This window comes from Exiguobacterium chiriqhucha RW-2, assembly GCF_000416965.1.
GTDB lineage: Bacteria > Bacillota > Bacilli > Exiguobacteriales > Exiguobacteriaceae > Exiguobacterium > Exiguobacterium chiriqhucha.
In genome coordinates this window covers 1-53,609 of the sequence record NZ_ATCL01000015.1, presented here as the reverse complement: position 1 = coordinate 53,609, position 53,609 = coordinate 1, and the positions used below count along the sequence as shown (strand labels likewise).

Below are 53,609 nucleotides of genomic sequence, written 5' to 3'. Positions count from 1 at the left end.
ACTTGCATGTATTAGGCACGCCGCCAGCGTTCGTCCTGAGCCAGGATCAAACTCTCCAAAGAATTTGATATAGCTCTTTAAAAATGACGAAGCTTGCGCTTCATTCAAAAATTGTAAAACTTTTTTTGCCTCATCGTTCAGTTTTCAAAGACCAAATGTTGTCGTGTTAGCGACTTTTTAATAATAGCGATTTGACTTTTTAAAGTCAACCGTTTTTTTATTATTTTTTTAATTCGCTTTCTGTTGTTCGTGTGTGAACAGCAGCGACGTTTATTAATATATCAGCGCCCCCCATTTTCGTCAACTGTTTTTCTAAAAAAACTTTATTTTTTGTTTCACACTCTGTAACTGAACGAAAGAACGTTTCAAACAAACAAGCCCAGACGAATGTCTGAGCTTGTACTAGTACGCTGTCACGATGATTTAGATGACACACGTTTCTTCGTTTTGGCCTTTCCAGCTGTCGAGGGTTTGACGCTCTCTGCCTGAGCAGGTGCTTGGAAGCGATGCAGCATCAAGACTTGATACGCATTGGCAAACACGAGCGTCGCTAACGCCGGCCACAAGAGGGCGATTTCATCCGTCGCCTGTAGGGCTGGAATCCATTCGATCAACGTGATGACGATCATCAAGAAGAGCGTCGGGATGAACGCACTCGCGTTCGTCTGCTTCGCCTTACTCGTCGCGATAATCCATGATACCATCACCAACACGACCATTTCACCGATATAGCGCCACATATGATCGTTGCCGAACGCGAGCATGCGAAGATATACCGCATCAAATAACGCAAAGGCGATCAATAGCACTTGCACGCGATTCCATAACCTTGGTCCTCGGAACAAGTCCAATCCAACCCGGTGGACAATCAAATAAGCAAAGAATCCCATCATGCTAATTCCCGTCCACGTGCTCGAGTAGCTAAGTGCCGTGACGATCGCTTCCCAAGATTGACTTACTAAATAACCTGGATTGGCCAGTAAGTTCATCACAAATCCAAACAACGTCCCGAAGACGAGCGTCGTCCAAAACAACCTTAAAAATCCTTGTACCTTCATTTGTGAACCATTACCCTTCTATCTGTTGAATGACCGCTTGTGCCAATCCATCGTATGTTTTCTCAAACGGATGCCCGTCCCGATAAACCGATGGGGCAAAGTCTTCTTCGTTTTCGTACGGCTGACCGAGCGGAATTTGAGCGAGCAACTTGCTCTTCAATGCCTCGGACAACTTTTCGCCTCCGCCGTAACCGAAGACATACTCTTTCTCTCCAGTCACTTTGCTTTCGAAGTACGCCATGTTCTCGATGATGCCAAGCACTTTGTGGTTCGTCTTAATCGCCATCGCCCCAGCCCGTGCAGCGACGAACGCAGCCGTCGCATGCGGTGTCGTGACAATCAACTCTTGGCATGCCGGGAGCATCGAATGAATATCGAGCGCGACATCACCTGTCCCTGGCGGTAAATCGAGGAGCAAGTAATCTAGGTCGCCCCATTCGACGTCGTTAAAGAAATTATTGAGCATCTTTCCGAGCATCGGTCCACGCCAGATGACCGGCGCGTTATCTTCGACAAAGAAGCCCATTGAAATGACTTTCACACCGAACCGCTCGACCGGGATGATTTTTTCTCCACGTACGACTGGTCGTTCTTCGATTCCGAGCATATCCGGCACACTAAAGCCATAAATGTCCGCATCAATCAATCCGACTTTTTTCCCGGCCCGCGCGAGCGCGACGGCTAAGTTGACGGAGACCGTCGATTTCCCGACGCCGCCTTTCCCTGATGCGATTGCGATGAACGTCGTGCCGGCGTTCTCACGAAGAATCGCCGGCTTTGTCGCTTCTTTCAAGCTCTCGTCATTGAGCGCCTCGAAGCGGAGGCCGACCGTCTTGAAACCTTTTCCTTTGAGCAACGTGACAATCTCTTGTTGAAGTTGGAGCTGTTCCCCGCTCCCGGTTTGACCGAGCGCGACTTTAACACTGACATAATCTTCTTTAATGCGAATATCCTTCACGCCAGCTGTATCTCCAAGCGTACGGTTGATTGTTGGATCGATCAACCCCGCCAATTCTTCACGAACTTGTTCTACTGTAAGCATGTGGTTTCCCCCTAATTTCTGTCTCGCTAACAGTATATCAAAAAAAGCGTTTTCTTGAGGGAACGGAATGCAACAATTTCATGAGCAACAAAAAAACTCTCCGCCCCAATGGACAGAGAGTTTGAACCAAATTGTTCGAAGATTAACGCTTCGAGAATTGTGGTGCGCGACGTGCAGCTTTAAGACCGTATTTTTTACGTTCTTTCATGCGAGCGTCACGAGTCAAGAAGCCTTTTTCTTTGAGGCTTGGACGGAATTCTGGGTCCGCTTGAAGAAGCGCACGTGATACGCCGTGGCGAATCGCTCCAGCTTGTCCTGTGAATCCACCACCGTTAACGTTAACGATTACATCGTATTTACCTTCTGTTTCAGTCAATACGAGTGGTGATTTTGCCATCATGATCAAAGTCTCATGACCGAAGTATTCTGAAATATCACGGCCATTTACAACAACTTTGCCGTCACCTGCAACGAGGTGAACGCGAGCCACCGAGTGTTTGCGGCGGCCTGTTCCGTAGTAACGTACATCTGCCATCGTTTAGTTCCTCCCTGTGTCCCGATTAACCGCGAAGTTCGTAAACTTCTGGTTTTTGTGCTGCGTGGTTGTGCTCAGCTCCAGCGTAAACGTGGAGTTTGTTGAATGATTGACGTCCAAGTGATCCTTTTGGAAGCATCCCTTTGATTGCGAGTTCAAGCATACGCTCTGGACGTTTTGCGAGAAGCTCTTTTGCAGTTTGTGATTTCAAACCGCCTGGATGACCTGAATGACGGTAGTAAATCTTGTCGTTCAATTTGTTACCAGTCAAGTGGATTTTCTCAGCGTTGATGATGATGACGTGGTCTCCGCAATCAACGTGTGGTGTGAAAGTCGGCTTGTGCTTACCGCGAAGAAGTGATGCTACTTCACTAGTCAAACGACCAAGTGTTTTGCCTTCTGCGTCGATAAGGAGCCATTTGCGTTCTACTTCAGATGCTTTTGCCATGAATGTCGTGCGCATGTGGAATACCTCCTAAAATGTCTGTTTACTTAATTTTTTTAGTGCTTGTTTGATGCTTTATCATAATCCTAGTTTACGGGGCTAAGATTGTGGTTCATCTCTCAATGTGAAAATGAAATGCCAATGAATATAATACGATTTTATAGGGGGAATGTCAATCTACTTTTTCATAATTCACATTCCACAAATATAGACCGTGCGGTGGGGCTGTAATCCCAGCGCTACGCCGGTCTTTAGAAGCGAGCATTCGACTCACATCTGCCGGTTCATATTTCCCTCGCCCGACCTCAAGCAACGTACCAACCATAATCCGAACTTGGTTATAGAGAAAGCCCGAGCCGACGAATCGGAAGTACATCTCATCGCCTGCTTCAACGAGCTCCGCTTCATAAATTGTTCTGACGCGGTCCTCCACTTCCGCCTTCGTCACCGAGAAGGACGTGAAGTCGTGGGTCCCGACTAATAGACGAAGCGCCTGGCGCATCCGCTCATGATCGAGCGTATACGTGACCGTCACGGCATGGTGGCGTCGGAACGGATCGGCGTCGCCTCGGAAGAAATAGCGATACTCTTTCCGTTTCGCCCCGTAGCGTGCGTGAAACGAAGCATCGACTTCTTCAGCCGCTTGGACGAGGATATCATCCGGTAACATCGCATTCAACGCTTTGACGAACCGGTCGACCGGCATCGAGAGGTGCGTATCAAAGTGCAAGATTTGCCCTCTCGCGTGGACCCGAGCATCCGTACGGCCCGAGGCCACGACTTTCACGGCTCGGCTATGCATCCGCGCCAAGACGGCTTCTACTTCAGCTTGAATCGTGTTTCCGTTCGGTTGTACCTGATAGCCTGCATAGTGCGTCCCGTCATACGCTACCGTCAGTTTGATTCGTTTCATCCAATCCCTCGCAATCCGATTAGAATGAGTGTCACGATGACAAAGATGAGGAGTAACGCCGTATCACGACGATGCCACGTCATCTCACGCAACCGCGTCCGCCCTTCACCCCCACGGTACCCTCGAGCTTCCATCGCCGTAGCGAGGTCCTCAGCACGTTTAAACGCAGATACGAATAAAGGGATCATGAGCGGGACGACCGCCTTGAGGCGATCCATGATTGGACCGCTCTTCAAATCGACCCCTCTTGCCTGTTGGGCCTTCATGATCCGATCCGTCTCGTCGGCCAACGTCGGCAAGAACCGGAGCGAGATGGACAACATGAGGGCGATTTCATGGGCTGGTACCCGGAACCGCTCTAACGGACGGAGCCCGGCCTCAATCGAGTCGGTCAGTTCCATCGGCGTCGTCGTCAGCGTCACGAGCGTCGTCAACATGACGAGATAGAAGAAACGGAGCGAGACGATTAAGCCCATGCGGACACCTTCCGAATAAATTGCGAACGGTCCGAATGAAATCAACTCGGTTCCCTCGCGATTAAAGAACAACTGCAACAACAGCGTAAATAGGATCAGGAATAGAATCATCTTCAGTCCGTTCCATAAATACCGCCACGACAGTTGAGACAATCGCACGGCGAACAACGTGAAGGCCAGCAAGAATACGTTCGTCCACAAGTTATCCGCCAAAAAGACGATGGGAATGAAGGCGAGGATAAACAACGTCTTGGCTCGCGCGTCGAGTGTGTGGAGCCACGAGTGTCCGGGAATGTACTGTCCGATAATCAAGTCGCTCCCCCCCTTCCTAGCTCGAGCGCAATCCAGTCCGCCAATTCAGTCTCTGTTCGGAGAGACGGTGTGGCGACCCCAAACACAGGGGCGAGTTCATTAGCGAAACGGAGCACGTGTGGAATCTCGAGCTGGAGCGCCTCGACGAGCGCCTCGTCTTTGAATAAATTGAATGGATCTCCGTCAAAGGCGACCTGTCCGCGTTCCATGACGACGACACGTTCCGCATAAGCCAACACGTCATCCATATCGTGCGAGACGAGGATGAGTGTCAAATCGAGTTCTTGTTTTAATCGTTTGAATAACGCCAGCATCTCGCGACGGCCGAGCGGGTCGAGCCCTGCCGTCGGTTCATCCACGACGAGAACGTCCGGACGGCTCGCGAGTACTCCGGCGATGGCGACACGGCGCATCTGTCCGCCGGAGAGATCGAACGGCGAACGGCTCCAAAGCGCTTCATCGAGCCCGACAAGGCGTAAGGCGACATGAGCCCGTTCTTTCGCTTCGTCTTCAGACGCCCCGAAGTTACGTGGACCGAACATGACGTCGCGTTCGACCGTCTCTTCAAATAATTGATGTTCCGGATATTGAAAGACGAGCCCAACGCGGCGCCGAAGCGGGAGTAAGCTTTGCTTTTTATCGCGACGCTTCGTGATCGCACGGACTTCGATATCATCGACGACGACACGACCTTTTGTCGGCCGTAACAGGCCGTTCATATGTTGAACGAGCGTTGATTTTCCAGAGCCGGTGTGGCCAAGAAACGCAACAAGCGCCCCCGACGGAATCATCACATTCACATCGCGCAGCGCGGTTCGTTCAAACGGAGTATTCAATTGATATTGGTAAGTCACTTCTTCAATGCTAATCGGCATAGATGGTTCACCAACTCCGAATGTTGTAGCATCAGACGATCGAGTGGTATGCCCCGTTCCTTCAGTTCGAGTTGCATCCGGACAATAAACGGTACGTCGAGCTGAATGGCTCGTAACGCCTCCGGATTTTGAAACACGTCTTCGGGTGTGCCGGTCATCGCGATCTTGCCTTTCGACAACGCAATGATACGGTCGGCAAACAACACTTCGTCGAGCTCGTGGGTAATGGCGACAACGGTCATCCCTTCTGAGACGAGCTGTTGCACCGTTTCAATCACCTCTTTGCGCCCAATCGGGTCGAGCATCGAGGTAGCTTCATCGAGCACGAGGACATGCGGGCGCATTGCGAGAGCCGAAGCAATCGCAACACGCTGCTTTTGTCCACCGGATAACTGATGCGGTTCACGGTCCGCTAGTTCCGATAATCCAACGCGCGCTAGACTGTCATCAATTCGACGAACCATTTCTTGACGTGGAAGTCCCATGTTTTCGAGAGAGAATGCCACATCATCGCGCACGGTCGCCCCGACAAACTGGTTGTCAGGATTTTGGAAGACGACACCGATCCGTTTCCGAACGTCCCACACGTCTGTGGCGTCCGTTGGATCGAGTGTCTCAACCCGGACTTCTCCTTCTTGAGGAAGCAAAAGCCCATTCCACAACTTCGTCAAAGTCGACTTGCCAGAACCGTTATGGCCAACGATTGCGAGCCATTCCCCTTTGTATACGTCGAGTGACAACCCATTGAGGGCTGGCTCGGTCTGTCCCGGGTAACGAAACACGATATCGCGTACCATAATTTGAGATTCCATCTGCCGACTCCTTTCCGATGTGGAAACAGGGCAATACGTCACCGCATGCCCTGTTGACTGCCTAATGAATTAGACGAGTTCGATGATTACGACTTCCGCACCGTCACCGCGGCGTGGGCCGACTTTCATGATGCGTGTGTATCCACCTTGACGTTCAGCGTAGCGTGGTGCCACGTCTTCGAACAATTTTTGGATTGCGTCTTTTTCTCCAGCGTTCTCTTTACGAACGAATGAAGCTACTTGACGACGGGCATGAAGATCGCCACGTTTCCCAAGAGTGATCAATTTTTCAACGACTGGGCGAAGTTCTTTCGCTTTTTGTTCAGTTGTTTGAATGCGCTCGTTGATAATAAGGTCAGTTGCAAGATCACGTAAAAGTGCCTTACGTTGCGAGCTTGTACGGCCGAGTTTCGAATAAGCCATTACATTTCCCTCCTTCGTTTGAACTTAGTCTTCTTTACGCAAGCCCAAACCGAGTTCGTCCAACTTGAGTTGAACTTCTTCGAGTGATTTACGTCCGAGGTTACGAACTTTCATCATCTCTTCCTCTGATTTGTTTGCGAGTTCTTGAACCGTGTTGATGCCAGCGCGCTTCAAGCAGTTGTACGAACGAACTGAGAGATCGAGTTCTTCAATCGTCATTTCGAGTACTTTTTCTTTTTGGTCTTCTTCTTTCTCGACCATAATTTCTGCATTGAGAGCTTCGTCAGTCAAGCCAACAAAGATGTTCAAGTGTTCTGTCAAAATTTTCGCCCCGAGCGATACCGCTTCTTCCGGACGGATTGAACCATCTGTCCACACGTCTAATAGAAGCTTATCGAAGCTAGCATCTTGACCGACACGTGTTTTATCTACTTCGTAGTTCACGCGTTGAATCGGTGTGTAGATCGAATCGATTGGAATTACGCCAATCGGCATATCATCACGTTTGTTATCTTCTGCCTGGACGTAACCACGACCACGGCGAGCAGTCAAACGCATGCGAAGCGTCGCGTTGTCAGCGAGAGTCGCGATGTGGAGCTCAGGATTCAAGATTTCAACGTCGCTATCATGGGTAATGTCTGCCGCAGTGACAGCACCGGCACTTGAAACGTTAATCTCAAGCGTTTTCTCTTCGTCCGAGTACACTTTGAGTGCTAACTTCTTGAGGTTAAGTACGATTTGCGTGACGTCTTCGACGACTCCGTCAATCGTAGAGAACTCATGAAGTACGCCATCGATTTGAACCGCCGTTACCGCTGCACCAGGGAGCGATGACAAAAGAATTCGACGTAGTGAGTTGCCGAGAGTAGTGCCATATCCACGTTCAAGCGGTTCCACCACGAATTTACCAAACGTAGCATCCTCGCTGATTTCGACCGTTTCGATCTTTGGTTTTTCAATCTCGATCATCTGAACCCCTCCTTGAGTGTATCCTGCCATGCAGCGCGAGCTGCATTGTATATGCTGTTTGTGCTAGGTAAGCCCTTCACACGCACAAGCGATTATACGCGGCGACGTTTTGGAGGGCGGCAACCGTTGTGCGGAACTGGTGTTACGTCACGGATTGCAGTTACTTCAAGACCAGTAGCTTGGAGGGCACGGATAGCCGCTTCACGTCCAGCACCAGGACCTTTAACGTTAACTTCTACTGTACGCATACCGTTGTCCATTGCAACTTTCGCTGCAGTTTCAGCAGCCAATTGTGCTGCGAACGGAGTCGATTTACGTGATCCTTTAAATCCAAGGTTACCAGAAGTAGCCCATGAGATCGCGTTACCTTGCGTGTCAGTGATTGTAATGATTGTGTTGTTGAAAGTAGAACGGATGTGTACCACACCGACTTCAACATGTTTTTTGACTTTACGTTTTGAACGTACATTTTGCTTACGTTTCGCCATTGTTCAATTCCCTCCTTTACTTCTTCTTGTTCGCTACTGTACGGCGTGGGCCTTTACGAGTACGCGAGTTGTTCTTCGTGTTTTGTCCGCGAACAGGGAGACTACGACGGTGACGAACACCGCGATAAGCGCCGATCTCGATCAAACGTTTAATGTTGAGTGAAACTTCACGACGAAGGTCACCTTCAACTTTGATTCCGTCAATTGCTTCACGGATACGGTTGATTTCGTCTTCTGTCAAATCACGTGTGCGTGAATCTTCAGATACGTTTGCAGTCTTCAAAATTTCTTGTGCTCTTGTTTTACCAATACCAAAGATGTATGTGAGCGAAATAACGATACGTTTTTCGCGTGGAATATCTACACCAGCAATACGTGCCATGTGTGCACCTCCTCTTAGATTAACCTTGTTTTTGTTTGTGTTTCGGGTTTTCGCAAATTACCATTACTTTACCCTTACGACGAATAACTTTACATTTTTCGCAGATCGGTTTTACCGACGGTCTTACTTTCATGATTATACCCTCCTCCTGGAAAAATCGGAGTTACTTGTAACGGTACGTAATCCGCCCGCGAGTCAAGTCGTACGGAGACAACTCGACAGTTACGCGGTCACCTGGAAGGATTCGAATATAGTGCATCCGAATTTTCCCTGAGACGTGCGCGAGCACCGTGTGGCCGTTTTCTAACTCCACTTTAAACATTGCGTTTGGAAGTGGTTCGACAACAGTGCCTTCCACTTCAATGACATCTTGTTTCGCCATCATTTATTCCCCTTTCTATATGAAGATATTTAGGAGCACAGACGATCTATCGCATTGTACTGTGAGAGAAGGATCCGTTACGGATCAGCACGAAGCAATAGAGCCTCATTCACCGGAATCGAGTTTCGTTAAAATCTCGTATCCATCGTCTGTGATGGCGATGGTGTGCTCAAAGTGGGCGCACATGCTACCGTCCACTGTCACAACTGTCCAGTTGTCAGCCAGTGTTCGAACATAGCGTTGACCAGCATTGACCATTGGTTCAATGGCTAACGTCATTCCAGTCTTCAGGCGCGGCCCTTTCCCCGGTGGACCATAGTGCGGAATTTGCGGTTCTTCATGCAAATTTTGTCCGACACCATGACCGACGTATTCGCGGACGACAGAGAAATCATGAGATTCCACATACGCTTGAATCGCATGCGAAATGTCTGTCAGACGCTGCCCAGCCTTAGCGTGCTCCAATCCTTTATACAGACTTTCTTCAGTTACGTCAAGTAACTGCTGCGTCTCTGCTGAGATTGTTCCCACTGGATACGTCCAAGCGGAATCTCCATGGTATCCGTTATAGTAGGCACCGATGTCGATTGAGATGATATCTCCATCGTTCAATACCCGCTTTCCGGGAATCCCATGAACAAGCTCTTCGTTCACTGAAGCACAAACGCTACCGGTAAACCCGTTGTAGCCTTTGAACGACGGTGTCGCACCTTGGCTGCGAATGTATTCTTCCGCGATCCGGTCGAGCTCAAGCGTCGTAATACCTGGTTTGATGTGCTCTTTGAGCACCTGGTGTGTTCGAGCAACAATTTGCCCAGCCTCACGCATAATCGCTATTTCACGAGGCGTCTTCGTGATGATCATTCAGTACCACCGAGTAACGCTTTGACATCGGCGTATACGACATCGATTGGACGATCTCCATCCAATGTACGAAGATACCCTTTTTCAGCGTAAAAGTCAATGAGTGGTTTCGATTGCTCGATGTTGACGTCAAGGCGACGGCGGACCGTTTCCTCTTTATCGTCTTCACGTTGCATGAGAGCCGACCCATCCACATCACAGATGCCTTCCACTTTAGGTGGGTTGAAGATCACATGATATGTCGCACCGCACGTCGGGCAGATCCAACGACCTGTCAAACGCGGGACGAGAATTTCCGCATCCACATCGATATTCACGACATGGTCAATCTGTTTTCCCAAATCTTTAAGCAAACTTTCGAGTGCCTCTGCTTGAGCAACAGTACGCGGGAATCCATCGAGTAGGAAGCCGTTTTTCGTATCATCTTGACTCAAGCGCTCACGTACGATTCCGATTGTTACCTCATCCGGTACGAGTTCGCCTTTATCCATGAACGATTTTGCTTCTTTGCCGAGTGGCGTTCCGCCTTTGATTGCCGCACGAAACATGTCGCCTGTCGAAATGTGTGGGATTTGGTACTCTTCGACGATTTTAGCCGCTTGAGTCCCTTTCCCTGCACCCGGTAAGCCCATGAGTACTAGATTCATCTCAGTTAGCCTCCAGTTTTGATTTTCACAACACGTCGTAAACACGACAGGAAGGAAGGGTGTACCCTTCCTTCCGCTTTAACGGATAAAGCCTTTGTAGTGTCGTTTTACGAGTTGACTTTCGATTTGTTTCATCGTTTCGAGGGCTACCCCGATCACGATCAACAAGCTCGTTCCTCCGATTTGCACCGAAGTTGGGAGACCGGCAAGCTTAATGAAGATTGTCGGCATGATCGCAACGAGCGATAGGAAAATCGCTCCGAAGAATGTCAAACGATAGAGCAACTTCGTGATGTACTGTTCTGTTTGCGCCCCAGGACGAATCCCAGGAATATAGCCACCTTGCTTCTGCAGGTTTTCTGCCATCTGTTCAGGATTGACCTGAATGAATGTATAGAAGTAAGCGAACGCGATGATGAGCGCTACGTAGATTGACATTCCGATTGGAGCTGTCGTATCGAAGTAGGTCTGCAACTTCTGCGTCGTTTCCGGAGAAGCAATGAAGCTTGCAACAGTTGGTGGTGTCACCATGAAGGAAATCGCGAAGATAACCGGGATAACACCGGCAGCGTTTAGTTTGATTGGCAAGTGCGTCGACTGTCCGCCCACAGGGGTACGGTTCGCCGTGCGTTTTGCGTATTGAATCGGAATTTTGCGAGCGGCCTGTTGAACATAAATGATCCCCATAGTCACCGCAAGGATAACGAGCAATAGCACAACCAAGTAAACGATGTTAATGAATAACGCATCTCCAGCATTTTGGAGCTTCGTCTCATAAATCTGCGTGAAGATTCTTGGGAACCCAGCGACGATACCGGCGAAGATAATGATGGAAATACCATTCCCAACACCTTTCTCCGTCGTCATCTCACCAAGGAACATCAAGAACGCCGTACCGGCAGTCAGTACGATCGCGATCACGAAATAGGTTGCCGTGCCCCACGTCTCATTGACGAGACCTGGATAGAGGCGGTTAAATCCAAACGACAATGAAGTCGCTTGAATAAACCCTAAGATGATCGTCCCATAGCGCGTGACCGTCGCTAGCTTTTTACGTCCAGACTCGCCTTGTTTTGCCCATTCGGCAAACTTCGGAACGACGTCCATTTGTAAGAGCTGCACAACGATCGATGCCGTAATATACGGCATGATCCCCATTGCGAACAGGGAGAAGTTCTGTAAAGCATTTCCTCCAAACAAGTTCAAGAAGTCGAGTAGACCTCCTGAGTCAAAACGCAACACATCCGTATTCACCATCGGCACCGGGATATGGGCCCCGATGCGGAAAATGATGATGATTGCGAGTGTGAAGAGAATACGCTGTCGAATATCTTTCACGCGCCACATATTGGAGATCGTCTGAAACATCAGATCACCTCAACTGAACCGCCAGCTGCTTCGATCGCTTCTTTCGCTGCACCCGAGAATTTGTTGGCTTTTACAGTCAATTTTGTTTCAAGCTTGCCGTTAGCAAGTACTTTGATTCCGTCTTTAGCAGAGCTGACAACACCAGTCTCGATTAAGAGTTCTGGAGTAACTTCAGTACCTGCTTCGAAACGGTTAAGCGTGTCTAGGGAAACAACTGCATACTCTTTACGAGTAGGGTTGTTGAAACCGCGTTTTGGAAGACGACGGTAAAGTGGGTTTTGCCCACCTTCAAATCCTGGACGAACGCCACCGCCCGAACGAGCTTTTTGACCTTTATGTCCACGGCCAGAAGTTTTACCGTTACCAGTCGCCATACCGCGACCGACACGGTTGCGTTCGTGACGCGAACCTGGAGTTGGCTTCAATTCATGGAGTTTCATAGTGGCACCTCCTTATTTAGTAAGATCTTTATTATTCGTTGATTTCGTTTACAGTCACAAGGTGCGACACCTTTTTGATCATACCACGCATCGCTACGTTGTCAGGGACAACGACAGTCTGATGCATTTTACGAAGACCGAGTGTACGTACTGTTACACGCTGATCCTCAGGACGACCAATAGTGCTGCGTGTGAGGGTGATTGCGAGTTTCGCCATGTCTAATTCCCTCCCTTATTTAAGAAGTTCTTCTACGCTTTTACCGCGTAGTTTAGCAACTTCCTCTGCTTTTTTAAGCTCTGTCAAGCCTTTAACCGTCGCACGGACGATGTTGATTGGTGTGTTAGATCCAAGCGATTTCGAAAGGATGTCACCTACACCTGCAAGTTCGAGCACTGCACGAACCGGTCCACCTGCGATAACCCCAGTACCTTCAGAAGCTGGTTTCATGAATACACGACCTGCTCCGAATACTCCTGTGATTTCGTGTGGAATTGTTGTACCAACCATCGGTACTTGAACCATGTTTTTCTTAGCGGCTTCAATAGCCTTGCGGATCGCTTCTGGCACCTCTTGTGCCTTACCTGTACCGAAACCGACGTGACCATTCTTGTCACCTACGACGACGAGAGCGGCGAAACGGAAGCGACGGCCACCTTTCACGACTTTCGCGACGCGGTTTACGGTAACAACGCGTTCTTCAAGTTGTTCCATGTTAACGTCTAACTGGCGCATCGAGTGTCCCCTCCTTTTTGTTAGAATTTAAGACCTGCTTCACGAGCTGCTTCAGCAACAGCTTTGACGCGGCCATGATAGAGGTATCCACCACGGTCGAACACAACAGTGTCGATACCTTTCTCGAGTGCACGTTCAGCTGCAAGTTTACCAACAGCTTTCGCTGCTTCAACGTTGCCGCCGTTTGTAAGATCGAGAGCTTTATCTTTCGAAGATGCTGACACAAGCGTTGTTTGTGCTGCATCATCGATGAGTTGAACGTAGATGTGCTTGCTCGAGCGGAATACGTTCAAACGTGGACGAGCTGCTGTCCCCGTGATCGTACGACGTACACGAGCATGACGTTTCTTACGAACTGCATTTTTGTCTGCTTTTGTGATCATTTATGCCACTCCTTTCCGTTCATTTCGTGACGAATTACTTACCAGTCTTACCTTCTTTACGGCGAATACGTTCATCAGAGTAACGAACACCTTTACCTTTGTAAGGTTCTGGAGCACGGTACGAGCGGATTTGAGCTGCAACGTGACCGACGCGCTCTTTGTTAATCCCTTTAACGATGATTTGCGTGTTTGAAGGAACTTCAATCTCGATACCTTCTTCAGCAACGTACTCGATTGGGTGCGAGTAACCGAGGCTGAGGACGAGTTTGTTACCTTGCTTAGCTGCACGGTAACCAACCCCTGAGATCTCAAGTGTTTTCTGGAATCCGTTAGACACACCTTCCACCATGTTGGCGATAAGGGCACGTGTCGTACCGTGGATCGTACGGTTCTCTTTCGAGTCATCCGGACGAACAACAGTCAATTCGTTTTCTTCAACTTTGATTTCCAAGGCTGGGTTAGCTGAAAGCGAAAGTTCACCTTTAGCACCTTTTACTGTGACCGTGTTGTCTTCTGCAACCGATACAGTAACGCCAGCTGGAATCGTAACTGGTTTTTTACCAATACGTGACATTGATTACACCTCCGTTCTTGTTAGAAAAGTGACTTACCAGATGTAGGCGAGCACTTCGCCGCCGACTTGTTGTTGGCGAGCTTCTTTATCAGTCATAAGACCTTTTGATGTCGAAAGAACTGCGATACCGAGTCCTCCGAGTACTTTTGGTACTTCATCTGCTTTTGCGTATACACGAAGACCTGGTTTCGAAATGCGTTTGAGACCAGTGATAACACGTTCGTTGCTTGCTCCGTACTTAAGGAACAAACGAAGTGTACCTTGCTTAGCGTCCTCGATATATTCAACATCGCGAATGAAACCTTCACGCTTGAGGATCTCTGCAACCTCACGTTTGATATTAGAAGCTGGAAGCTCTAATTTTTCATGGCGAACCATGTTAGCGTTACGGATACGTGTAAGCATATCTGCAATTGGGTCTGTCATTACCATGCGATGTACCTCCTTTCACACTGTTAGTGGATTACCAACTTGCTTTTTTAACACCAGGGATTTGACCTTTGTATGCAAGATCACGGAACTTGATACGGCTGATCCCGAATTTACCCATGTAACCATGTGGACGACCTGTGATGCGGCAACGGTTATGAAGACGCACAGGTGAAGAGTTACGTGGCAATTTGCTGAGTCCGATGTAGTCGCCTTCAGCTTTCAATTGTGCACGTTTCTCAGCGTACTGGGCAACGAGTTTCTCGCGTTTTTGTTCGCGATTCACCATTGACTTTTTAGCCATGTTGTCGACCTCCCTTTAGATTATTTTTGGAATGGCATTCCGAGAAGTGTGAGCAATTCACGAGCTTCTTCGTCTGTGTTCGCTGTTGTAACAACAACGATATCCATACCGCGTACTTTTGTTACTTTATCGTAATCGATCTCAGGGAAAATAAGTTGCTCTTTCACACCAAGCGTGTAGTTACCGCGTCCGTCGAATGCTTTCTTCGATACACCGCGGAAGTCGCGTACACGTGGAAGTGAAACAGTTACCAATTTGTCGAGGAAATCGTACATACGCTCGCCACGAAGAGTAACCTTCGCACCGATTGGCATGCCTTCACGAAGTTTGAAACCAGCGATTGATTTCTTAGCCTTCGTTACGAGTGGTTTTTGACCAGAAAGAATTGATAATTCTTCCACTGCCATGTCAAGAGCCTTCGAGTTCGAAACAGCGTCACCTACACCCATGTTGATGACGATCTTGTCGACCTGTGGGACTTGCATAACTGAGTCATAGTTGAATTTATCCATCATCGCTTTCACGATGTCGCTTTTATACTTCTCTTGCAAACGGTTCATAGTCGAATGGACCTCCTTTCGTCACGTTCTTCTTATTTATCGAGTACTTCGCCCGATTTCGCGACACGAACTTTTTTACCATCGACTACTTTGAAACCAACGCGAGTTGGTTTGCCCGTTTTAGGGTCGAGTGGCATGACGTTCGAGACGTGAATTGGTGCTTCGATTTCAAGGATACCGCCTTGTGGATTCGCTTGTGATGGTTTCGAGTGTTTTTTAATCACGTTGATACCTTCTACGACTACGCGGTTCTTGCTTGGCATAGCTTTGAGGATAACCCCTTGCTTGCCTTTATCTTTACCAGACATTACCTGGACTGTATCGCCTTTTTTAACATGCATCGTTTTGCGCACCTCCTTATAGGATTGAAATTGGAAATTAAAGTACTTCCGGTGCCAACGAAACGATCTTCATGAATTCTTTTTCACGAAGTTCACGTGCAACTGGCCCGAAGATCCGAGTGCCGCGTGGGCTCTTGTCATCTTTGATGATGACTGCTGCGTTCTCATCGAAACGGATGTACGAACCATCTTTACGACGAGCGCCGCGTTTTGTACGAACGACAACTGCTCTGACAACGTCACCTTTTTTAACAACGCCACCTGGTGTTGCTTGTTTTACCGTTGCGACGATAATGTCACCGATGTTGGCAGTCTTACGACCTGAACCACCGAGGACTTTAATTGTCAACAGTTCACGCGCGCCAGAGTTGTCTGCTACTTTCAAGCGAGATTCTTGTTGAATCATGCGAGTGTACCTCCCTCCGGATGTTTATAGATCCGAACTGTTATTAGATGATTACTGACTCTTCTACTACTGTTACGAGACGGAAACGTTTGTCTTTAGAAAGCGGACGTGTTTCCGCGATGCGTACCACATCGCCGATTTTAGCGACATTGTTCTCATCGTGTGCTTTAAATTTCTTCGTGTAGTTTACACGTTTGCCATAAAGCTTATGACGTACTTTTGTTTCAACTGCAACGACGATCGTTTTGTCCATTTTGTCAGACACGACGCGTCCAGTGAGTACTTTACGCTTATTGCGTTCCATGAGTGTTACCTCCTCTTAAAGAATCCGATTAGATTAGCCGTTGTTGATGCCGAGTTCGCGTTCACGAAGAATCGTTTTAGCACGCGCAATCGACTTGCGTACTTCACGGATACGAGCAGGATTCTCAAGCTGACCTGTAGCCAATTGGAAACGAAGGTTAAAGAGTTCTTCTTTCCACTCGCCTACTTTACCGTTGAGCTCTTCAGTTGTTGATTGACGGAGATCAGTTGCTTTCATTCGTATCACCACCATTTTCTTCACGTTTCACGAACTTACATTTAACTGGAAGTTTGTGTGCAGCAAGACGAAGCGCCTCACGTGCTACTTCCTCAGATACACCCGCGATTTCAAACATAACTTTGCCAGGCTTAACTACAGCTACCCAGCCTTCTGGAGCACCTTTACCCGAACCCATTCGGACTTCGAGAGGCTTTTTCGTGTATGGCTTGTGTGGGAAGATCTTGATCCACACTTTACCACCACGTTTCATATAACGTGTCATTGCGATACGTGCTGATTCGATTTGACGGTTTGTGATCCAGCTCGCTTCGAGCGATTGGAGACCGAATTCACCGAAATGAACTGTTGTGCCGCGTTTTGCATTTCCGCGCATTTTACCACGGTGTACACGACGATATTTCACGCGTTTAGGTAACAACATAGTGTGTTGCCTCCTTCCTGAAAGAGTGTTTATTATTCAGCGTTTTTAGCTGTGTTGTTTTTTGTTGGAAGAACTTCACCATGGTACAACCAGACTTTAATTCCGATTTTACCATAAGTTGTGTCAGCTTCAGCTGTTCCGTAGTCGATGTCGGCACGGAGCGTGTGAAGTGGAACTGTTCCTTCCGAGTACTTCTCTGAACGAGCGATATCAGCGCCACCAAGACGACCAGAAACTTCTGTTTTGATCCCTTTGATGCCAGTGCGCATCGAACGTTGGATTGATTGTTTCATTGCACGACGGAATGACACACGGCCTTCCAATTGACGAGCGATGTTTTCAGCAACAAGTTTAGCGACAGCGTCCGCGTTTTTCACTTCAACAACGTTGATGTGAACACGTTTGCCTTCAGCAAGCTTGATGATGTTTTTACGGAGTGATTCGATTTCCGAACCACCTTTACCGATAACCATACCTGGTTTCGCAGTGTGAAGTGAAATGTTTACGCGATTTGCAGCGCGTTCGATTTCTACTTTAGAAACACTAGCATCCTTCATTTTGTTTTCGATGTATTCACGAATAACGAAGTCTTCATGAAGGAGATCTGCGTAGTCTTTCTCAGCGTACCAACGCGAATCCCAGTCTTTGATAATACCAACGCGAAGACCGTGCGGATTTACCTTTTGACCCACTACATATCCCTCCTTATTTCTCAGTTACCACGATGTGGATGTGGCTTGTGCGTTTGTTAATGCGGCTTGCGCGACCCATCGCACGTGGGCGGAAGCGTTTGAGTGTTGGACCTTCGTTGACGAAGATTTCCGACACTACAAGGTTCTCAATATTCATATCGTAGTTGTGCTCTGCGTTTGCAATCGCTGACTTCAATACTTTTTCAACGATTGGCGACGCTGCCTTGTTCGTGTGAGCAAGGACAGAGAGCGCTTCGCCGACTTGTTTCCCGCGAATTAAGTCTACAACGAGACGTGCTTTGCGAGGAGCAAGACGGACCATATTAGCTGATGCTTTAGCTTGCATGGATTTGACCTCCCCTCAAATTACCGTTTCGTTTTCTTGTCTGATCCGTGACCTTTGTACGTACGTGTTGGAGCGAATTCACCAAGTTTGTGACCGACCATGTCTTCTGTCACGAATACTGGTACGTGTTTACGACCATCGTGTACACCGAACGTGTGACCCATGAATTCTGGGAAGATTGTCGAGCGACGTGACCAAGTTTTGATGACTTGCTTCTCACCAGATTCGTTAAGTTTGTCAACTTTAGCGAGCAAATGGTGATCTGCGAATGGACCTTTTTTCAAGCTGCGACCCATGATAGAACCTCCCTTTGGAATGATTCGGGAACGGCCCTTTCGAACCGCCCGAGAATCATGTAGTAATTATTTCTTACGGCGACGAAGGATGTACATGTCGCTCGATTTGTTTTTCTTACGTGTTTTAAGACCAAGAGCTGGTTTACCCCAAGGAGTAAGTGGGCCCGAACGACCGATTGGCGCACGACCTTCACCACCACCGTGTGGGTGATCAACCGGGTTCATTACAGAACCACGTACTGTTGGGCGTTTGCCTAACCAACGTGAACGTCCTGCTTTACCGATGTTTACGAGTTCGTGTTCTTCGTTACCAACTGAACCGACTGTCGCGCGGCAAGTGCCGAGGAACAAACGTGATTCACCTGATTGAAGACGAACGATAACGTACTTGCCGTCACGTCCTTGGATTTGTGCCGATGCACCAGCCGCACGAACAAGCTGACCGCCCTTACCAGGCTTAAGCTCGATGTTGTGGATAGTAGTACCGACAGGGATGTTCATAAGTGGAAGAGCGTTCCCCACTTTGATATCCGCTTCTGGGCCAGCCATGATTTCCATGCCTACTTTGATGCCCTTAGGAGCGAGGATGTAACGTTTCTCACCATCTGCATAGTTGATGAGGGCGATGTTTGCTGAACGGTTTGGATCGTATTCGATCGTAGCAACGCGTCCGACGATGCCATCTTTGTTACGTTTGAAATCGATGATACGGTATTTACGTTTGTGTCCGCCACCTTGGTGACGTACTGTCAAACGACCTTGGTTGTTACGACCGCCTTTTTTCGAAAGCTTTTCAGTTAACGATTTTTCAGGGCGATTCGTTGTGATCTCTGCAAAGTCGAGAGATGTCATGTTACGGCGACCGTTAGTGGTCGGCTTAAACTTTTTAATTGCCATCGAGGATTCCCTCCTTTTCTTCTAAGGTAGTAAATTAACCGAGGAAGTCGATTGTGTTGCCTTCAGCAAGAGTTACGATCGCTTTTTTACGACGCGATGTGTAACCAGAGTGACGACCGACACGTTTCGCTTTCGGTTTCATGTTCATTGTGTTTACCGAAGCAACTTTCACGTTGAAGATTGTTTCGATAGCGTGCTTCACTTGTGATTTAGTCGCTTTAACGTCGATCTCGAAAACGTATTTGTTAGCTTCCATGAGGCTAACAGAACGCTCAGTGATGATAGGACGTTTGATGATATCGTATGCTTGAGCCATTATGCAAGCACCTCCTCTACCTTCGCAACCGCATCTTTAGTGAAGATGACTTTGTCGTTAGCAACGAGGTCAAGAACGTTAACGCCGGCTGCTTCGATCACAGTCACTCCTGGGATGTTACGAGCTGCGAGAGCGATAGTCTCATTGTAGTCCGCTGTGACTACGAGAGCCTTACGTTCTACTGATAGGCCAAGAAGTACAGCGACCATATCTTTTGTTTTTGGTGCATCGAAAGCAAGGCCTTCGAGGACGATCATTTCGTTGTTTTTCACTTTTGACGACAAAGCCGAGAGAAGTGCAAGACGACGAACTTTTTTAGGAAGCTTGTAAGAGTATGAACGTGGTGTTGGACCGAAGACTGTACCACCACCAACCCATTGTGGTGAGCGGATAGAACCTTGGCGCGCACGACCAGTTCCCTTTTGTTTCCATGGTTTACGGCCGCCACCGCGTACTTCCGAGCGACCTTTCGTATCGTGAGTACCTTGACGGCGTGATGCTTGTTGCATAACGATCGCGTCATAAAGTACTGAGTCATTTGGCTCGATACCGAAGATGGCTTCTGCCAATTCGATTTCGCCAACTTGTGAACCTGTTTGGTTAAGCAAAGCTACTTTAGGCATTCGTAATTCCTCCTTTCCGTGCAGTTAATTAGTTACCCTTTACCGCTGTTTTGATGATGACGTTCGACTTGCGAGCGCCTGGGATTGCGCCTTTAACGAGTACAAGGCCGCGTTCCACGTCAACTTTGACAACTTCAAGGTTTTGAATCGTTTTACGCTCGCCACCCATTTGACCAGGAAGAAGCTTCCCTTTAAATACGCGGTTAGGAGCTACAGGACCCATCGAACCAGGACGACGGTGGTAGCGCGAACCGTGAGCCATTGGTCCACGTGATTGTCCGTGACGCTTGATCGCACCTTGGAATCCTTTACCTTTCGATGTACCTGTTACGTCTACTAATTCACCTGCAGCGAAAATGTCCGCCTTGATCTCTTGACCGATTTCGTATCCTTCTACTGAAGTACGAATCTCTTTGATGAAGCGCTTAGGTGTCGCACTTGCTTTCGCAGCGTGACCTTTTGCTGGTTTGTTTTGACGTGATTCTTTGATGTCTCCGAAACCGAGTTGAAGTGCCTCGTAACCGTCTGTTTCAACCGTTTTAAGTTGAAGAACGACGTTTCCTTCGACAGCAACTACTGTTACTGGTACGACTTCGCCTGCTTCGTTGAAGATTTGAGTCATACCGAGTTTTGTTCCTAAGATTCCTTTAGCCATGAGATACACCTCCTGTTTAATAATTATTGTCTCTTCTGGCTAGTATCTACTATATGAAGAATTAAAGTTTGATTTCGATGTCCACACCTGATGGTAATTCGAGACGCATAAGCGCATCAACCGTTTTTGGTGTTGGGTTAACGATGTCGATCAAGCGTTTGTGTGTACGCATTTCGAACTGTTCACGAGCATCTTTGTACTTGTGAACGGCACGAAGGATCGTGTAGATCGATTTGTCAGTTGGAAGCGGGATTGGTCCCGAAACCTTTGCACCTGAACGCTTCGCAGTATCAACGATTTTCTCAGCTGATTGATCGAGTACGCGATGGTCGTATGCTTTTAAACGAATACGGATTTTTTCATTTGCCATGTAAGTTTCCCTCCTTTGTCGCCTATTTTTAAAAATAGACAGTTCTCCGCGGAAATTTCCACACCGGCCATGGCAAAGCTGCCTGGCGTGTCATAACCTCCCGCTTCATCGCAGCGTGCTTGTGTCAGCAGAGGTATCCGATCATTGCAAATCAACGATTGGACCCGATTTCTGCTGTAAAGTCTCTCACCACTCGCACAAACACTTAATCATTATATCGAATCTACATATGAAATGCAAGATTTGATTTTTTAATTGTGCCGGATGTCTGATGAGTTGTTCAACGTTCACTAATGTAACAAGATTCGAACCCATTTGCAAGCTATTTTCCTTCTTTTGTTGAACTATTTCTTTCGAGAACCGCCGTGCCAACTCGACCTAGCGTTTCATATAGGTTCCGAAGCGTTCGGTGACGGCTTCAATGACCGAGGCGGGGGCTCGTTTGAGGCATGCTTGGACGATCCCTTCATTGAGCTCATGCGTCTCAAAATAATCCGCCAGTCGATTAAGCCGATCTTCCCGACCGATGACCGTATACAGCACGACCCACTCTTCGAGTCGCATCCAGCTGCCGACCGGTTCAATGTAGGGATGCGTATAAATCCCATCGGTGCACTTCATCCGGAAACTGGCCATCACATCGATGTCGCCCCCTTCAAACACATATTCACTAAAGTATGTCGTCATGTAGTCGGCATGCGGTTTCGTTTCGACTTTCACGCCGACTCGGCTCAACACTTGATCCAATCGTTCGAATTGATCCGGCTCCACGAATACATCCAAGTCATTCGTCGTTTCGATGAGTCCATGATGCTTCAATAACGTCGACCCACCGAACCGACACGCAATCCCATTCAAGCGGCATAACGTCTCGACTTGTTTTTCCATCCTCGTCACCCCTTCCTGCAACATATGTCCCATCTTACCACGTCTAGCCATAAAACAAAAAAGCAGCCCGCAAAATGCGGACTGCTTGAAAGGTCAGTGTATCAATCGATTACTCGATGATTTCAGTTACTGAACCAGCGCCTACTGTACGGCCACCCTCACGGATTGAGAAACGTGTTCCGTCTTCGATCGCGATTGTAGAAATCAATTCGATCGTCAACTCGATGTTGTCTCCTGGCATTACCATTTCAGTACCTTCTGGAAGGTGAACGATACCTGTTACGTCAGTTGTACGGAAGTAGAACTGCGGACGGTAGTTCGCGAAGAATGGCGTGTGACGGCCACCCTCTTCTTTAGAAAGAACGTAGATTGAAGCTTTGAACTTTGAGTGCGGCGTGATTGAACCTGGCTTAGCAAGTACTTGTCCACGCTCGATGTCTTCACGTGATACACCACGGAGAAGAGCACCGATGTTGTCGCCAGCTTCAGCGTAGTCGAGAAGCTTACGGAACATCTCTACACCAGTACATACAGTTTTCTTAGTTTCTTCTGTAAGACCAACGATTTCAACTTCGTCGTTGACGCGGAGAACACCACGCTCAACACGACCAGTCGCTACAGTACCGCGACCAGTGATTGAGAATACGTCCTCAACTGGCATCATGAATTCTTTGTCCGTGTCACGAACTGGCTCAGGGATGTACTCATCAACTGCGTTCATGAGTTCCATGATTTTTTCTTCCCACTGTGGTTCGCCGTTAAGCGCGCCAAGTGCAGAACCTTTGATTACAGGGAGGTCGTCGCCTGGGAAGTCGTACTCAGAAAGAAGTTCACGGATTTCCATTTCAACGAGCTCAAGGAGTTCTTCGTCGTCAACCATGTCAACTTTGTTCATGAATACGACGATGAAAGGAACACCTACTTGACGTGAAAGAAGGATGTGCTCACGTGTTTGTGGCATTGGGCCATCAGTTGCCGAAACAACGAGGATCGCGCCGTCCATTTGTGCAGCACCAGTGATCATGTTTTTAACATAGTCAGCGTGACCTGGGCAGTCAACGTGTGCATAGTGGCGTTTGTCAGTTTCGTACTCGATGTGAGCTGTTGCGATTGTGATACCGCGCTCACGCTCTTCAGGAGCACCATCGATTGCGTCAAACTTTGTAGCTGTTTTACCTTGTGCTTTTGAAAGTACAGCTGAGATCGCTGCAGTCAAAGTTGTTTTACCGTGGTCGACGTGGCCGATTGTACCAACGTTAACGTGCGGTTTAGAACGGTCGAATTTTTCTTTACCCATTCTAGATTCCTCCTCTATTAGACAATTAGTTTTTTATTTAACTAGGAAGACGTAGGCTACTTTTAACATACGTCCTCCTTAGCTTACAACAATCAATTAAGCGTTACAACCGTTATTAGCCGTTCGCTTTTTTGATGATTTCTTCTGCGATTGACTTCGGTACTTCTTCGTAGTGATCGAAGTGCATCGAGTACGTTCCGCGTCCTTGCGTACGTGAACGAAGCGATGTCGCATATCCAAACATTTCTGAAAGTGGAACCATTGCTTTAACGACTTGAGCATTACCGCGTGCTTCCATACCTTCTACGCGTCCACGGCGTGACGTGACGTCACCCATGATGTCTCCCAAGTATTCTTCTGGGATAACAACTTCGACACGCATCATTGGCTCAAGGATTACAGCTTTCGCTTGTTCCTTAAGTTGTTTAACCGCCATCGAAGCAGCAACTTTAAACGCCATCTCGTTCGAGTCGACATCGTGGTACGATCCGAAGACGAGGGCAGCTTTAACGTCAACTACTGGGTAACCAGCGAGGATACCGTTTTCGAGAGCTTCTTCAATCCCGTTCTGAACAGCTGGGACGTATTCACGTGGTACAACACCACCGACGATCTTGTTCTCGAATGCGAATCCAGCGCCTTCTTCGTTCGGCTCGAATTCTACGACAACGTGACCGTACTGACCGCGTCCACCTGATTGACGTACGAATTTCGAATCGATCTTCGCAGCGCCACGGATTGTCTCACGGTAAGCAACTTGTGGTGCACCAACGTTAGCTTCTACTTTGAATTCGCGACGCATACGGTCAACGAGGATATCAAGGTGAAGTTCACCCATACCAGAGATGATCGTTTGACCAGTCTCTTGGTTTGTTTCAGTGCGGAAAGTTGGATCCTCTTCTGCGAGTTTCGCGAGGGCTTGACCCATCTTGTCTTGGTCAGCTTTCGATTTAGGCTCGATAGCGACCGAGATAACCGGTTCTGGGAATGTCATTGACTCGAGAACGACGTTGTCTTTCTCTGAGCAAAGCGTATCACCAGTCGTAGTATCTTTAAGACCAACGGCTGCGGCGATGTCACCAGCGAATACCATTGGGATTTCTTCACGGCTGTTCGCGTGCATTTGAAGGATACGACCGAGGCGCTCACGCTTACCTTTAGTCGAGTTCTTCACATACGAACCAGCTTGTGCTGTACCAGAGTACACGCGGAAGAACGTCAATTTACCGACGTAAGGATCCGTCATGACTTTGAACGCAAGTGCCGAGAACGGAGCTTCGTCAGAAGGCTCACGCGTGATTTCTTCTTCTGTGTCGAGGTTAACACCTTTGATTGACTCAACATCAACTGGTGATGGGAGGTAATCAACAACAGCGTCCAACATCAATTGAACACCTTTGTTTTTGAAGGCAGAACCAACGAGTACAGGGTAGAATTCTACGCTGAGTGTTGCTTGACGGATACCAGCTTTGAGTTCTTCGATTGAGATCTCTTCGCCTTCGAGGTATTTCATCATCAACTCTTCGTTGTAGTCAGCAACCGCTTCGATCAATTGACCGCGAAGTTCTTCAGCTTCGTCAGCCATGTCAGCTGGGTAGCCATCCGTTACTTCGATGTCAGTACCGAGGTCGTTCGTGTACATGTATGTCTTCTTCTCAACGAGGTCGATGATTCCTTTGAATTCATCTTCCGCACCGATTGGAAGTTGGATTGGATGTGCGTTTGCGTGTAAACGTTCGTGAAGTGTTTTCACCGAGTACAAGAAGTCCGCACCGATCTTATCCATCTTGTTGACGAATACGACACGTGGAACACCGTAAGTCGTCGCTTGACGCCATACAGTTTCTGTTTGTGGTTCAACACCTGACTGAGCGTCAAGTACCGCAACAGCGCCATCAAGTACACGGAGTGAACGTTCAACTTCAACTGTGAAGTCTACGTGTCCAGGTGTATCGATGATGTTTACACGGTGGCCATTCCACTGTGCAGTTGTCGCTGCAGAAGTGATCGTGATTCCACGCTCTTGCTCCTGCTCCATCCAGTCCATTTGTGAAGCTCCTTCATGAGTTTCACCAATCTTGTGGATACGACCTGTGTAATAAAGAATACGTTCAGTTGTTGTCGTCTTACCGGCATCGATGTGAGCCATGATCCCGATGTTACGAGTATTCTTTAGGGAGAATTCTCTTGCCATACTGGGTATTCTCCTTCCGCATGTGTTTTTCGTGTGCTGGCACACGATATGATTATACCCGAAAGCCACTCCATTAAGCCACCGCTTGGTGACGTGGAGTGGTCTTTACGTTTAACTTACCAACGATAGTGAGCAAACGCTTTGTTCGCTTCTGCCATCTTATGCATGTCTTCGCGTTTCTTAACAGACGCACCAGTGTTATTGGCTGCATCCATGATTTCATTCGCGATACGTTGCTCCATCGTTTTCTCGTTGCGGAGACGAGCGTAGTTCACGAGGTAACGAAGACCAAGTGTCGTACGGCGCTCTGGACGAACTTCAACAGGAACTTGGTAGTTTGCTCCACCAACACGGCGAGCTTTAACTTCAAGTACAGGCATGATGTTGTTCATTGCTTCTTCGAACACTTCCATAGGCTCTTTGCCTGAGCGTTCAGCGATGAGGCCAAATGCGTTGTAAATGATAGTTTGAGCTGTACCTTTTTTACCGTCTAACATGACACGGTTAATGAGGCGAGTTACCAATTTCGAGTTGTAGATCGGATCTGCGATAACGTCACGACGTTCTGCACGGTTTTTACGCATCCGAGTACCCTCCTTTCAAAATTTCAGTAGTTTTTAGTTTTGCGAGAATTACTTCTTCGCAGCTTTCGGACGTTTCGTACCGTATTTAGAACGGCCTTGCATACGTCCGTCAACACCTGCAGTGTCAAGCGCACCACGAACGATGTGGTAACGTACCCCTGGTAAGTCTTTTACACGTCCTCCACGGATAAGAACAACGCTGTGCTCTTGAAGGTTGTGGCCAATACCTGGAATGTACGCAGTCACTTCGATTTGGTTAGTCAAACGAACACGAGCATACTTACGTAATGCCGAGTTCGGTTTCTTCGGAGTCATTGTACCAACACGTGTACAAACACCACGTTTCTGTGGCGAGCTCACGTTAGTTTGTGACTTGATGAAACTGTTGTAACCTTTGTTAAGTGCTGGAGAGTCAGATTTAACGACTTTCGATTTACGTCCTTTACGGACTAACTGGTTGATAGTAGGCATCTTTGAAGATCCTCCCTTCCTGAATTATGCTATTTTCTAGACCCACCGACCCGGGTGGTTCATTTAAGGTCATAACGAAACGCTTTTACGAGGCGTAGGCATTCCATGACCTCGCAAAAACGTGAGTTATACCTTGAAAGTGGCAATAATAGCAGCCAAACCTTTCCGGAGAAAGATCGGGTGACGTCCAAGTAGCTTGCCGACTGCTGGACACCGTTGTCATCGACAACAACCGATTGGCGGCACTAAATCATAGTAGCACCGCCAACCCATGCTGTCAAGACGTTTTTATTCTACCGTCGTGTCTTCGAGAACGGCTTTCGTCTCTTCTTCTTTGAGTTTAACATCACGGTAAACCGGCATCCCAGTACCAGCTGGAACGAGTTTCCCGATGATGACGTTCTCTTTGAGTCCGAGGAGATAGTCGCGCTTGCCTTTGATGGCAGCGTCTGTCAATACACGAGTCGTTTCTTGGAACGAAGCGGCCGAGAGGAACGAATCTGTCTCAAGCGACGCTTTTGTGATTCCGAGAAGGACCGGTTTCGCTGTTGCCGGGCTCTTGCCTTCGCGAAGCGTATCTTTACACGCTTCTTTGAAGACGCTGATATCGACGAGCGAACCAGGGAGAAGTGGCGTGTCACCAGACTCGATGACTTTGACGCGGCGAAGCATTTGGCGAACCATGACTTCGACGTGTTTGTCGCCGATTTCTACCCCTTGCATGCGGTAAACTTTTTGTACTTCTTGGAGCAAGTAGTTTTGAACACCAGATACACCACGGACGGCGAGCAATTCTTTCGGATCGATCGAACCTTCCGTGAAGACTTCTCCAGCTTCTACTGTATCTCCGATTTGAACACGAAGACGTGCTCCGAACGGAATCGTGTACGTACGTGTCTCACTGAGTCCTTCGACGGTGAGTTCACGCTTGTCACGCGATTCTGTGAAGTCGATGACCGTACCAGGGATTTCCGAGATGACCGCTTGCCCTTTCGGGTTACGAGCCTCGAATACCTCTTGGATACGTGGAAGACCTTGTGTGATATCATCTCCGGCTACCCCACCTGTGTGGAAGGTACGCATTGTAAGCTGCGTTCCTGGCTCACCGATTGATTGCGCGGCGATGATTCCGACAGCTTCGCCGACTTCAACGTTCGAGCCAGTCGCCAAGTTGCGGCCGTAACATTTCTTACATACGCCGTGTGACGTGTTACATGTAAAGGCTGTACGGATTTCAACTCGTTCGATTCCAGCGTCGACGATGTCGCGAGCGAGATCTTCGGTAATCAATTGGTTCTTCTCGACCATGACTTCACCCGTTTCCGGATGTGCCACTGTCTCGAACGCTGTACGGCCGACGAGGCGGTCATACAAGTTTTCGATTTCTTCCGTGCCTTCGCGGAGAGCGGCAACGCGGATTCCGCGGTCCGTTCCACAATCTTCTTCACGGATGATGACATCTTGGGCTACGTCAACAAGACGACGCGTCAAGTAACCTGAGTCAGCCGTCTTAAGGGCTGTATCGGCAAGACCTTTACGCGCACCGTGCGTCGAGATGAAGTACTCTTGTACCGTCAGACCTTCACGGAATGAAGATTTGATCGGAAGTTCGATGATGCGGCCAGATGGAGCGGCCATCAAACCACGCATCCCTGCGAGCTGCGTGAAGTTGGACGCGTTACCACGGGCACCTGAGTCAGACATCATGAAGATTGGGTTCAAGCGATTGAGGGATTTCATCAATCGTGATTGAATCTCATCCTTCGCTTCGTTCCAAGAGCGTACAACGCGCTCGTAACGCTCATCTTCAGTGATGAGACCGCGACGGAATGACTTCATGATTTGATCGACTTGAGTTTGCGCTTCATCAAGGATTTCTTGTTTGTCCGGAAGAACGATGATATCAGCGATTCCGACCGTCACACCGGCTTTCGTCGAGTGTTTGAAGCCGAGATCTTTCATCCGGTCAAGCATGCGGCTTGTTTCAGTCGTTTCGAACTTCTGGAACACTTCCGCGATGACTTTTCCAAGGAATCCTTTTTTGAACGGCTCGACCAAAGGACGTGAGGCGATTTCTTCTGCCACGTTGGCACCTTTGTCGATGAAGTACTTGTCAGGCGTTGCTTCCTGTAAGTTTTCCATCGTCGGCTCGTTCAAGTATGGGAACGTGTTCGGCAAGATCTCGTTAAAGATCATCTTACCGACCGTTGTGATCAACATTTTCTCGTTTTGCTCATCTGTGAACGTCGGGTTGTTGAGCGTACGTGCTGGAAGAGCGACACGTGTATGCAAGTGGACATAGCCATTTTGATACGCGATGAGCGCTTCGTTCACGTTCGACAAAATTTTCCCTTGTCCGACGGCATCGTCGCGTTCAAGCGAGATGTAGTAGTTACCGAGGACCATATCCTGCGATGGTGTAACAACTGGTTTTCCGTCTTTCGGGTTCAAGATGTTTTGCGCTGCGAGCATGAGAAGACGAGCTTCAGCTTGTGCTTCAGCAGAAAGTGGTACGTGAACCGCCATTTGGTCACCATCAAAGTCGGCGTTATAAGCCGTACATACGAGCGGGTGAAGGCGAATCGCGCGACCTTCGACGAGAATCGGTTCGAAAGCTTGAATCCCTAGGCGGTGAAGCGTTGGGGCACGGTTCAAGAGAACCGGATGCTCGCGAATGACTTCTTCGAGGACGCCCCAGATTTCTGGTTGCATCTTCTCAATCTTACGTTTGGCGTTCTTGATGTTCGACGCGATGCCGCGACCGACAAGTTCTTTCATCACGAACGGTTTGAAGAGTTCAAGGGCCATCTCTTTCGGGAGACCACATTGGTACATCTTCAAGTTTGGACCAACGACGATAACCGAACGTCCTGAATAGTCGACCCGTTTACCAAGAAGGTTTTGACGGAAACGACCTTGTTTCCCTTTCAACATGTGTGAAAGTGATTTAAGGGGACGGTTACCTGGTCCTGTGACCGGACGACCACGACGACCGTTGTCGATGAGGGCGTCAACCGCTTCTTGAAGCATACGCTTCTCGTTTTGCACGATGATGTTCGGCGCGCCGAGATCGAGCAAACGTTTGAGACGGTTGTTTCGGTTGATGACTCGACGATACAAATCGTTCAAGTCAGATGTCGCAAAGCGTCCACCGTCGAGCTGCACCATCGGGCGAAGCTCTGGCGGAATGACAGGAAGTACTTCAAGAATCATCCAATCTGGATCATTACCTGACGTGAAGAATGCATCGAGCACTTCAAGACGTTTAATCGCACGTGTACGACGTTGGCCTTGAACCGTCTTCAATTCTTCGCGGAGTTCTCCGACTTCCTTCTCGAGTTGAACGTCTTGAAGGAGTGTGCGGATGGCTTCTGCACCCATGTCTGCTCTGAAGTCACTGCCGTATTTTTCACGGTAGAGACGGTATTCTTTTTCCGAGAGAAGTTGTTTCTTCTCAAGCGGAGTGTCACCTGGCTCCGTCACAACGTACGACGCGAAGTAGATTACTTCTTCGAGCGCACGTGGTGACATATCGAGAACAAGCCCCATTCGGCTTGGAATCCCTTTGAAGTACCAGATGTGCGAAACTGGTGCCGCGAGCTCGATATGGCCCATACGCTCGCGACGCACTTTCGCTTTCGTCACTTCAACGCCACAACGGTCACAAATGACTCCTTTATAACGGATTCGTTTGTATTTCCCGCAGTAACATTCCCAGTCTTTCGTAGGACCGAAGATTCGTTCACAGAACAATCCGTCCTTCTCTGGTTTAAGTGTACGATAGTTGATCGTTTCCGGCTTTTTGACTTCCCCGTAAGACCACGAACGGATCTTCTCGGGTGAAGCCAAGCCGATTTTCATATATTCAAATCGATTAACATCTACCAAGGGGCCGACCTCCCTTTTCGCCTTATTCCTCTTCCGTAACAGTCGGTTGAACGACTTGTTCTAACGCCGATGTTGCGTTCGGGATGTTGTCGTCATCTTCATCTTTCATTTCAACTTCTTCATCGTCCGCAGACATCATCTTGACTTCCATACCGAGCGCTTGGAGCTCTTTGATCAAGACGCGGAACGACTCAGGAACGCCCGCTTTCGGAACGCTCTCACCTTTCACGATGGCCTCGTATGCTTTCACACGACCAACCGTGTCATCCGACTTGATTGTAAGAATCTCTTGGAGCGTGTAGGCTGCGCCGTACGCTTCAAGTGCCCATACTTCCATCTCACCGAAACGCTGTCCACCGAACTGTGCTTTACCACCGAGCGGTTGTTGCGTGACGAGCGAGTATGGTCCTGTCGAACGAGCGTGAAGTTTATCATCAACCATGTGCGCGAGTTTGATCATATACATGACACCGACCGAGACGCGGTTATCGAACGCTTCACCAGTACGACCGTCATAGAGACGAGTCTTGGCATCTTTGTCCATTCCAGCTTCTTCAATCGTTGCCCATACGTCTTCCTCACGCGCACCATCGAATACAGGTGTCGCCACTTTGATGCCGAGCTTTTTAGCCGCCATTCCAAGGTGGAGTTCGAGTACCTGACCGATGTTCATCCGTGATGGTACACCTAGTGGGTTAAGCATGATGTCAATCGGTGTGCCGTCCGGCATGTATGGCATGTCTTCTTCAGGGAGAATGCGCGAGATAACACCTTTGTTACCGTGACGTCCCGCCATCTTATCCCCTTCGTGAATCTTACGTTTTTGAACGATGTAGACACGAACCATTTGGTTCACGCCTGGTGAGAGTTCGTCACCGTTTTCACGATCGAACACTTTGACGTCCAAGATGATGCCGTCGCCGCCGTTTGGTACACGGAGTGACGTATCACGGACTTCACGTGCCTTCTCACCGAAGATTGCGTGCAAGAGACGCTCTTCCGCCGTCAATTCAGTCACACCTTTAGGCGTAACTTTACCGACGAGGATATCGCCATCCTTGACTTCCGCACCGATGCGGATAATCCCACGGTCGTCCAAGTTGCGAAGTGCGTCATCACCGACGTTTGGAATATCACGTGTGATTTCCTCAGGTCCGAGTTTCGTGTCGCGTGACTCTGATTCGTACTCTTCGATATGAATCGACGTGTACACATCATCTTTCACGAGGCGTTCACTCATGATGATCGCATCCTCATAGTTGTAACCGTCCCATGTCATGAAGGCGACGACGACGTTACGACCGAGCGCGAGCTCACCCATATCCATCGACGGTCCGTCAGCAAGGATTTCTCCTTTTTCGACACGGTCACCAGCAGCGATGATCGGCTTCTGGTTGTAGCATGTCCCTTGGTTCGAACGGACATACTTTTGAAGTTTGTAGCGGTCAAGGTCACCTGATACCTCAGAACCGTTCACGTCAGACGTGCGGCGGACTAATATTTCGCGTGCTGTGACACGCTCGACGACACCTGGGAATTTCGCGATAATCGCGGCCCCAGAGTCTTTCGCTGACACGTACTCCATCCCAGTACCGATAATCGGTGAATCTGGTTGAAGAAGTGGTACAGCTTGACGTTGCATGTTCGCTCCCATGAGGGCACGGTTCGAGTCATCGTTCTCAAGGAACGGGATACATGCCGTCGCAGCAGAAACAACCTGTTTCGGCGAGACGTCCATGTAATCGACTCGGTTCGGCTCAACTGACAAGTTTTGTCCGCGGAAACGGCAAAGGACTTGTTCGTTGGCGAATCCGCCTTCTTCTGTGAGCGGCATGTTCGCCTGAGCGACGACGTAGAGATCTTCTTCATCCGCCGTCATATATTGAATCTCGCTCGTGACGAGACCTGTTTCAGGGTCGACTCGACGGTACGGAGCTTCAATGAAGCCGTACTCGTTTACTTTCGCATAAGACGAAAGCGAGTTGATGAGACCGATGTTTGGTCCCTCCGGCGTTTCGATTGGACACATCCGACCGTAGTGCGAATAGTGAACGTCTCGAACTTCGAAGCCGGCACGCTCACGTGTCAAACCACCCGGTCCAAGTGCAGAGAGACGACGCTTGTGCGTGAGCTCTGCGAGCGGGTTTGTTTGGTCCATGAACTGTGACAACTGCGAACTACCGAAGAACTCTTTTAGCGACGCGATAACTGGGCGAATGTTGATTAACGCCTGTGGTGTGATCGCGTTTTGATCTTGAATCGACATCCGTTCTTTAACGACACGTTCCATACGAGAAAGCCCGATCCGGAATTGGTTTTGGAGAAGTTCTCCGACTGAACGAAGACGACGGTTTCCTAAGTGGTCAATGTCATCTGTTGTTCCGACTTCGTGTAATAAGTTAAAGAAGTAGTTGATCGATGCGATGATATCAGCCGGTGTGATGTGTTTCACGCTGCGGTCGATATTGCCGTTACCGATAATGTTCAAGATACGCTCTCCATCTGGGTCATCTGGTGAGATTACTTTGATCGATTGAAGACCGAACGGTTCACCTTCAGCGACGCCGCCTGTCGGCTCAGCATCCATATAACCGAGGCCGTTCTCCAAGTGTGGAAGAACGCGGTCAAGGTTGCGACGATCGAGGACAGTTCCAGCTTCGGCGATGACTTCGCCTGTTTCTGGGTCAACGAGCGTCTCGGCCAATTTTTGACCGAAGAGACGGTTTTTAAGATGAAGTTTTTTGTTCATCTTATAGCGACCGACGTTTGCAAGGTCGTAACGTTTTGGGTCGAAGAAACGAGAAACGAGAAGTGACTTCGCGTTCTCAACCGTTGGTGGTTCACCAGGGCGGAGACGCTCGTAAATTTCGATTAACGCTTTTTCTGTTGATTCTGTATTATCTTTTTCAAGGGTGTTACGAAGATACTCGTCATCCCCGAGAAGGTCGATAATCTCTTGGTCCGTACCGAAACCGAGGGCACGCAACAACACCGTTACCGGGATTTTGCGGGTACGGTCAATACGAACGTAAACGATATCTTTGGCATCTGTCTCAAGTTCGAGCCATGCACCACGGTTCGGAATAACAGTCGCTCCGAAGCCACGCTTACCGTTTTTATCGAGTTTCGCGTTGTAATAAACGCTTGGTGAACGAACGAGCTGGGAAACGATAACGCGTTCTGCACCGTTAATGATAAACGTTCCCGATTCTGTCATGAGCGGGAAATCCCCCATGAACACTTCTTGTTCTTTGAGCTCACCTGTCTCTTTGTTTTGCAAACGTACTTTTACGCGCAATGGCGCAGAGTAAGTTACGTCTCGCTCCTTCGACTCATCGATCGAATACTTCGGCTCACTGAGCGAATAGTCGATGAACTCGAGCACGAGGTTTCCGGTGAAGTCGGAGATTGGCGAAATGTCCGTAAACATCTCTTTCAATCCTTCACGCAAGAACCACTCGTAAGAAGCAGTTTGAATTTCAATCAAATTCGGAAGCTCTAATACCTCACTGATACGGGCAAAGCTTCTTCTCTGACGGTGACGACCGTACTGAACAAGTTGACCAGTCAACTGATTCACCTCTCAGACCCCCAATTCTCTATCGAATTTTTCGGGCGTAATAATCGAACATTGTCATTGAATGTCGCCTCTTTTCCGCGTCTAAAAAGCGGCAAACGCGGCAGTTCAAAGCGAATTCCATTCCAATGGCATTTTATAATGTTAGCATATACGTTATAGCGAGTCAACAAGACTTCACCGTTTGTCAAGAGCGAATTGCCCGGAAAATGAAATAGCCCTTTTCTTTCGCAACCGACTCGACTTGACCGAACACATCTTCAAGCAACTTCTTGGCAGAAGGCGCTCCTTGTTTCTTTTGAATAACGACGTAGAGCGCTCCACCTACGACAAGGTGTGTATACGCATCGCGCAAAATCGTGTGGACCACTTGCTTCCCGGCCCGAATCGGCGGATTGGTCACGATTGCGGCGAACTGTTCATCACCGACTCCGTCATAAGCGTGGCTGAGTCGCGTCTCAATCGTCACCCCATTTTGGGCGGCGTTTTGCTCTGACAAGGCAAGCGCTCGCTCGTTCACGTCGACGAGGAGTGCTTCACGCCCAGAGGCGTCGGCAAGCGAGATCCCCATCGGACCGTAGCCGCAGCCCACATCTAAAATGCGTCCTTCAACATCAGGCACTTCAAATGATTCGATTAAGAGACGTGACCCAAAATCGACCGATCCTTTCGAGAACACGCCGCGGTCCGAGGTGAAGCGATATGTCTTCCCTCGCAACTCAAACGTCCATGTCTCAGGGGCACTTTTCGAACTAGGGTCGTTCGTATAGTAATGATCTCCCATGCATTGAACCTCCTAACCCACTCTTCAAGGAAATAAAAGAAGCTCGCCATAGCGAGCTTCTATAGGTTGTAGAAGTAAAAGTTAGATTACTTAACTTCGACAGTTGCGCCAGCTTCTTCAAGCTTAGCTTTGACTGCGTCTGCATCTTCTTTAGAAACGCCTTCTTTGACTGGAGCTGGAGTTCCGTCAACGAGTGCTTTCGCTTCTTTAAGACCGAGGCCTGTAAGTTCACGTACCGCTTTGATGACGTTGATTTTACCAGCGCCAGCGTTTGTGAGGATTACGTCGAATTCAGTTTGCTCTTCAGCTACTGCTGCGCCTGCACCTGCAACTGCTACTGGAGCTGCTGCTGATACGCCGAATTCTTCTTCGATTGTTTTTACGAGTTCGTTAAGTTCGAGAACCGTCATTGATTTGAGGTCTTCGATGAATTGCTCTTTGTTGAAAGCCATTATGGTTTTCCTCCTTTGATGTTGTAAAGATTGGTTTTTATTACGCTACGAGACAAAAATTAAGCAGTTTGCTCTTCTTTTTGTTCTGCGATTGCGTTTGTTGCGACTGCGAGCCCACGGATTGGAGCTTGAAGTACGCTGAGAAGCATCGAGAGAAGACCTTCGCGTGATGGAAGTTCTGCAAGGGCTTTAACTTCTTCAAGTGAAGAAACTTTGCCTTCGATGATTCCGCCTTTCAATTCGAGCGCTTTGTGCTCTTTCGAGAAGTCGTTCAAGATCTTCGCTGGAGCTACAACGTCTTCGTTCGAGAACGCGATTGCTGTAGGGCCAGTGAAGACTTCGTCAAGACCTTCGAAGTTCGACTGAACTGCTGCGCGGCGAAGGAGACCGTTTTTGTATACTTTGAACTCGATTCCAGCGTCACGGAGTGATTTACGGAGTGTAGTCACTTCTTCAACTGTAAGTCCACGGTAGTCAACAACGATTGTCCCAACGCTTGCTTGCATTTTCTCAGCGATTTCATCGACGAGTGCCGATTTCTGAGATACGATTTTTTCGCTTGCCATGTGTTTGCACCTCCTAGTCAATTCTTATACCGGACGAGAGGCTGCTCTTCAAAAAGAAATCCCTCGTATGAAGACATACGAGGGCGTAATTGTTTGAAAGTAAACCTGTGACAACAGGCTCAAGTTCGAGCAAAGACACCTCGGAAGGGTTTACGGACCGATGTCCACCTTCTGTCTACGGTAATCCAACATATTCGGTTGAACGTGTATTACTTTAACAGCGGTATCACACGTTGTCAACAGTTTATTTCAAGTAGATTACTTGATGAAGTCGGCAGTCGCGACACGGATCCCAGGACCCATTGTCGAAGAAAGCGCGATGTTTTTAAGGTAAGTTCCTTTTGCAGTAGCAGGCTTCACTTTCATGAGCGTCTCGATGATTGTCTCGATGTTCTCAGTAAGTTTAGTTGCTTCAAACGATTTCTTACCAACTGGTACGTGAATGTTACCGGCTTTATCAACGCGGTACTCTACTTTACCAGCTTTGATGTCCGCGATTGCTTTCGTCACGTCGAACGTAACTGTGCCTGTTTTCGGGTTAGGCATGAGGCCTTTTGGTCCGAGAACGCGACCAAGTTTACCAACTTCGCCCATCATGTCAGGTGTCGCAACGATAACATCGAAGTCGAACCATCCTTGTTGGATTTTAGTGATGAACTCAGAGTCACCGACGTAGTCAGCGCCAGCCGCTTCAGCTTCTTTAACTTTTTCGCCTTTTGCGAAGACGAGAACTTTTTGTGTTTTACCAGTACCGTGTGGAAGTACGACGGCACCGCGGATTTGTTGGTCCGCTTTCTTCGGATCTACGCCGAGACGGACAGCAACTTCGATTGTTTCATCGAATTTAGCAGTAGCTGTTTTTTGAACGAGTTCTACGGCCTCAGTGAGTTCGTATGACTTCATGCGATCAACAAGCTTAGCTGCTTCTTGGTGTTTTTTACCCATGATTCTTTTCCTCCTTGTGGTTAGCGGAATTTCCTCCCACATAATGAAGGGATTGAAGGTGAGCATAATATTCACCGACAATCCCAGAGACTAATAAATTAGTCTTCGATTACAATACCCATACTACGCGCAGTACCTTCAACCATAAGCATCGCTGTTTCAACAGACGACGCGTTAAGGTCAGGCATTTTAAGTTCAGCGATTTCGCGAACTTTATCACGCTTAACCGTTGCTACCTTCTTACGGTTTGGTTCACCAGAACCGCTCTCGATACCAGCAGCTTTCTTCAAAAGAACTGCAGCTGGTGGAGTTTTCGTAATGAATGTAAACGAACGATCTTCGTATACCGTAATGACTACAGGAATAATCAATCCGGCTTGGTCTTGTGTACGAGCGTTGAACTCTTTACAGAATCCCATGATGTTAACACCTGCTTGACCAAGTGCTGGTCCTACTGGTGGTGCTGGGTTAGCTTTACCAGCTGGGATTTGAAGTTTAACGAGTTTAGTAACTTTTTTCGCCACGAGACACACCTCCTTAAGTCTAAAATGTGGTTTCTTGGACGTTGTGCGCCCTCCCACTCAATCTATTAGGTCGAGTTTGTACCGAAATAAAGCACAACATCAAACATTTCCGATTGTACCATCCGTTCCCGAGAATGGCAAGTGGGTTTAGTTAATTTTCTGAACTTGTTCGAAATCAAGTTCAATTTTTGTTTCACGGCCGAACATGTCAACGACAACTTTGAGCTTCTCTTTCTCGGTTTCGATTTCATCAATCGTACCTTCAAAGTTCTCAAATGCGCCTTCTTTGACACGGACGAGGTCGCCGAGTTCGTAGTTGTAACGATCTTTCTTCTCGATGAGACCCATCTGTGACAATACGTTCGTCACTTCGTCCGGTTGAAGCGGAATCGGCTTAGCGCCGCCCCCCGTCGAACCGAGGAAGCCGGTGACGTTCGGCGTGTTCCGAACGACATACCATGAATCATCCGTCATGATCATTTCGACGAAGACGTAACCTGGGAAGCTTTTCACTTCTTTTTCTTTAATCTTCTTCTCGCCACTCTTGAGAGTGACTTCTTCTTGCGTTGTTTCAGTCGGAACGAGGACGCGGAAAATTTTATCTTCCATGTTCATCGAACCGATTCGACGTTCTAGGTTTTCTTTGACGTTGTTTTCAAATCCAGAATACGTCTGGACAACAAACCATTGTTTCTCCACGGCTTTCACCTCTTTCCTTAGTTAATCAATAGGTTGACGAGATAACTGACACCAGTATCTACGCCGAACACGAACAGGCCGACCACGACGACCGTCGCGATGACCGTGATGGTATATTTTGTGAGCTCTTTACGAGTCGGCCAACTCGTTTTCTTTAACTCTTTCCATACATCGCGCAAAAAGTTCATGATAGCTTCCTCCTACGTTGAATGCCAATCTACATTACTTTGATTCTCGATGTGTCGTATGTGCATTGCAACGACGACAGAACTTTTTCAGTTCGAGCCGCGTCGTCACGTCGTCTTGCTTGACGGTCGAATAACCGTTCGACCCGCAATCCGAACACGCGAGACTTACTTTCTTTGCCATTCATAAGCGCCCCTTTCGACAGCTCTCCCACTAAAAAAGAGCGAAAAAAAAACGCCTCCTGTAAATGGCGTCTACGGACAAGGCGCTGCCTTAAAAGTATCACATAGGAGGCTTGCGGTCAATATCGGTTAGCTCGTCAGCGTTTTGACGTCGACATGCCGCTCAAACTTTTTCTTCACGCGCTGTAGCGCGTTATCAATCGACTTCACGTGACGGTCGAGGTCGTCTGAGATTTCTTGATACGAACGGCCGTCCAAATAAAGACGTAACACTTTTCGTTCCAAGTCACTCAGGAGCTCTTCCATCTTTTCTTCCATGAACAGTTGCTCTTCACGCGTGACGAGCAAATCTTGCGGGTCTGTCGGATGCGGCGGCAAAATCACATCAAGAAGCGTCCGGTCCGACTCGTCGTCAAAAATCGGCTTATCGAGCGAGACGTAAGAGTTGAGCGGAATATGTTTTTGACGCGTCGCCGTTTTAATGGCGGTGATCATTTGACGCGTGATGCACATCTCAGCAAAACTTTTGAACGAAGCGAGCCGTTCGTCCCGATAGTCCCGAACCCCTTTATACAGACCGATCATCCCTTCTTGGACGATATCCTCATGGTCGGCACCGATTAAAAAATAAGACCGTGCCTTCGCCCGAACGAAATATCGGTAACGTTCAATCAAAAACTCAAGAGCGTCGCTATCCCCTTCGTTACGCGCAAGAAAGACGAGCTCTTCGTCGGACATGTTTTCAAACTGCTCGTATGGCCATCCGTTCATGTTTCCTACCCCCCGGCGATTGATGAACTTATGTAAGTTTGTGCTCTCATTATAGGCGCCGTTTAAAACGACCGTCAAATAAAATTCTAAAAATTCCGTCAATTACAATTCGTGTAACTCATACATGTAATAGTATACAACATTTCTTTCCAAAAAAATGTCAAATTAAAAACAAAGACGAGTCCATTTCATGAACTCGTCCGTGAGTTTCGTCACCGCTTCATTTACGACGACGAATTTCTTCCAATCGGGCCCACACATCTGGCGTGAGGTCGATTGTTTTTCGGTTGGATCGGTCCTGCTCAAGCGCCGACCGCTCTTGGTCGATTAACTGCTGCGCTTGTTTCCAATCTTTGAGCAGTTCGGCCGCGGGCACGCGGAGGGCGCCTTGACCGAAGATGACCCATTGCTCGGTGAAATCGTTCGTCGCGACGAATAACGTGACGAGACGATCATCGACGAGTTCATGGGCCCGCCGCTCAATCCATTCGTCCGCGGTCTCGTTCTCTTTCGTGTAGATGACCGCGATCCGACTCTGTTTCGCTTTCGACTCTCGTCCATAACGCATATGCGCATCGAAGACAATCGTCACTTCACGACCTGTGACCGCCTGATACTCGGCCATCGCTTCAATCAAGTCGGTACGTGCCTTCTCAAAATCGATGTCGCGCAGTTTGCGAAGGTGTGGCCAAGCGCCAATGATGTTATACCCATCCACGAGGAGCAGTTCCCGTTTCTTGATACTCATGACAATGGGTTACGTGAGCGGTGCACTTCATACAATAGAAGCGCGGCCGCGACCGAGGCGTTCAGCGATGTGACATGACCAACCATCGGCATATGGACGAGGAAGTCACACGACTCCCGCACGAGGCGGCTCATCCCTTTGCCCTCACTACCGATGACAACGACGAGCGGCATGTTCCCATCGAGGCGGCGATAATCTTGGCTCTCGCTCGCGTCCGTCCCGACGACCCATAGTCCTTTCTCTTTCAACTCTTCAAGCGTCCGCGTCAAGTTCGTGACGCGTGCGACCGGGATATACTCAATCGCACCCGTCGAGGCTTTCGCCACCGTCTGCGTCAATCCAACCGAGCGGCGCTTCGGAATGATGATTCCGTGGGCTCCGACCGCATCCGCCGTCCGAAGAATCGAACCGAGGTTGTGCGGGTCTTCGAGCTCATCGAGCAAGATGAAGAGCGGCGTTTCACCTTTCGACTCAGCGAGTGCGAACATGTCTTCAACCGACTTATATTCGTAAGCGGCGACCGCGGCGACAACGCCTTGGTGATGTTCACTGCCGGCCATCTTCTCGAGTTTCGTCTTCGGGACGAATGAGATTTGGACCGACGCCTCGTTAGCCATCCCGATGATTTGGGCGAGTGGCCCTTTCTGTTGGCCTTCCATGATGAAGACCTTGTTCATGTCACGTCCGCTCCGGAGTGCTTCCATGACCGGGTTGCGCCCGTATAAAAAATCGATTCCTTCTTCCATCACATCGACTTCTTGGTAGTCCGGACGTTCTAGTTTCTGACGTTGCGGACGGTCGTTCCGTTCACCACGTGGGCGGTCATTCCGTTCGCCGCGTGGACGATCGAATGAGCGTTGCTCCCTTGCTCCGTCATGTCGTTTCGAATGACTCGGTTTCGAGCCATGCGAACGCTTGTTCGATGAGTTCTTCAAGACGATCCCTTCTTTCCATTAGATATGTGTAACCAATCAATGCTTCGAACGCGGTCGAGTAGCGATACGTATGAACATCTGTCCGCTTTGGGATTGAACCAGATTTCGCGTTCTTCCCGCGGCGGACAACGGCCGTTTCATCTTCGCTCAAGATGCCTGTCTCGAGCCAGTGGGTCACGACCCCAGCCTGGGCGGCCGCATTTACGTAGCGAATGGCGCCGCGGTGGAGATCGTTCGGCTTCGTCATCCCTTGTCCGAGCAGTCGTTTGCGTACCGCCATCTCATAGACGGCGTCCCCCATATAGGCGAGGGCGAGAGCGTTCAGTTGAGGAGCCTGTTGCTTCATAACCGCTTCCACCGCACCCCTTGGGCCGTATCTTCGAGTTGAATGTTCTGGTCTTTCAAGAGGTCACGAATCTCATCGGCACGCGCGAAGTTTCGCTCCGCCCGGGCCGTGTTCCGCTCTTGAATCAATTGATCGATTTCCGCGTCAAGCAGTTCCACTTCGTTCGCAATCGTTAAACCGAGCACGCCCGTCAACTCTTCGAACAGGGCGATCACGTGTTCCAACGTCGTTTTCGAGACGTGGTCCGCCTTTGCGTAGATATTGGCTTCACGCGCCAAGTCGAATAAGACCGTCACCGCGTTCGCCGTATTGATATCATCATCCATCGCTTCGATGAACGTGGTTTTAATTGTCGCGAGCTTGCGTTCCATCGCTTCACTCGGTTCTTCAAGACCAGCTGTGACCGACAGGCGGTACGCGACGTTTTGGTATGCTTCCTTGATGCGATCCCATCCGTTCGCCGCTTGTTCAATCAACTCACGACTGTAGTTGATCGGATGGCGATAATGGACCGACAACATGAAGAAGCGGAGCACCATCGCATCGACTTCTTTCAACGCCTCATGGACGAGTAGGAAGTTGCCGAGCGATTTGGACATCTTCTCGTTCTCGATATTGATGAATCCGTTATGCAGCCAATAGTTGGCGAACTTCGTATGGTTGCACGCCTCCGATTGGGCAATCTCGTTCTCGTGGTGCGGGAACTTCAAGTCATGGCCCCCGGCGTGAATGTCGATCGTCGTGCCAAGGTGTTTTTTCGCCATCGCTGAACACTCGATGTGCCAGCCTGGACGACCTTGTCCCCATGGACTCTCCCATGCCGGCTCACCTGGTTTCGCGGCTTTCCACAAGACGAAATCGAGCGGGTCTTCTTTCTTTTCCCCGACGTCGACACGTGATCCCGCGCGTAAGTCTTCAATCGACTGCTGGCTCAATTTGCCATACGTCTCAAACTTACGCGTCCGGAAATAGACGTCCCCGCCTGCTTCATACGCAAAGTCCTGCGTCTCGAGTTCGCGGATGAATGTGATAATCTCTTCCATCGTGTCCGTGACACGTGGATGGACGTCCGCCGGCAATACGTTCAAGGCACCCGTGTCTGCCAAATACGCGTCGATATACCGATTCGTCAACGTACCGACGTCTTCTCCGAGCTCATTGGCGGTCCGAATGATTTTATCGTCGACATCTGTAAAGTTGAGGACGTATTTGACGTCATAGCCTCGATACGTCAAGTAGCGGCGGACCGTATCAAAGGCAATCGCTGGACGAGCATTGCCGACGTGAATGTAATTGTAAACGGTCGGTCCACATACATACATCGACACTTTCCCAGGTACGATTGGTACAAACGGCTCTTTTTTATTCGTGAGGCTGTTGTAAAACTGAATCATGTGTATTCTCCTCCATCCGTTTCTCTAATGAAGCAAGTTTGTCTTCTAGCTGAGCGACGGCACGTTCCAGCCGCTCTTGGCACTCGCGGTCCGGGTCGGGGAAGCGGTGATCGAGATCATGCTGCTTAACCCGTTCGCCGTTCCGGATGACGACCCGGCCTGGAATCCCGACGACCGTCGAGTCGGATGGGACGTCTTTTAAAACGACAGAACTCGCCCCGATTTTGACGCAATCGCCAATCGTGATATTGCCGAGCACTTTCGCCCCGGCCGAGATGAGGACATCATTCCCGATCGTCGGGTGACGTTTCCCTTTCTCTTTTCCCGTTCCGCCGAGCGTCACGCCCTGATAAATCGTTACATTGTTACCGATAATCGCCGTCTCACCAATGACGATGCCAAACCCGTGATCGATAAAGAGACGTTCACCGATGACCGCACCGGGATGAATCTCAATTCCCGTCAACCAACGGCTCGTCTGCGCGATTAACTTCGCCATTAACTTGACTTTGCGCGTCCATAGACCGTGCGCGATTCGATGTGCCCACAGGGCGTGTAACCCTGGATAGGTCAAGACGACCTCTATTTTTGATCTTGCGGCCGGGTCGAGTTCGAGCACGTTTCGTATATCGGCGCTCACACTTTTCCAAAATCCCATAATTGTTCTCCTTTTCCATATCAAAAACAAAGACGCCCCTGTGCCAAGGCACAGAGACGCCGTAAGCGCGGTTCCACTCTGTTTGGGAAAGTTCCCCTCTCATGTCTCGTTAACGCCGAGTCGCGGTCCCGACTACGTATCGCCGGAACGGCTCCGAGGTGCACTTCGACGGGGGACGCTTCTAGAACTTCCAGCCTAGGTTCTAGTCTCTGTTAAGTGTCATACCGCTTACTTTCCTCATCGTTGCCTTTAAGCTAATAATGTTGTGAGACGTGCCAAGACACGCTCTTTGCCAATTAGTGAAATGGCGTTCGGAAGCTCTGGTCCGTGCGTCTGCCCGGTCGTCGCGACCCGGATCGGCATGAACAAGTTCTTTCCTTTTTGGCCAGTCGCCTTTTGTGTCGCTTTCGTCGCTGCTTTGACGGCTTCCGGTGTGAAGTCTTCGATTGCTTCAAGTTGAGCCTTGAATTCGGCGAGGACAGCCGGTACCGTTTCTCCAGCGAGGACCGCATTGGCCTCTTCGTCGTATTCGACCTCGTCTTTAAAGAACAGGTCCGTCAACGTCACGATTTCAGCACCGTGTGTCATTTGTTCTTTATAGAGGGCGATCAACGCTGTCGCCCAATCGGCTTGTTCTATCGACAAGGCGTTCGGTAAACGTCCTGCTTCTTGTAAGAATGGTAAACTGAGTGCCACCACTTCGTCAAGCGAAGCCTGTTTCATATAGACGCTGTTGATCCAAGCAAGCTTCTGTTGGTCAAAGACGGCCGGGCTCTTCGACAAACGACCCGCATCAAACATCTCGATGAACGCTTCTTTCGTGAAGATCTCCTCTTCTCCGACCGGCGACCAACCGAGGAGCGAGATGAAGTTAAAGAGTGCCCCTGGAAGGTATCCGAGATCAGCGTACTGCTCGATAAACTGAATGATCGACTCATCACGCTTCGATAACTTCTTATGGTTCTCGTTATAAATCAATGTCATATGACCAAACGCCGGATAGTCCCAACCGAGTGCATCATAGACCATCATCTGTTTCGGTGTGTTGGCGATATGATCATCCCCGCGCAACACGTGGCTGATTTTCATCAAGTGATCGTCGACGACGACAGCGAAGTTATACGTCGGGATGCCGTCCTGTTTGACGATGACCCAGTCGCCGAAGTCTTTCGACTCGAACGAGACGTCGCCTTTGACGACATCGGTCCACTTATATGTGACCGACTCTGGTACACGAATCCGAATCGACGGTTTACGTCCTTCGGCTTCGAACGCAGCTTGCTCTTCGTCGCTCAAGTTACGATGTGCACCTGAATACCGCGGTGCCTCGCCGCGCGCGATTTGCGCTTCGCGTTCCGCCTCGAGTTCTTCAGACGTCATATAGCATTTATAGGCGAGTCCGTTGCTCATCAACTCGTTCACGTATTTATTGTAAAGGTCGAGTCGTTCCATTTGGAAGTAAGGACCATGATCGCCGCCGCGACCTGGACCTTCATCCCAATCGATTCCGAGCCATTCCAAATACTTCATCTGACTCTCGACACCGTTCTCCACGTTCCGTTTTTGGTCCGTGTCCTCGATTCGGAGAATCATCTTCCCGCCGGCATGGCGAGCATACAAATAGTTAAATAGCGCGGTCCGGGCGTTCCCAATATGAAGGTGACCCGTCGGACTCGGCGCATAGCGTACGCGCACTTCACTCATAATATTTCCACCTTTCTTCTCTTCTGCCCAAATAGTATACCACTTTTGTCAAGCGCGGTTGAGCAGGATGACCGCCTGGGCGGCAATTCCTTCTTCACGTCCGGTGAAGCCTAGCTTTTCAGTCGTCGTCGCTTTGACGTTCACTTGGCTGATGTCTGCCTCGAGCAACTCGGCGATGACCGCTCGCATATCGTCGATGTACGTGCGAAGCTTCGGCCGCTCCGCCATCACTGTCGCATCGACGTTGCCGAGCACATAGCCTTCCGCTTTGACGAGTTGCCAGACGTGCTGCAACAACACTTTCGAGTCCGCGTCCTTAAATTCCGGGTCCGTATCCGGGAAATGCTTGCCGATATCCCCCGCCGCAATCGCTCCGAGCGCTGCATCGGCAATCGTATGCAACAAGACGTCCGCATCCGAGTGGCCAAGCAGGCCGCGGTCGTGTGGAATCTCGATTCCCCCTAAAATGAGCGGACGCCCTTCGGCGAACGCATGTACATCAAATCCTTGTCCGATTCTCATCGATAGTCCTCCTTCGTTAAAATCGCTTCACCAAATAATAAATCTTCCGGGGTCGTCATTTTAATGTTGTGGTAATCCCCCGGGATAATCGTCACCCGTTGCCCGGTCCATTCGAATAGACTGGCATCATCCGTGCCGATAAAACGAGCAGCTTCTGCCCGCTCATGGGCGGCTTGAATGGCGCCTGCCGGAAACGCTTGGGGCGTCTGCGCCAACCATAGTGCCTCACGCGGCACCGTCTGCGTGATGTGTCCGTCCATCACTTGTTTCACCGTATCTTTGACCGGAACAGCGAGAATCGCCCCTGCCGTCTTGGCCGCTTCGGCGATGGCATGAAGTTGGTCAAGGCGCACAAATGGCCGTGCCCCGTCATGAATCAAGACGACATCTTCGGGATTGACGACTTGCAATCCGGCTCGAACGCTCTGTTGTCGTTCTTCCCCACCCGTCACATATGTAATCGGGGTTTGGACATGACGCAACTGCTGCTCGAACCACGCTTGCTCCTCAGGACGCACCGCGAGCACGATGCGCGCGCACCATGCATCTCTCGCGAACGCTGCCACGGTCCACACGATAATCGGTTTTCCTTGCAGCGTCAGCATCAACTTATTCTCATCGGCTCCCATCCGCTTTCCTTTTCCTGCGGCCGGAATGACAACCGTATAGCGTACCATTCCATTCACCCCTTTTCGCGAAAAAAGAGAGCGCCGATGCGTCTCTTTTTCCACTTATTTATTCAGGACGAGCAAAAATCATGCGGCCAGCCGACGTCTGAAGCACGCTCGTGACGACAACAGGTAACGTCTTCGAGATCAGCTTGCGCCCACCTTCAACGACGACCATCGTGCCATCTTCGAGATAGGCGACACCTTGATTTTGTTCTTTTCCTTCTTTAATGACCGTCACGACCATCTCTTCTCCTGGAATGACGATCTGTTTGACCGAGTTGGCCAAATCGTTAATGTTCAATACTGGGACGTTCCGAACTTCACACACTTTGTTCAAGTTGTAGTCGTTCGTGACGACGATGCCTTTTTTCAATTCGGCCAACTTGATCAATTTGATATCTACTTCGGCGACGTCTTCAAAGTCCCCATCGTAGATTTCCACTTCGATCCGGTCGTTGTCTTGTAACTCTTTTAAAATATCAAGACCGCGACGGCCCCGGTTACGCTTCAGCGTATCCGACGAGTCCGCAATATATTGAAGCTCACCGATGACGAACTGCGGCACGATGAGTGTCCCTTCGATGAAACCGGTCTTCGAGATATCAGCGATTCGACCATCGATGATGACGCTCGTATCCAAAATTTTATCGTTAGAGCGGCGCAATGGTTCCGCGGCCGGCTTCTCTCGTTCACTTTTGACGAACAGTTTAATCCATTCATTCCGCTTCCGGTAACCGACGGCAAAGCCGAAGTAACCGAACAGAGCGGTCACAAAAATCGGTACAATCTTGCTGAGCAAGAAGATATTCGTCACTTCTAACGAGACGCTGATCAAAAAAGCGATCAACAAACCAATAATCAATCCGATCGAGCCAAACAAAATATCGCCGACCGGCAAACGGACAAGCCGTTCTTCGATAAAACGGATAAATTTAACGACCCCATCGGTCAAGAACAAACTAAGAATGAAGAAGATAAGTCCACCAATCAAACTAGCAACGTAAGGAATCGTCAACCAAGCCGGTACACTCACACCAAGGTCGCCTAATAGCAACATCGCTTCGATAATTCCAAACCAACCGACGACGAGTCCGATCAATATAAATCCGATTCGTACAGCAATCTTCACTCATTCCACCTCCTTTATTATGAATTAAAATTTCAAGAAATTAACACTTTCATTGTAACACGGTTCTTTTGAAAGCGTTCGTTACAAAGCGTTAAAAACTGCCGGAAGCGCCCCGTCAGAACGGGATAGCGAGTTGGAGCGCTTCATCGACAGTACTGACACCGACGACATCGATACCAGGCGGGGCTGTCCAGCCCCCGAGGTTGTTTTTCGGAATGATGGCCCGGGTGAAACCAAGCTTGGCCGCTTCAGCGACACGTTGCTCAATCCGTGACACCCGCCGTACCTCACCGGTCAATCCGACTTCGCCGATACATACATCCGTTGGACGGGTCGGACGGTCCCGGAAGCTTGACGCGATCGAAATACAGATGGCCAAGTCGATGGCCGGTTCGTCCAATTTAACGCCCCCGGCCGCCTTCAAATAAGCGTCTTGCGTTTGGAGCAAGAGACCTGAACGCTTCTCGAGCACGGCCATGAGAAGGGCGACCCGGTTCTGGTCAATCCCGGTCGCCATCCGGCGCGGGTTCCCGAACGAGGTCGGCGAGATGAGTGCCTGTAACTCGACGAGCACGGTCCGCGTCCCTTCCATCGATGCGACGACGGTGGAGCCCGAGACGCCAGCAGTTCGTTCTTCCAAGAAGATTTCAGACGGGTTGAGCACTTCTTCGAGCCCGCCTTCTTTCATTTCAAAGATGCCAATCTCGTTCGTCGAACCGAACCGGTTTTTGACGGCACGTAAAATTCGGAACGTATGGTGACGCTCCCCTTCGAAGTAAAGGACCGCATCCACCATGTGCTCGAGCAGACGAGGACCGGCAATCGAACCTTGTTTCGTCACGTGACCGACGATAAAGACGGCCACTCCTCGCGTTTTAGCGATTTTCATGAGCGCTGCCGTACATTCCCGGACTTGGGCGACACTACCTGGCGCCGATTGGATTTCATCCATATAAACGGTTTGAATCGAGTCGATGATGACGAACCCCGGTTCTTCTTCATCGATGACTCGTTCAATCATCAACATGTCCGTCTCTGCGAGGACATATAAGTCTTCAGTCGGCAGACCGAGCCGTTCGGCTCGGAGTTTCGTCTGTTTGAGCGATTCTTCCCCGGAAATATAGAGCACTTTCCGTCCACTATGAGCCAAATGGGCACTCACTTGGAGGAGAATCGTCGACTTCCCGATTCCCGGGTCCCCACCGACGAGGACGAGCGAGCCTGGGACAATACCGCCACCGAGCACCCGGTCAAACTCTTGACTGTTCGTATGGACGCGCGTCTCTTCTTGCGACACGACGTCCGACAGACGTTCTGGCTTCAACTGTCTCGAGGAGCTATGGACGAATGCGGCTCCCCGCTTCGCCTTTTTCTCTTCGACAAATTCTTCGACGAGCGTATTCCACTCGTTACAACCTGGGCAACGTCCCATCCATTTTGCGGATTCGTATCCGCATGACTGACATACATACTTCGTTTTAATTTTTGCCATGATGTTCCTTTCCGTCTAAAAAAGCCCCCTCACACGAGAGAGGGAGCCTTGTAGTTACTGAACGACACCTTCATTACGGACGACGAATTCGCCATCTTGTACATCGAGCGCCACTTTGCTGCCTTTTGTGATGCTGCCACTGAGCATCGCTTCTGAGAGTCGGTCCTCAACCTCACGCTGGAGCGCACGGCGGAGTGGACGAGCCCCGTATTCCGGATCGTACCCGACTTCGGCGATTTTCTCGAGCGCCGATTCCGTCAAGCTGAAATCAATCCCTTGTTCTCCGAGACGTTTTGTAAGTGTCTCGGCCATAAGTTTGACGATTTCTTGGATGTGTTCTTTTTGGAGCGAGTGGAAGACGGTGATTTCGTCAATCCGGTTCAAGAACTCAGGACGAAACGCCTTCTTCAACTCTTCCATAACTTTATCTTTCATTTCCGTATGTTCACGCTTCACGTCATCTTCAACCGTGAACCCGACGTACTTGTTCCGTTTGAGCGCTGCCGCACCGACGTTTGACGTCATGATGATGACCGTGTTCCGGAAGTCGACCGTACGCCCTTTCGAGTCGGTCAAGCGACCGTCATCGAGCACTTGGAGCAAGATGTTGAACACTTCAGGGTGAGCCTTTTCAATCTCATCAAGCAAGATGACCGAATATGGCTTGCGGCGAACTTTCTCTGTCAATTGACCGCCCTCTTCATAACCGACGTAACCTGGAGGCGATCCAACGAGACGACTCGTCGCGTGTTTCTCCATGTACTCCGACATGTCGATTCGGATGATGGCGTCTTCGTCACCGAACAACGCTTCAGCTACAGCACGAGCCAGCTCGGTTTTCCCGACACCAGTTGGTCCGAGGAAGACGAACGAACCAATCGGACGTTTCGGATCTTTCAATCCAGCACGTGCTCGGCGAATCGCCCGCGAAATCGATTTAACGGCTTCATCTTGACCGATGACTCGGCCGTGGAGAATTGATTCGAGTTTGAGGAGACGGTCTGTCTCTTCTTCAGCAATCTTCGTCACAGGTACTCCTGTCCAGTTGGCGACGACTTGCGCGATGTCTTCTTTCGTTACTTCGAGTTTTTCGTTCCCTTGCTTATTCTGCCATTCCGATTTGAGCTGTTCGAGTTCATCTCGAAGTTTCTGTTCGGTATCGCGTAGTGAGGCAGCCTTCTCGAACTCTTGACTCTGTACAGCCGAATCTTTTTCTTTGCGAATCGACTCAAGACGAGCCTCGAGTTCTTTCAAGTTCGGCGGTGCCGTGAATGAGCGAAGTCTTACTTTCGAAGCAGCCTCATCGACGAGGTCGATCGCTTTATCTGGAAGGAAGCGGTCCGAGATGTAGCGGTCCGAGAGAACAACGGCCTCATGAATCGCTTCATCTGTGATTGTGACGCGATGGTGCGCCTCGTAACGGTCACGTAACCCGAAGAGAATTTGTTCTGCCTCATCCGTCGTCGGTTCATTGACTTGAATTGGTTGGAAGCGACGTTCGAGCGCGGCATCCTTCTCGATATATTTACGATACTCATCGAGTGTCGTCGCACCGATACATTGAAGTTCGCCACGTGCGAGTGACGGTTTCAAAATATTCGATGCATCGATGGCGCCTTCTGCACCCCCAGCACCAATTAACGTATGCAACTCGTCAATGAAAAGAATGACGTTCCCAGCTTGGCGAATCTCATCCATCACTTTTTTCAAACGATCTTCAAATTCACCGCGGTACTTCGTTCCAGCGACGAGTGTACCCATATCGAGCACCATGACGCGTTTATTCCGAAGTGTTTCCGGTACTTCATTGTTGATGATCTGTTGGGCGAGCCCTTCGACGACTGCCGTCTTCCCGACCCCTGGTTCCCCGATGAGGACCGGGTTGTTTTTCGTCCGGCGTGATAACACTTCGATGACACGTTGAATTTCGCCTGAGCGACCGATGACCGGATCAAGACGGGATTCTCGCGCTTGCTGTGTCAAATCACGAGCTAAGCCGTCAAGCGTCGGTGTAGCAGCACTTGTACCTGGTTGTGATGCATTAGCTGACGACTCAGTGTTTCCTAAGAGCTGGAGCACTTGCTGACGCGCCTTCGTCAAGCTGATCCCAAGGTTGTTCAAGACTCGAGCTGCTACCCCTTCTCCTTCGCGAATGACGCCGAGGAGAATGTGTTCAGTCCCGACATAAGAGTGACCAAGTTTCCGTGCTTCATCCATCGATAGCTCAATCACTTTTTTCGCACGTGGCGTATAGTGAATCGTCGATCCGTTTTCTGAACCTCGTCCGATGAGTGCCTCCACTTCTTGCTGAATCTTTTCAGACGTAAGTCCGAGAGCGAACAGTGCCTTAGCGGCAATCCCTTCTCCCTCGCGAACAAGTCCGAGTAAAATGTGCTCCGTACCGATATTATGATGGCCAAGCCGTACTGCTTCCTCTTGTGCTAAAGCTAATACGCGCTGAGCTCGTTCTGTAAATCGACCAAACATCATTGACAAAACCTCCTTAAAGTTGGATCAAACTAACCCATGATCTAACGTTCGACGAACGAGCGTCGCACGTTCGCGATCTCGTTCTTTCGTAGATAATGTTTTCCCGAAATGCTTTTGTAGGAAACCTGATTGAAGCTTTACAATCAATTCGTGAAACTGAGGTGGACTCCAATCCGATAAAATACCCAGGTCACTCGCCAAGTGAAGATCGGATAGGCGTTCGACAGCTTCTGTTGACGATAGCAGTTTTGCATAACGTAAAATCCCATACGAGCGATAAAACTGATCTTCTAACTCGTCCTGGTTGCGAGCCAATAACTCTTCGCGGGCTTGTCGCTCTGCCTGAATGACTTGTTCCGTAATCTCCATGAAGTCGGTTAACAGTTGGGTTTCATGGCTCCCTAACGTGCGTTGGTTCGATAATTGGAACAGTCGCCCCGCCGCATCACTGCCTTCCCCGTAACGTCCCCGAATCGTATATCCGAGCTTCCGAAGTTCTTTTAGAATAGGAGTTATCCGTCCGGTCAACGTCAGTCCTGGTAGATGAAGCATCACCGAGGCTCGTAGACCCGTCCCGATATTACTCGGACATGTTGTCAAATAACCTAGCTGTTCATCAAATGCGTAAGGAAGGGACTCCCCACAGAGAGCATCGACACGTCTTGCCAGTTCGAAAGCCTCTTCTACTTGATAACCTGGGAGTAGAGTTTGAATTCGTAAATGGTCTTCTTCATTGATGAGTACGCTGATCGTCTCATCATCACTTAAAAAGACGGCACTTTGTTCTTTCGCGGCAATCGTAGGGCTAATCAAATGCTTTTCAACGAGCGCTTGTCGGGTCACCTGATCATAAGCACCCATATGCAAATACTCAAAACCTTGCAATCCTCCAAGTGACGCTTCAATCCGTTCACAAAGTTGTTGCTGTCCTTCCTCCGATAATACAGGAGAAAAGACGGTGTCTTTTAAATTGCGCGCTAGACGAATGCGAGTCGAGATGACCAAATCATCTAACTTGGCTCGCTCTCTCATTTTAGGACCAAGTGGATGTTTAAGATAAGACTCCATCACGCCTCACCTCGCCCTTTCAATTGATTGATCTCTTTTTTCAGCCTGGCTGCGCGTTCATAATCTTCTTGTTCGACGGCTCGTTCCAACTCCCCTGCTAACTTTGCAAGTCGCTCTTCGATTCGCTCGTCGGGAGTCCGTAACGCATCTGGCATCGAACCTACATGTTCATCATGGCCTTGTTGATACTGACGTGTGATTTTAATCAATTCTTCGCGAAAGACGGTATAACAAGTGGTACAGCCCGCTTTTCGAAGATGAGCTAATTCAGTTTGTGTCAATTGACAGCCCGGGCACCGTTTCACAGCTGGTACGTAACCTGCCATCAGTTCAACTGTACATTGACGACATAGTCGTCTCGTCACCGGTATCCCGTTCTCGACTACTTGGATCTCATTGATGGCAGGTCGCCGTTTGCATCGTTCGCATAACATCTCTTTATGCCTCCGTCGGTCAATGGTAACTAAGTAACTTCATTAATGCGAGTAACTGTTGTCTTCGAATCAAGTGACGATCGTCAGCGTGTAACCCAAGCGCTTCATCAGACAATAAATGATACAACAAGCGCACTTCCCGCTCACTCAACATCCCTTCTTCAAATAAGCGAATCAAGATGTTCTCGACAAGCTGTTCGGAAAGACGAGGATGGTCTTGTAAAATATCCATCAAGCTGACCAACACGTCTTGCTTTTCATGTAAAATTACGCGGCGAATGCGAATATATCCCCCGCCCCCACGCTTACTTTCGACAAGATAGCCCTTCTCGACCGTAAAGCGCGTATTAATGACGTAGTTGATTTGAGACGGAACACATTCGAAACGCTTGGCAATATCTTGCCGTTTAATCTCGATTGCTTCGGCCTGGCTCTCCTTCAGCACTTGTTTTAAATACTGTTCGATTACATCCGATATGTTTCTCATCTCCACCACCCTCTGACCATCTTTGACTTTTGACTATATTCTATCATTGATTCAAAAAAAGGCAAACGAAAAGCGATGTCGCAACTGCGACACCGCTTTAAACAGAAAAGACGACCGAGCGGATGCTCGATCGTCTTTCGCGTTGGCCTGGCAACGTCCTATCCTCACAGGGGGAGACCCCCAACTACTTTCGGCGCTGAAG

The 53,609-nt window shown here is 49.2% G+C and carries 68 protein-coding genes, 1 rRNA gene and 2 other annotated features; all 69 genes read right to left on the bottom strand.

Annotated elements, in window-relative coordinates; all coding sequences use genetic code 11:
* Window positions 1–62 (bottom strand): 16S ribosomal RNA (locus M467_RS23530); the annotation flags it as partial.
* Between the two features lie 351 nt (window positions 63–413).
* Complete coding sequence (locus M467_RS23525) at window positions 414–1,034, bottom strand: KinB-signaling pathway activation protein (protein ID WP_021066633.1); 621 nt, start codon at window positions 1,032–1,034, stop codon at window positions 414–416.
* A gap of 34 nt (window positions 1,035–1,068) precedes the next feature.
* Window positions 1,069–2,100 (bottom strand): Mrp/NBP35 family ATP-binding protein, encoded by a 1,032-nt coding sequence (locus tag M467_RS23520; RefSeq protein ID WP_021066632.1) that lies wholly within the window; start codon window positions 2,098–2,100, stop codon window positions 1,069–1,071.
* A gap of 142 nt (window positions 2,101–2,242) precedes the next feature.
* A complete protein-coding gene (rpsI, locus tag M467_RS23515) occupies window positions 2,243–2,635 on the bottom strand; it encodes a 30S ribosomal protein S9 (protein WP_021066631.1) in 393 nt (130 codons plus the stop codon).
* A gap of 25 nt (window positions 2,636–2,660) precedes the next feature.
* Entirely contained in the window at window positions 2,661–3,098 is a 438-nt protein-coding gene (rplM, locus tag M467_RS23510) for a 50S ribosomal protein L13 (protein WP_021066630.1), read from the bottom strand.
* Between the two features lie 154 nt (window positions 3,099–3,252).
* Complete coding sequence (gene truA / locus M467_RS23505) at window positions 3,253–3,993, bottom strand: tRNA pseudouridine(38-40) synthase TruA (protein WP_021066629.1); 741 nt, start codon at window positions 3,991–3,993, stop codon at window positions 3,253–3,255.
* On the bottom strand, window positions 3,990–4,781 hold the full coding sequence (locus tag M467_RS23500) for an energy-coupling factor transporter transmembrane component T family protein (RefSeq protein WP_021066628.1): 792 nt from the start codon (window positions 4,779–4,781) through the stop codon (window positions 3,990–3,992). The genes truA and M467_RS23500 overlap by 4 nt, the downstream gene beginning before the upstream one ends.
* The gene (locus tag M467_RS23495) at window positions 4,778–5,656 is read right to left on the bottom strand and encodes an energy-coupling factor transporter ATPase (protein ID WP_021066627.1); all 879 of its coding nucleotides are present in this window, start codon (window positions 5,654–5,656) and stop codon (window positions 4,778–4,780) included. The genes M467_RS23500 and M467_RS23495 overlap by 4 nt, the downstream gene beginning before the upstream one ends.
* Window positions 5,632–6,468: an energy-coupling factor transporter ATPase gene (locus tag M467_RS23490; protein WP_021066626.1), complete on the bottom strand. Its 837-nt coding sequence runs from the start codon at window positions 6,466–6,468 to the stop codon at window positions 5,632–5,634. The genes M467_RS23495 and M467_RS23490 overlap by 25 nt, the downstream gene beginning before the upstream one ends.
* Before the next feature lie 69 nt (window positions 6,469–6,537).
* Complete coding sequence (gene rplQ / locus M467_RS23485; RefSeq protein ID WP_012727650.1) at window positions 6,538–6,891, bottom strand: 50S ribosomal protein L17; 354 nt, start codon at window positions 6,889–6,891, stop codon at window positions 6,538–6,540.
* Between the two features lie 24 nt (window positions 6,892–6,915).
* Window positions 6,916–7,860 carry a DNA-directed RNA polymerase subunit alpha gene (locus M467_RS23480; protein WP_021066625.1) on the bottom strand — a complete coding sequence of 315 codons (945 nt, stop codon included), beginning with the start codon at window positions 7,858–7,860 and terminating at the stop codon, window positions 6,916–6,918.
* A 92-nt stretch (window positions 7,861–7,952) separates the two neighbouring features.
* Complete coding sequence (rpsK, locus tag M467_RS23475; protein WP_021066624.1) at window positions 7,953–8,348, bottom strand: 30S ribosomal protein S11; 396 nt, start codon at window positions 8,346–8,348, stop codon at window positions 7,953–7,955.
* Window positions 8,349–8,364: 16 nt separating this feature from the next.
* Complete coding sequence (gene rpsM, locus M467_RS23470; protein ID WP_021066623.1) at window positions 8,365–8,730, bottom strand: 30S ribosomal protein S13; 366 nt, start codon at window positions 8,728–8,730, stop codon at window positions 8,365–8,367.
* A 19-nt stretch (window positions 8,731–8,749) separates the two neighbouring features.
* Complete coding sequence (rpmJ, locus tag M467_RS23465; RefSeq protein WP_003156543.1) at window positions 8,750–8,863, bottom strand: 50S ribosomal protein L36; 114 nt, start codon at window positions 8,861–8,863, stop codon at window positions 8,750–8,752.
* Window positions 8,864–8,893: 30 nt separating this feature from the next.
* A complete protein-coding gene (gene infA, locus M467_RS23460) occupies window positions 8,894–9,112 on the bottom strand; it encodes a translation initiation factor IF-1 (RefSeq protein ID WP_021066622.1) in 219 nt (72 codons plus the stop codon).
* A gap of 105 nt (window positions 9,113–9,217) precedes the next feature.
* A complete protein-coding gene (gene map, locus M467_RS23455) occupies window positions 9,218–9,976 on the bottom strand; it encodes a type I methionyl aminopeptidase (protein ID WP_021066621.1) in 759 nt (252 codons plus the stop codon).
* Window positions 9,973–10,623, bottom strand: coding sequence for an adenylate kinase (locus tag M467_RS23450; RefSeq protein ID WP_029594431.1), 651 nt, complete (start codon window positions 10,621–10,623; stop codon window positions 9,973–9,975). Before M467_RS23450 ends, map begins: the two co-directional genes overlap by 4 nt.
* A 78-nt stretch (window positions 10,624–10,701) precedes the next feature.
* On the bottom strand, window positions 10,702–11,991 hold the full coding sequence (secY, locus tag M467_RS23445) for a preprotein translocase subunit SecY (protein ID WP_021066619.1): 1,290 nt from the start codon (window positions 11,989–11,991) through the stop codon (window positions 10,702–10,704).
* Complete coding sequence (gene rplO / locus M467_RS23440; protein WP_021066618.1) at window positions 11,991–12,431, bottom strand: 50S ribosomal protein L15; 441 nt, start codon at window positions 12,429–12,431, stop codon at window positions 11,991–11,993. The genes secY and rplO overlap by 1 nt, the downstream gene beginning before the upstream one ends.
* 31 nt (window positions 12,432–12,462) lie before the next feature.
* On the bottom strand, window positions 12,463–12,648 hold the full coding sequence (gene rpmD, locus M467_RS23435; RefSeq protein ID WP_021066617.1) for a 50S ribosomal protein L30: 186 nt from the start codon (window positions 12,646–12,648) through the stop codon (window positions 12,463–12,465).
* A 15-nt stretch (window positions 12,649–12,663) separates the two neighbouring features.
* On the bottom strand, window positions 12,664–13,164 hold the full coding sequence (gene rpsE / locus M467_RS23430) for a 30S ribosomal protein S5 (protein ID WP_021066616.1): 501 nt from the start codon (window positions 13,162–13,164) through the stop codon (window positions 12,664–12,666).
* Window positions 13,165–13,184: 20 nt separating this feature from the next.
* Window positions 13,185–13,547, bottom strand: coding sequence for a 50S ribosomal protein L18 (gene rplR / locus M467_RS23425; RefSeq protein WP_012727661.1), 363 nt, complete (start codon window positions 13,545–13,547; stop codon window positions 13,185–13,187).
* 34 nt (window positions 13,548–13,581) lie between these two features.
* Window positions 13,582–14,121: a 50S ribosomal protein L6 gene (gene rplF, locus M467_RS23420; protein WP_021066615.1), complete on the bottom strand. Its 540-nt coding sequence runs from the start codon at window positions 14,119–14,121 to the stop codon at window positions 13,582–13,584.
* A gap of 33 nt (window positions 14,122–14,154) precedes the next feature.
* Window positions 14,155–14,553 (bottom strand): 30S ribosomal protein S8, encoded by a 399-nt coding sequence (gene rpsH, locus M467_RS23415; protein WP_021066614.1) that lies wholly within the window; start codon window positions 14,551–14,553, stop codon window positions 14,155–14,157.
* A 31-nt stretch (window positions 14,554–14,584) separates the two neighbouring features.
* Complete coding sequence (gene rpsN, locus M467_RS23410) at window positions 14,585–14,854, bottom strand: 30S ribosomal protein S14 (RefSeq protein WP_021066613.1); 270 nt, start codon at window positions 14,852–14,854, stop codon at window positions 14,585–14,587.
* Window positions 14,855–14,874: 20 nt separating this feature from the next.
* Window positions 14,875–15,414 (bottom strand): 50S ribosomal protein L5, encoded by a 540-nt coding sequence (rplE, locus tag M467_RS23405; RefSeq protein ID WP_016508927.1) that lies wholly within the window; start codon window positions 15,412–15,414, stop codon window positions 14,875–14,877.
* Between the two features lie 32 nt (window positions 15,415–15,446).
* Window positions 15,447–15,755: a 50S ribosomal protein L24 gene (rplX, locus tag M467_RS23400; RefSeq protein WP_021066612.1), complete on the bottom strand. Its 309-nt coding sequence runs from the start codon at window positions 15,753–15,755 to the stop codon at window positions 15,447–15,449.
* A 37-nt stretch (window positions 15,756–15,792) separates the two neighbouring features.
* Window positions 15,793–16,161, bottom strand: coding sequence for a 50S ribosomal protein L14 (rplN, locus tag M467_RS23395; RefSeq protein WP_012727667.1), 369 nt, complete (start codon window positions 16,159–16,161; stop codon window positions 15,793–15,795).
* A gap of 43 nt (window positions 16,162–16,204) precedes the next feature.
* Window positions 16,205–16,465 (bottom strand): 30S ribosomal protein S17, encoded by a 261-nt coding sequence (gene rpsQ, locus M467_RS23390; RefSeq protein ID WP_021066611.1) that lies wholly within the window; start codon window positions 16,463–16,465, stop codon window positions 16,205–16,207.
* Window positions 16,466–16,498: 33 nt separating this feature from the next.
* Window positions 16,499–16,702 (bottom strand): 50S ribosomal protein L29, encoded by a 204-nt coding sequence (rpmC, locus tag M467_RS23385; RefSeq protein WP_012727669.1) that lies wholly within the window; start codon window positions 16,700–16,702, stop codon window positions 16,499–16,501.
* On the bottom strand, window positions 16,689–17,126 hold the full coding sequence (gene rplP / locus M467_RS23380) for a 50S ribosomal protein L16 (RefSeq protein ID WP_016508922.1): 438 nt from the start codon (window positions 17,124–17,126) through the stop codon (window positions 16,689–16,691). The genes rpmC and rplP overlap by 14 nt, the downstream gene beginning before the upstream one ends.
* 32 nt (window positions 17,127–17,158) lie before the next feature.
* A complete protein-coding gene (rpsC, locus tag M467_RS23375; RefSeq protein WP_021066610.1) occupies window positions 17,159–17,818 on the bottom strand; it encodes a 30S ribosomal protein S3 in 660 nt (219 codons plus the stop codon).
* A gap of 13 nt (window positions 17,819–17,831) precedes the next feature.
* Complete coding sequence (gene rplV, locus M467_RS23370) at window positions 17,832–18,164, bottom strand: 50S ribosomal protein L22 (RefSeq protein ID WP_021066609.1); 333 nt, start codon at window positions 18,162–18,164, stop codon at window positions 17,832–17,834.
* Window positions 18,165–18,184: 20 nt separating this feature from the next.
* On the bottom strand, window positions 18,185–18,460 hold the full coding sequence (gene rpsS / locus M467_RS23365; protein ID WP_012727673.1) for a 30S ribosomal protein S19: 276 nt from the start codon (window positions 18,458–18,460) through the stop codon (window positions 18,185–18,187).
* Window positions 18,461–18,526: 66 nt separating this feature from the next.
* The gene (gene rplB, locus M467_RS23360) at window positions 18,527–19,357 is read right to left on the bottom strand and encodes a 50S ribosomal protein L2 (protein WP_021066608.1); all 831 of its coding nucleotides are present in this window, start codon (window positions 19,355–19,357) and stop codon (window positions 18,527–18,529) included.
* Window positions 19,358–19,391: 34 nt separating this feature from the next.
* Window positions 19,392–19,673: a 50S ribosomal protein L23 gene (rplW, locus tag M467_RS23355; RefSeq protein WP_021066607.1), complete on the bottom strand. Its 282-nt coding sequence runs from the start codon at window positions 19,671–19,673 to the stop codon at window positions 19,392–19,394.
* Window positions 19,673–20,296 carry a 50S ribosomal protein L4 gene (gene rplD, locus M467_RS23350; protein ID WP_021066606.1) on the bottom strand — a complete coding sequence of 208 codons (624 nt, stop codon included), beginning with the start codon at window positions 20,294–20,296 and terminating at the stop codon, window positions 19,673–19,675. The genes rplW and rplD overlap by 1 nt, the downstream gene beginning before the upstream one ends.
* Before the next feature lie 28 nt (window positions 20,297–20,324).
* Window positions 20,325–20,951, bottom strand: a complete 627-nt coding sequence (gene rplC, locus M467_RS23345; protein ID WP_021066605.1) for a 50S ribosomal protein L3 — start codon at window positions 20,949–20,951, stop codon at window positions 20,325–20,327.
* 61 nt (window positions 20,952–21,012) lie between these two features.
* Window positions 21,013–21,321 (bottom strand): 30S ribosomal protein S10, encoded by a 309-nt coding sequence (rpsJ, locus tag M467_RS23340; RefSeq protein WP_021066604.1) that lies wholly within the window; start codon window positions 21,319–21,321, stop codon window positions 21,013–21,015.
* 378 nt (window positions 21,322–21,699) lie between these two features.
* Window positions 21,700–22,209, bottom strand: coding sequence for a hypothetical protein (locus M467_RS23335; RefSeq protein ID WP_021066603.1), 510 nt, complete (start codon window positions 22,207–22,209; stop codon window positions 21,700–21,702).
* Between the two features lie 109 nt (window positions 22,210–22,318).
* On the bottom strand, window positions 22,319–23,506 hold the full coding sequence (gene tuf / locus M467_RS23330; RefSeq protein ID WP_021066602.1) for an elongation factor Tu: 1,188 nt from the start codon (window positions 23,504–23,506) through the stop codon (window positions 22,319–22,321).
* Between the two features lie 115 nt (window positions 23,507–23,621).
* Window positions 23,622–25,700, bottom strand: coding sequence for an elongation factor G (fusA, locus tag M467_RS23325; RefSeq protein ID WP_029594429.1), 2,079 nt, complete (start codon window positions 25,698–25,700; stop codon window positions 23,622–23,624).
* Window positions 25,701–25,816: 116 nt separating this feature from the next.
* Window positions 25,817–26,284, bottom strand: a complete 468-nt coding sequence (gene rpsG, locus M467_RS23320; protein ID WP_021066600.1) for a 30S ribosomal protein S7 — start codon at window positions 26,282–26,284, stop codon at window positions 25,817–25,819.
* Window positions 26,285–26,332: 48 nt separating this feature from the next.
* Window positions 26,333–26,755 (bottom strand): 30S ribosomal protein S12, encoded by a 423-nt coding sequence (rpsL, locus tag M467_RS23315; RefSeq protein WP_012727683.1) that lies wholly within the window; start codon window positions 26,753–26,755, stop codon window positions 26,333–26,335.
* A gap of 288 nt (window positions 26,756–27,043) precedes the next feature.
* Entirely contained in the window at window positions 27,044–30,643 is a 3,600-nt protein-coding gene (gene rpoC / locus M467_RS23310; protein ID WP_021066599.1) for a DNA-directed RNA polymerase subunit beta', read from the bottom strand.
* 22 nt (window positions 30,644–30,665) lie between these two features.
* Window positions 30,666–34,214, bottom strand: coding sequence for a DNA-directed RNA polymerase subunit beta (gene rpoB / locus M467_RS23305; protein WP_029594427.1), 3,549 nt, complete (start codon window positions 34,212–34,214; stop codon window positions 30,666–30,668).
* Window positions 34,215–34,407: 193 nt separating this feature from the next.
* The gene (locus tag M467_RS23300) at window positions 34,408–35,004 is read right to left on the bottom strand and encodes a class I SAM-dependent methyltransferase (RefSeq protein ID WP_021066597.1); all 597 of its coding nucleotides are present in this window, start codon (window positions 35,002–35,004) and stop codon (window positions 34,408–34,410) included.
* 86 nt (window positions 35,005–35,090) lie between these two features.
* Entirely contained in the window at window positions 35,091–35,456 is a 366-nt protein-coding gene (gene rplL, locus M467_RS23295) for a 50S ribosomal protein L7/L12 (RefSeq protein ID WP_021066596.1), read from the bottom strand.
* A 59-nt stretch (window positions 35,457–35,515) separates the two neighbouring features.
* Complete coding sequence (gene rplJ, locus M467_RS23290; protein ID WP_021066595.1) at window positions 35,516–36,022, bottom strand: 50S ribosomal protein L10; 507 nt, start codon at window positions 36,020–36,022, stop codon at window positions 35,516–35,518.
* A 45-nt stretch (window positions 36,023–36,067) separates the two neighbouring features.
* Window positions 36,068–36,221 (bottom strand) — a sequence feature (ribosomal protein L10 leader region).
* 59 nt (window positions 36,222–36,280) lie between these two features.
* Window positions 36,281–36,967 (bottom strand): 50S ribosomal protein L1, encoded by a 687-nt coding sequence (gene rplA / locus M467_RS23285; protein ID WP_021066594.1) that lies wholly within the window; start codon window positions 36,965–36,967, stop codon window positions 36,281–36,283.
* A 98-nt stretch (window positions 36,968–37,065) separates the two neighbouring features.
* The gene (rplK, locus tag M467_RS23280; protein ID WP_021066593.1) at window positions 37,066–37,491 is read right to left on the bottom strand and encodes a 50S ribosomal protein L11; all 426 of its coding nucleotides are present in this window, start codon (window positions 37,489–37,491) and stop codon (window positions 37,066–37,068) included.
* Between the two features lie 147 nt (window positions 37,492–37,638).
* Window positions 37,639–38,190, bottom strand: a complete 552-nt coding sequence (nusG, locus tag M467_RS23275; protein ID WP_021066592.1) for a transcription termination/antitermination protein NusG — start codon at window positions 38,188–38,190, stop codon at window positions 37,639–37,641.
* Window positions 38,191–38,207: 17 nt separating this feature from the next.
* The gene (gene secE / locus M467_RS23270) at window positions 38,208–38,378 is read right to left on the bottom strand and encodes a preprotein translocase subunit SecE (RefSeq protein ID WP_021066591.1); all 171 of its coding nucleotides are present in this window, start codon (window positions 38,376–38,378) and stop codon (window positions 38,208–38,210) included.
* 34 nt (window positions 38,379–38,412) lie between these two features.
* Complete coding sequence (rpmG, locus tag M467_RS23265) at window positions 38,413–38,559, bottom strand: 50S ribosomal protein L33 (RefSeq protein WP_021066590.1); 147 nt, start codon at window positions 38,557–38,559, stop codon at window positions 38,413–38,415.
* Between the two features lie 128 nt (window positions 38,560–38,687).
* Window positions 38,688–39,329, bottom strand: a complete 642-nt coding sequence (gene sigH, locus M467_RS23260; RefSeq protein WP_021066589.1) for an RNA polymerase sporulation sigma factor SigH — start codon at window positions 39,327–39,329, stop codon at window positions 38,688–38,690.
* Between the two features lie 220 nt (window positions 39,330–39,549).
* A complete protein-coding gene (locus tag M467_RS23255) occupies window positions 39,550–40,077 on the bottom strand; it encodes an NYN domain-containing protein (protein WP_021066588.1) in 528 nt (175 codons plus the stop codon).
* Window positions 40,074–40,823 (bottom strand): 23S rRNA (guanosine(2251)-2'-O)-methyltransferase RlmB, encoded by a 750-nt coding sequence (gene rlmB / locus M467_RS0115945; protein ID WP_029594424.1) that lies wholly within the window; start codon window positions 40,821–40,823, stop codon window positions 40,074–40,076. The genes M467_RS23255 and rlmB overlap by 4 nt, the downstream gene beginning before the upstream one ends.
* 127 nt (window positions 40,824–40,950) lie before the next feature.
* Window positions 40,951–41,358, bottom strand: a complete 408-nt coding sequence (locus M467_RS23250; RefSeq protein ID WP_021066586.1) for a Mini-ribonuclease 3 — start codon at window positions 41,356–41,358, stop codon at window positions 40,951–40,953.
* Window positions 41,355–42,752, bottom strand: coding sequence for a cysteine--tRNA ligase (cysS, locus tag M467_RS23245; RefSeq protein WP_021066585.1), 1,398 nt, complete (start codon window positions 42,750–42,752; stop codon window positions 41,355–41,357). Before cysS ends, M467_RS23250 begins: the two co-directional genes overlap by 4 nt.
* Entirely contained in the window at window positions 42,721–43,410 is a 690-nt protein-coding gene (gene cysE / locus M467_RS23240) for a serine O-acetyltransferase (protein ID WP_021066584.1), read from the bottom strand. The genes cysS and cysE overlap by 32 nt, the downstream gene beginning before the upstream one ends.
* A 49-nt stretch (window positions 43,411–43,459) precedes the next feature.
* Window positions 43,460–43,663, bottom strand: a binding site (T-box leader).
* Complete coding sequence (gene gltX, locus M467_RS23235; protein WP_200860061.1) at window positions 43,660–45,117, bottom strand: glutamate--tRNA ligase; 1,458 nt, start codon at window positions 45,115–45,117, stop codon at window positions 43,660–43,662. Its footprint overlaps the feature before it by 4 nt.
* A gap of 45 nt (window positions 45,118–45,162) precedes the next feature.
* Window positions 45,163–45,636 carry a 2-C-methyl-D-erythritol 2,4-cyclodiphosphate synthase gene (gene ispF, locus M467_RS23230; RefSeq protein ID WP_021066582.1) on the bottom strand — a complete coding sequence of 158 codons (474 nt, stop codon included), beginning with the start codon at window positions 45,634–45,636 and terminating at the stop codon, window positions 45,163–45,165.
* The gene (ispD, locus tag M467_RS23225; RefSeq protein ID WP_021066581.1) at window positions 45,633–46,313 is read right to left on the bottom strand and encodes a 2-C-methyl-D-erythritol 4-phosphate cytidylyltransferase; all 681 of its coding nucleotides are present in this window, start codon (window positions 46,311–46,313) and stop codon (window positions 45,633–45,635) included. The genes ispF and ispD overlap by 4 nt, the downstream gene beginning before the upstream one ends.
* A 58-nt stretch (window positions 46,314–46,371) precedes the next feature.
* Window positions 46,372–47,436 (bottom strand): PIN/TRAM domain-containing protein, encoded by a 1,065-nt coding sequence (locus M467_RS23220; RefSeq protein ID WP_021066580.1) that lies wholly within the window; start codon window positions 47,434–47,436, stop codon window positions 46,372–46,374.
* A 115-nt stretch (window positions 47,437–47,551) separates the two neighbouring features.
* Window positions 47,552–48,928: a DNA repair protein RadA gene (gene radA / locus M467_RS23215; protein ID WP_021066579.1), complete on the bottom strand. Its 1,377-nt coding sequence runs from the start codon at window positions 48,926–48,928 to the stop codon at window positions 47,552–47,554.
* 54 nt (window positions 48,929–48,982) lie between these two features.
* Entirely contained in the window at window positions 48,983–51,418 is a 2,436-nt protein-coding gene (gene clpC / locus M467_RS23210; protein ID WP_021066578.1) for an ATP-dependent protease ATP-binding subunit ClpC, read from the bottom strand.
* A 24-nt stretch (window positions 51,419–51,442) separates the two neighbouring features.
* Complete coding sequence (locus M467_RS23205) at window positions 51,443–52,486, bottom strand: protein arginine kinase (protein WP_021066577.1); 1,044 nt, start codon at window positions 52,484–52,486, stop codon at window positions 51,443–51,445.
* Window positions 52,486–52,920 (bottom strand): UvrB/UvrC motif-containing protein, encoded by a 435-nt coding sequence (locus M467_RS0115940; protein WP_029594416.1) that lies wholly within the window; start codon window positions 52,918–52,920, stop codon window positions 52,486–52,488. The genes M467_RS23205 and M467_RS0115940 overlap by 1 nt, the downstream gene beginning before the upstream one ends.
* Before the next feature lie 19 nt (window positions 52,921–52,939).
* A complete protein-coding gene (locus M467_RS23200) occupies window positions 52,940–53,407 on the bottom strand; it encodes a CtsR family transcriptional regulator (RefSeq protein WP_021066575.1) in 468 nt (155 codons plus the stop codon).
* Window positions 53,408–53,609 lie beyond the last annotated feature (202 nt).

What these genes read in the sequence shown, in the direction of transcription:
- M467_RS23520 (WP_021066632.1), bottom strand. Translation starts at nt 2,100, where the DNA reads ATGCTTACAGTAGAACAAGTTCGTGAAGAATTGGCGGGGTTGATCGAT.
- rpsI (WP_021066631.1), bottom strand. Translation starts at nt 2,635, where the DNA reads ATGGCAGATGTACGTTACTACGGAACAGGCCGCCGCAAACACTCGGTG.
- rplM (WP_021066630.1), bottom strand. Translation starts at nt 3,098, where the DNA reads ATGCGCACGACATTCATGGCAAAAGCATCTGAAGTAGAACGCAAATGG.
- truA (WP_021066629.1), bottom strand. Translation starts at nt 3,993, where the DNA reads ATGAAACGAATCAAACTGACGGTAGCGTATGACGGGACGCACTATGCA.
- M467_RS23495 (WP_021066627.1), bottom strand. Translation starts at nt 5,656, where the DNA reads ATGCCGATTAGCATTGAAGAAGTGACTTACCAATATCAATTGAATACT.
- M467_RS23490 (WP_021066626.1), bottom strand. Translation starts at nt 6,468, where the DNA reads ATGGAATCTCAAATTATGGTACGCGATATCGTGTTTCGTTACCCGGGA.
- rplQ (WP_012727650.1), bottom strand. Translation starts at nt 6,891, where the DNA reads ATGGCTTATTCGAAACTCGGCCGTACAAGCTCGCAACGTAAGGCACTT.
- M467_RS23480 (WP_021066625.1), bottom strand. Translation starts at nt 7,860, where the DNA reads ATGATCGAGATTGAAAAACCAAAGATCGAAACGGTCGAAATCAGCGAG.
- rpsK (WP_021066624.1), bottom strand. Translation starts at nt 8,348, where the DNA reads ATGGCGAAACGTAAGCAAAATGTACGTTCAAAACGTAAAGTCAAAAAA.
- rpsM (WP_021066623.1), bottom strand. Translation starts at nt 8,730, where the DNA reads ATGGCACGTATTGCTGGTGTAGATATTCCACGCGAAAAACGTATCGTT.
- rpmJ (WP_003156543.1), bottom strand. Translation starts at nt 8,863, where the DNA reads ATGAAAGTAAGACCGTCGGTAAAACCGATCTGCGAAAAATGTAAAGTT.
- infA (WP_021066622.1), bottom strand. Translation starts at nt 9,112, where the DNA reads ATGGCGAAACAAGATGTCATTGAAGTGGAAGGCACTGTTGTCGAACCA.
- map (WP_021066621.1), bottom strand. Translation starts at nt 9,976, where the DNA reads ATGATCATCACGAAGACGCCTCGTGAAATAGCGATTATGCGTGAGGCT.
- M467_RS23450 (WP_029594431.1), bottom strand. Translation starts at nt 10,623, where the DNA reads ATGAATCTAGTACTCATGGGCTTACCGGGTGCAGGGAAAGGGACTCAA.
- secY (WP_021066619.1), bottom strand. Translation starts at nt 11,991, where the DNA reads ATGTTTCAGACGATCTCCAATATGTGGCGCGTGAAAGATATTCGACAG.
- rplO (WP_021066618.1), bottom strand. Translation starts at nt 12,431, where the DNA reads ATGAAACTCCATGAATTGAAGCCAACTCCAGGTTCGCGTCACGAACGC.
- rpmD (WP_021066617.1), bottom strand. Translation starts at nt 12,648, where the DNA reads ATGGCGAAACTCGCAATCACCCTCACACGCAGCACTATTGGTCGTCCT.
- rpsE (WP_021066616.1), bottom strand. Translation starts at nt 13,164, where the DNA reads ATGCGCCAGTTAGACGTTAACATGGAACAACTTGAAGAACGCGTTGTT.
- rplR (WP_012727661.1), bottom strand. Translation starts at nt 13,547, where the DNA reads ATGATCACAAAAGCAGACAAAAATGCAGTTCGTAAGAAACGTCATGCT.
- rplF (WP_021066615.1), bottom strand. Translation starts at nt 14,121, where the DNA reads ATGTCACGTATTGGTAAAAAACCAGTTACGATTCCAGCTGGCGTTACT.
- rpsH (WP_021066614.1), bottom strand. Translation starts at nt 14,553, where the DNA reads ATGGTAATGACAGACCCAATTGCAGATATGCTTACACGTATCCGTAAC.
- rpsN (WP_021066613.1), bottom strand. Translation starts at nt 14,854, where the DNA reads ATGGCTAAAAAGTCAATGGTGAATCGCGAACAAAAACGCGAGAAACTC.
- rplE (WP_016508927.1), bottom strand. Translation starts at nt 15,414, where the DNA reads ATGAACCGTTTGCAAGAGAAGTATAAAAGCGACATCGTGAAAGCGATG.
- rplX (WP_021066612.1), bottom strand. Translation starts at nt 15,755, where the DNA reads ATGCATGTTAAAAAAGGCGATACAGTCCAGGTAATGTCTGGTAAAGAT.
- rplN (WP_012727667.1), bottom strand. Translation starts at nt 16,161, where the DNA reads ATGATTCAACAAGAATCTCGCTTGAAAGTAGCAGACAACTCTGGCGCG.
- rpsQ (WP_021066611.1), bottom strand. Translation starts at nt 16,465, where the DNA reads ATGGAACGCAATAAGCGTAAAGTACTCACTGGACGCGTCGTGTCTGAC.
- rpmC (WP_012727669.1), bottom strand. Translation starts at nt 16,702, where the DNA reads ATGAAAGCAACTGATCTCCGTCAATCAACAACTGAAGAGCTCAACGGT.
- rplP (WP_016508922.1), bottom strand. Translation starts at nt 17,126, where the DNA reads ATGTTGTTACCTAAACGCGTGAAATATCGTCGTGTACACCGTGGTAAA.
- rplV (WP_021066609.1), bottom strand. Translation starts at nt 18,164, where the DNA reads ATGCAAGCTAAAGCATCAGCTAATATGGTCCGTCTTGCTCCTCGCAAA.
- rpsS (WP_012727673.1), bottom strand. Translation starts at nt 18,460, where the DNA reads ATGGGTCGCAGCTTGAAAAAAGGTCCATTCGCAGATCACCATTTGCTC.
- rplB (WP_021066608.1), bottom strand. Translation starts at nt 19,357, where the DNA reads ATGGCAATTAAAAAGTTTAAGCCGACCACTAACGGTCGCCGTAACATG.
- rplW (WP_021066607.1), bottom strand. Translation starts at nt 19,673, where the DNA reads ATGGCTCAAGCATACGATATCATCAAACGTCCTATCATCACTGAGCGT.
- rplD (WP_021066606.1), bottom strand. Translation starts at nt 20,296, where the DNA reads ATGCCTAAAGTAGCTTTGCTTAACCAAACAGGTTCACAAGTTGGCGAA.
- rplC (WP_021066605.1), bottom strand. Translation starts at nt 20,951, where the DNA reads ATGGCTAAAGGAATCTTAGGAACAAAACTCGGTATGACTCAAATCTTC.
- rpsJ (WP_021066604.1), bottom strand. Translation starts at nt 21,321, where the DNA reads ATGGCAAATGAAAAAATCCGTATTCGTTTAAAAGCATACGACCATCGC.
- M467_RS23335 (WP_021066603.1), bottom strand. Translation starts at nt 22,209, where the DNA reads ATGGAAAAACAAGTCGAGACGTTATGCCGCTTGAATGGGATTGCGTGT.
- tuf (WP_021066602.1), bottom strand. Translation starts at nt 23,506, where the DNA reads ATGGGTAAAGAAAAATTCGACCGTTCTAAACCGCACGTTAACGTTGGT.
- fusA (WP_029594429.1), bottom strand. Translation starts at nt 25,700, where the DNA reads ATGGCAAGAGAATTCTCCCTAAAGAATACTCGTAACATCGGGATCATG.
- rpsG (WP_021066600.1), bottom strand. Translation starts at nt 26,284, where the DNA reads ATGCGTAAAAACCGTGCAGAACGTCGTGACGTTATCGCAGATCCGATC.
- rpsL (WP_012727683.1), bottom strand. Translation starts at nt 26,755, where the DNA reads ATGCCTACTATCAACCAGTTAGTCCGTAAAGGACGTAAATCGAAAGTC.
- M467_RS23300 (WP_021066597.1), bottom strand. Translation starts at nt 35,004, where the DNA reads ATGGGAGATCATTACTATACGAACGACCCTAGTTCGAAAAGTGCCCCT.
- rplL (WP_021066596.1), bottom strand. Translation starts at nt 35,456, where the DNA reads ATGGCTTTCAACAAAGAGCAATTCATCGAAGACCTCAAATCAATGACG.
- rplJ (WP_021066595.1), bottom strand. Translation starts at nt 36,022, where the DNA reads ATGGCAAGCGAAAAAATCGTATCTCAGAAATCGGCACTCGTCGATGAA.
- rplA (WP_021066594.1), bottom strand. Translation starts at nt 36,967, where the DNA reads ATGGGTAAAAAACACCAAGAAGCAGCTAAGCTTGTTGATCGCATGAAG.
- secE (WP_021066591.1), bottom strand. Translation starts at nt 38,378, where the DNA reads ATGAACTTTTTGCGCGATGTATGGAAAGAGTTAAAGAAAACGAGTTGG.
- rpmG (WP_021066590.1), bottom strand. Translation starts at nt 38,559, where the DNA reads ATGGCAAAGAAAGTAAGTCTCGCGTGTTCGGATTGCGGGTCGAACGGT.
- sigH (WP_021066589.1), bottom strand. Translation starts at nt 39,329, where the DNA reads ATGAACGGATGGCCATACGAGCAGTTTGAAAACATGTCCGACGAAGAG.
- M467_RS23255 (WP_021066588.1), bottom strand. Translation starts at nt 40,077, where the DNA reads ATGAGTATCAAGAAACGGGAACTGCTCCTCGTGGATGGGTATAACATC.
- rlmB (WP_029594424.1), bottom strand. Translation starts at nt 40,823, where the DNA reads ATGGAAGAAGGAATCGATTTTTTATACGGGCGCAACCCGGTCATGGAA.
- M467_RS23250 (WP_021066586.1), bottom strand. Translation starts at nt 41,358, where the DNA reads ATGAAGCAACAGGCTCCTCAACTGAACGCTCTCGCCCTCGCCTATATG.
- cysS (WP_021066585.1), bottom strand. Translation starts at nt 42,752, where the DNA reads ATGATTCAGTTTTACAACAGCCTCACGAATAAAAAAGAGCCGTTTGTA.
- cysE (WP_021066584.1), bottom strand. Translation starts at nt 43,410, where the DNA reads ATGGGATTTTGGAAAAGTGTGAGCGCCGATATACGAAACGTGCTCGAA.
- ispF (WP_021066582.1), bottom strand. Translation starts at nt 45,636, where the DNA reads ATGAGAATCGGACAAGGATTTGATGTACATGCGTTCGCCGAAGGGCGT.
- ispD (WP_021066581.1), bottom strand. Translation starts at nt 46,313, where the DNA reads ATGGTACGCTATACGGTTGTCATTCCGGCCGCAGGAAAAGGAAAGCGG.
- radA (WP_021066579.1), bottom strand. Translation starts at nt 48,928, where the DNA reads ATGGCAAAAATTAAAACGAAGTATGTATGTCAGTCATGCGGATACGAA.
- clpC (WP_021066578.1), bottom strand. Translation starts at nt 51,418, where the DNA reads ATGATGTTTGGTCGATTTACAGAACGAGCTCAGCGCGTATTAGCTTTA.
- M467_RS23205 (WP_021066577.1), bottom strand. Translation starts at nt 52,486, where the DNA reads ATGGAGTCTTATCTTAAACATCCACTTGGTCCTAAAATGAGAGAGCGA.
- M467_RS0115940 (WP_029594416.1), bottom strand. Translation starts at nt 52,920, where the DNA reads ATGTTATGCGAACGATGCAAACGGCGACCTGCCATCAATGAGATCCAA.
- M467_RS23200 (WP_021066575.1), bottom strand. Translation starts at nt 53,407, where the DNA reads ATGAGAAACATATCGGATGTAATCGAACAGTATTTAAAACAAGTGCTG.